General features: G+C 61.7%; 44 protein-coding genes, 1 tRNA gene, 1 rRNA gene and 1 pseudogene. 23 read left to right on the forward strand and 24 right to left on the reverse strand.

The window, feature by feature from the left end; genetic code table 11:
* Positions 1–268: 268 nt before the first annotated feature.
* From HMPREF2678_RS01145 to HMPREF2678_RS01155, 3 genes are all read right to left on the reverse strand, one after another.
* Complete coding sequence (locus HMPREF2678_RS01145; protein WP_246817853.1) at positions 269–1,123, reverse strand: hypothetical protein; 855 nt, start codon at positions 1,121–1,123, stop codon at positions 269–271.
* A 768-nt stretch (positions 1,124–1,891) separates the two neighbouring features.
* Positions 1,892–2,737 carry a DNA-formamidopyrimidine glycosylase family protein gene (locus HMPREF2678_RS01150; RefSeq protein WP_070550555.1) on the reverse strand — a complete coding sequence of 282 codons (846 nt, stop codon included), beginning with the start codon at positions 2,735–2,737 and terminating at the stop codon, positions 1,892–1,894.
* Entirely contained in the window at positions 2,730–7,808 is a 5,079-nt protein-coding gene (locus tag HMPREF2678_RS01155) for a DEAD/DEAH box helicase (RefSeq protein ID WP_070550556.1), read from the reverse strand. Before HMPREF2678_RS01155 ends, HMPREF2678_RS01150 begins: the two co-directional genes overlap by 8 nt.
* 34 nt (positions 7,809–7,842) lie before the next feature.
* Here HMPREF2678_RS01155 and HMPREF2678_RS01160 point away from each other — a divergent pair, with 34 nt between their 5' ends.
* The 6 genes from HMPREF2678_RS01160 to HMPREF2678_RS01185 all read left to right on the forward strand — a co-directional run bounded on the left by HMPREF2678_RS01160 (position 7,843) and on the right by HMPREF2678_RS01185 (position 12,595).
* Positions 7,843–8,607 carry a 3'(2'),5'-bisphosphate nucleotidase CysQ gene (locus HMPREF2678_RS01160; protein ID WP_034969634.1) on the forward strand — a complete coding sequence of 255 codons (765 nt, stop codon included), beginning with the start codon at positions 7,843–7,845 and terminating at the stop codon, positions 8,605–8,607.
* A 42-nt stretch (positions 8,608–8,649) separates the two neighbouring features.
* Positions 8,650–9,576: a lipase family alpha/beta hydrolase gene (locus tag HMPREF2678_RS01165; protein WP_034972643.1), complete on the forward strand. Its 927-nt coding sequence runs from the start codon at positions 8,650–8,652 to the stop codon at positions 9,574–9,576.
* Positions 9,566–10,558 (forward strand): esterase/lipase family protein, encoded by a 993-nt coding sequence (locus HMPREF2678_RS01170; RefSeq protein WP_034972644.1) that lies wholly within the window; start codon positions 9,566–9,568, stop codon positions 10,556–10,558. Before HMPREF2678_RS01165 ends, HMPREF2678_RS01170 begins: the two co-directional genes overlap by 11 nt.
* A gap of 111 nt (positions 10,559–10,669) precedes the next feature.
* A complete protein-coding gene (locus HMPREF2678_RS01175; protein WP_034969641.1) occupies positions 10,670–11,491 on the forward strand; it encodes a thymidylate synthase in 822 nt (273 codons plus the stop codon).
* Entirely contained in the window at positions 11,492–12,205 is a 714-nt protein-coding gene (locus HMPREF2678_RS01180) for a dihydrofolate reductase (protein WP_034969644.1), read from the forward strand.
* 114 nt (positions 12,206–12,319) lie between these two features.
* Complete coding sequence (locus HMPREF2678_RS01185) at positions 12,320–12,595, forward strand: hypothetical protein (protein ID WP_192816042.1); 276 nt, start codon at positions 12,320–12,322, stop codon at positions 12,593–12,595.
* A gap of 145 nt (positions 12,596–12,740) precedes the next feature.
* On the opposite strand, the gene HMPREF2678_RS01190 is transcribed toward HMPREF2678_RS01185, so the two are convergent.
* Genes HMPREF2678_RS01190 through HMPREF2678_RS01210 form a run of 5 tightly spaced genes read right to left on the reverse strand, consistent with a single transcriptional unit; the run spans position 12,741 to position 19,085 of the window.
* Positions 12,741–14,513 (reverse strand): ABC transporter ATP-binding protein, encoded by a 1,773-nt coding sequence (locus HMPREF2678_RS01190; protein WP_034969647.1) that lies wholly within the window; start codon positions 14,511–14,513, stop codon positions 12,741–12,743.
* Complete coding sequence (locus HMPREF2678_RS01195) at positions 14,506–16,254, reverse strand: ABC transporter ATP-binding protein (RefSeq protein WP_034978192.1); 1,749 nt, start codon at positions 16,252–16,254, stop codon at positions 14,506–14,508. Before HMPREF2678_RS01195 ends, HMPREF2678_RS01190 begins: the two co-directional genes overlap by 8 nt.
* Before the next feature lie 7 nt (positions 16,255–16,261).
* A complete protein-coding gene (locus tag HMPREF2678_RS01200; RefSeq protein WP_070550557.1) occupies positions 16,262–17,731 on the reverse strand; it encodes an ABC transporter ATP-binding protein in 1,470 nt (489 codons plus the stop codon).
* Positions 17,728–18,453, reverse strand: a complete 726-nt coding sequence (locus HMPREF2678_RS01205) for an energy-coupling factor transporter transmembrane component T family protein (protein ID WP_070550558.1) — start codon at positions 18,451–18,453, stop codon at positions 17,728–17,730. The genes HMPREF2678_RS01200 and HMPREF2678_RS01205 overlap by 4 nt, the downstream gene beginning before the upstream one ends.
* On the reverse strand, positions 18,450–19,085 hold the full coding sequence (locus tag HMPREF2678_RS01210; protein ID WP_070550559.1) for an MptD family putative ECF transporter S component: 636 nt from the start codon (positions 19,083–19,085) through the stop codon (positions 18,450–18,452). Before HMPREF2678_RS01210 ends, HMPREF2678_RS01205 begins: the two co-directional genes overlap by 4 nt.
* A 140-nt stretch (positions 19,086–19,225) precedes the next feature.
* Here HMPREF2678_RS01210 and HMPREF2678_RS10485 point away from each other — a divergent pair.
* Positions 19,226–19,501, forward strand: a pseudogene (locus HMPREF2678_RS10485) (IS481 family transposase); the annotation flags it as partial.
* Between the two features lie 30 nt (positions 19,502–19,531).
* Here HMPREF2678_RS10485 and HMPREF2678_RS01215 read toward each other — a convergent pair.
* Positions 19,532–19,604: transfer RNA gene (locus HMPREF2678_RS01215), tRNA-Arg, on the reverse strand.
* Between the two features lie 173 nt (positions 19,605–19,777).
* On the opposite strand from HMPREF2678_RS01215, the gene HMPREF2678_RS01220 reads away from it, so the two are divergent.
* On the forward strand, positions 19,778–21,307 hold the full coding sequence (locus HMPREF2678_RS01220) for a glutamate-cysteine ligase family protein (RefSeq protein ID WP_070550560.1): 1,530 nt from the start codon (positions 19,778–19,780) through the stop codon (positions 21,305–21,307).
* A 12-nt stretch (positions 21,308–21,319) separates the two neighbouring features.
* On the opposite strand, the gene HMPREF2678_RS01225 is transcribed toward HMPREF2678_RS01220, so the two are convergent.
* A complete protein-coding gene (locus HMPREF2678_RS01225; RefSeq protein WP_070550561.1) occupies positions 21,320–22,102 on the reverse strand; it encodes an enoyl-CoA hydratase in 783 nt (260 codons plus the stop codon).
* A gap of 67 nt (positions 22,103–22,169) precedes the next feature.
* Positions 22,170–23,027, reverse strand: a complete 858-nt coding sequence (locus HMPREF2678_RS01230; protein WP_070550562.1) for an aldo/keto reductase — start codon at positions 23,025–23,027, stop codon at positions 22,170–22,172.
* 127 nt (positions 23,028–23,154) lie between these two features.
* On the opposite strand from HMPREF2678_RS01230, the gene HMPREF2678_RS01235 reads away from it, so the two are divergent.
* Together HMPREF2678_RS01235 and HMPREF2678_RS01240 are read left to right on the forward strand one after the other, a co-directional pair.
* Positions 23,155–24,036 carry an ABC transporter ATP-binding protein gene (locus HMPREF2678_RS01235; protein WP_070550563.1) on the forward strand — a complete coding sequence of 294 codons (882 nt, stop codon included), beginning with the start codon at positions 23,155–23,157 and terminating at the stop codon, positions 24,034–24,036.
* Entirely contained in the window at positions 24,033–25,253 is a 1,221-nt protein-coding gene (locus HMPREF2678_RS01240) for an ABC transporter permease (protein ID WP_070550564.1), read from the forward strand. The genes HMPREF2678_RS01235 and HMPREF2678_RS01240 overlap by 4 nt, the downstream gene beginning before the upstream one ends.
* A gap of 55 nt (positions 25,254–25,308) precedes the next feature.
* Here the strand turns inward: HMPREF2678_RS01240 and HMPREF2678_RS01245 are convergent, their stop codons facing one another.
* Positions 25,309–25,668 (reverse strand): FKBP-type peptidyl-prolyl cis-trans isomerase, encoded by a 360-nt coding sequence (locus tag HMPREF2678_RS01245; RefSeq protein WP_070550565.1) that lies wholly within the window; start codon positions 25,666–25,668, stop codon positions 25,309–25,311.
* Positions 25,669–25,787: 119 nt separating this feature from the next.
* A complete protein-coding gene (locus HMPREF2678_RS01250) occupies positions 25,788–27,065 on the reverse strand; it encodes a citrate synthase (protein ID WP_034969678.1) in 1,278 nt (425 codons plus the stop codon).
* 376 nt (positions 27,066–27,441) lie between these two features.
* On the opposite strand from HMPREF2678_RS01250, the gene serC reads away from it, so the two are divergent.
* From serC to HMPREF2678_RS01265, 3 genes are all read left to right on the forward strand, one after another.
* On the forward strand, positions 27,442–28,599 hold the full coding sequence (gene serC, locus HMPREF2678_RS01255; RefSeq protein WP_070550566.1) for a phosphoserine transaminase: 1,158 nt from the start codon (positions 27,442–27,444) through the stop codon (positions 28,597–28,599).
* 103 nt (positions 28,600–28,702) lie between these two features.
* Positions 28,703–29,863 carry a septation protein SepH gene (sepH, locus tag HMPREF2678_RS01260; RefSeq protein WP_070550567.1) on the forward strand — a complete coding sequence of 387 codons (1,161 nt, stop codon included), beginning with the start codon at positions 28,703–28,705 and terminating at the stop codon, positions 29,861–29,863.
* A 21-nt stretch (positions 29,864–29,884) separates the two neighbouring features.
* On the forward strand, positions 29,885–30,799 hold the full coding sequence (locus HMPREF2678_RS01265) for a DUF6928 family protein (RefSeq protein WP_070550568.1): 915 nt from the start codon (positions 29,885–29,887) through the stop codon (positions 30,797–30,799).
* A gap of 28 nt (positions 30,800–30,827) precedes the next feature.
* Here the strand turns inward: HMPREF2678_RS01265 and HMPREF2678_RS01270 are convergent, their stop codons facing one another.
* From HMPREF2678_RS01270 to HMPREF2678_RS01280, 3 genes are all read right to left on the reverse strand, one after another.
* Positions 30,828–31,718, reverse strand: a complete 891-nt coding sequence (locus HMPREF2678_RS01270; RefSeq protein ID WP_070550569.1) for a TrmH family RNA methyltransferase — start codon at positions 31,716–31,718, stop codon at positions 30,828–30,830.
* Between the two features lie 3 nt (positions 31,719–31,721).
* Positions 31,722–33,221 (reverse strand): NCS2 family permease, encoded by a 1,500-nt coding sequence (locus HMPREF2678_RS01275; protein WP_043012462.1) that lies wholly within the window; start codon positions 33,219–33,221, stop codon positions 31,722–31,724.
* Positions 33,222–33,377: 156 nt separating this feature from the next.
* Positions 33,378–34,121 (reverse strand): DUF3027 domain-containing protein, encoded by a 744-nt coding sequence (locus HMPREF2678_RS01280; protein ID WP_034969694.1) that lies wholly within the window; start codon positions 34,119–34,121, stop codon positions 33,378–33,380.
* A 96-nt stretch (positions 34,122–34,217) separates the two neighbouring features.
* On the opposite strand from HMPREF2678_RS01280, the gene HMPREF2678_RS01285 reads away from it, so the two are divergent.
* Positions 34,218–35,042 (forward strand): glutaminyl-peptide cyclotransferase, encoded by an 825-nt coding sequence (locus HMPREF2678_RS01285; RefSeq protein ID WP_051879548.1) that lies wholly within the window; start codon positions 34,218–34,220, stop codon positions 35,040–35,042.
* Positions 35,043–35,099: 57 nt separating this feature from the next.
* Positions 35,100–35,741: a DUF2771 domain-containing protein gene (locus tag HMPREF2678_RS01290; protein WP_034969695.1), complete on the forward strand. Its 642-nt coding sequence runs from the start codon at positions 35,100–35,102 to the stop codon at positions 35,739–35,741.
* Positions 35,742–35,781: 40 nt separating this feature from the next.
* Here the strand turns inward: HMPREF2678_RS01290 and HMPREF2678_RS01295 are convergent, their stop codons facing one another.
* Positions 35,782–36,165 (reverse strand): cold-shock protein, encoded by a 384-nt coding sequence (locus tag HMPREF2678_RS01295; protein WP_034969697.1) that lies wholly within the window; start codon positions 36,163–36,165, stop codon positions 35,782–35,784.
* Between the two features lie 430 nt (positions 36,166–36,595).
* Here HMPREF2678_RS01295 and HMPREF2678_RS01300 point away from each other — a divergent pair, with 430 nt between their 5' ends.
* Positions 36,596–37,258, forward strand: a complete 663-nt coding sequence (locus HMPREF2678_RS01300) for a resuscitation-promoting factor Rpf1 domain-containing protein (protein ID WP_070550570.1) — start codon at positions 36,596–36,598, stop codon at positions 37,256–37,258.
* A gap of 162 nt (positions 37,259–37,420) precedes the next feature.
* On the opposite strand, the gene HMPREF2678_RS01305 is transcribed toward HMPREF2678_RS01300, so the two are convergent.
* Entirely contained in the window at positions 37,421–37,609 is a 189-nt protein-coding gene (locus tag HMPREF2678_RS01305) for a hypothetical protein (protein WP_034969700.1), read from the reverse strand.
* A gap of 59 nt (positions 37,610–37,668) precedes the next feature.
* On the opposite strand from HMPREF2678_RS01305, the gene HMPREF2678_RS01310 reads away from it, so the two are divergent.
* The 7 genes from HMPREF2678_RS01310 to HMPREF2678_RS01340 all read left to right on the forward strand — a co-directional run bounded on the left by HMPREF2678_RS01310 (position 37,669) and on the right by HMPREF2678_RS01340 (position 47,811).
* On the forward strand, positions 37,669–40,209 hold the full coding sequence (locus HMPREF2678_RS01310; protein ID WP_070550571.1) for a helicase-associated domain-containing protein: 2,541 nt from the start codon (positions 37,669–37,671) through the stop codon (positions 40,207–40,209).
* 95 nt (positions 40,210–40,304) lie between these two features.
* Positions 40,305–41,951 (forward strand): DNA repair helicase XPB, encoded by a 1,647-nt coding sequence (locus HMPREF2678_RS01315; protein ID WP_034969705.1) that lies wholly within the window; start codon positions 40,305–40,307, stop codon positions 41,949–41,951.
* Positions 41,952–41,987: 36 nt separating this feature from the next.
* Positions 41,988–42,680: a DUF3239 domain-containing protein gene (locus HMPREF2678_RS01320; protein WP_070550572.1), complete on the forward strand. Its 693-nt coding sequence runs from the start codon at positions 41,988–41,990 to the stop codon at positions 42,678–42,680.
* Positions 42,681–42,841: 161 nt separating this feature from the next.
* Positions 42,842–43,618 carry a LamB/YcsF family protein gene (locus HMPREF2678_RS01325; RefSeq protein WP_070550573.1) on the forward strand — a complete coding sequence of 259 codons (777 nt, stop codon included), beginning with the start codon at positions 42,842–42,844 and terminating at the stop codon, positions 43,616–43,618.
* A complete protein-coding gene (locus HMPREF2678_RS01330; RefSeq protein WP_070550574.1) occupies positions 43,615–45,288 on the forward strand; it encodes a 5-oxoprolinase subunit B/C family protein in 1,674 nt (557 codons plus the stop codon). Before HMPREF2678_RS01325 ends, HMPREF2678_RS01330 begins: the two co-directional genes overlap by 4 nt.
* A gap of 49 nt (positions 45,289–45,337) precedes the next feature.
* Positions 45,338–47,152, forward strand: a complete 1,815-nt coding sequence (locus tag HMPREF2678_RS01335) for an acetyl/propionyl/methylcrotonyl-CoA carboxylase subunit alpha (RefSeq protein ID WP_070550575.1) — start codon at positions 45,338–45,340, stop codon at positions 47,150–47,152.
* A gap of 14 nt (positions 47,153–47,166) precedes the next feature.
* Positions 47,167–47,811 carry a GntR family transcriptional regulator gene (locus HMPREF2678_RS01340; protein WP_070550576.1) on the forward strand — a complete coding sequence of 215 codons (645 nt, stop codon included), beginning with the start codon at positions 47,167–47,169 and terminating at the stop codon, positions 47,809–47,811.
* Between the two features lie 30 nt (positions 47,812–47,841).
* Here HMPREF2678_RS01340 and HMPREF2678_RS01345 read toward each other — a convergent pair whose 3' ends face one another.
* From HMPREF2678_RS01345 to rrf, 6 genes are all read right to left on the reverse strand, one after another.
* Complete coding sequence (locus tag HMPREF2678_RS01345) at positions 47,842–48,654, reverse strand: putative hydro-lyase (RefSeq protein WP_070550577.1); 813 nt, start codon at positions 48,652–48,654, stop codon at positions 47,842–47,844.
* 38 nt (positions 48,655–48,692) lie between these two features.
* Positions 48,693–49,967, reverse strand: a complete 1,275-nt coding sequence (locus HMPREF2678_RS01350; RefSeq protein WP_070550578.1) for an NRAMP family divalent metal transporter — start codon at positions 49,965–49,967, stop codon at positions 48,693–48,695.
* 45 nt (positions 49,968–50,012) lie between these two features.
* Positions 50,013–50,975 (reverse strand): alpha/beta hydrolase family protein, encoded by a 963-nt coding sequence (locus tag HMPREF2678_RS01355; RefSeq protein WP_034969726.1) that lies wholly within the window; start codon positions 50,973–50,975, stop codon positions 50,013–50,015.
* 29 nt (positions 50,976–51,004) lie between these two features.
* Positions 51,005–53,644: an ABC transporter permease gene (locus tag HMPREF2678_RS01360; RefSeq protein ID WP_070550579.1), complete on the reverse strand. Its 2,640-nt coding sequence runs from the start codon at positions 53,642–53,644 to the stop codon at positions 51,005–51,007.
* A 2-nt stretch (positions 53,645–53,646) separates the two neighbouring features.
* Complete coding sequence (locus HMPREF2678_RS01365; protein ID WP_034969733.1) at positions 53,647–54,399, reverse strand: ABC transporter ATP-binding protein; 753 nt, start codon at positions 54,397–54,399, stop codon at positions 53,647–53,649.
* A 203-nt stretch (positions 54,400–54,602) separates the two neighbouring features.
* A 5S ribosomal RNA gene (gene rrf, locus HMPREF2678_RS01370) occupies positions 54,603–54,720 on the reverse strand.
* Between the last annotated feature and the right edge of the window lie 164 nt (positions 54,721–54,884).

A 54,884-nucleotide genomic window follows, 5' to 3' on the forward strand; every position in this document is an offset into this window, starting at 1 on the left:
CAGCGTCCGCGGCCGGCTTTTCAGCCTCAGCGGTAACGACGTCGTGGTTGAAGCCAGGGTCAACAACATCTTCAGCGAATGCGTTGCCAGCGCCTGCGAAAGCGGTGGTCACGCCAATGGCAGCAGCGAGGGTCAGGGAAGCTGCGTTCTTCTTCATGTGAGGGGTTCCTTACTTTGTAGGTGCAGGTGAAGGGGGCATAGCCTGCGAAAGCTAGGAGGGGTGGTTCAATCCCCTTCGAACCTGCTGGATATTCTGCGAGAAAAGGGTTTACGCGTCGGCGTTCTCGGCCGGCTTGTTTGCAGCCTCGTCGGCCGGCTTTTCAGCTGGCTTGTTTGCAGCCTCGTCGGCCGGCTTCTCAGCTGGCTTGTCGGCCGGCTTCTCAGCCGGCTTCTCAGCCGGCTTCTCAGCGTCCTCCGGCTTCGCCGGAACAGCGGAGTCAGCCGGGTTGGCGTACAGCTTCACGTTGACCTGGTTCTTAATCGGGGTCAGCGCGATCCACGGGGTCGGGGTGGACCAGGTGCCGTTTGCCTTGCAGAACTGCTGGGTACCGGTCATCTTGATGGTGCGGAAGCCGTAGGTAGCCTCACCGGTGTGGCCAGCCGGAACATCGTACGGGCCAACGGTCTGGCCGACGTTCCAGCTCAGGGAGTAGGAAGCCTCAGCGCCGATTTTCTTAGCCAGCTCGTAAGCGATGCCGACGCTGCCCTTGGACTCCTTGCCGGATGCTTCGCCGCCCAGGTTCACGCTGGTGGTCTCGGTACGGTCACCCTTGATGCTGATGGAGATGGTCTGCGTCTTGGACAGCTCCTGGGTCAGCGGGATGGTGTTCTTGGACTGGTTGGTGGCAGAGATGGTGCCAGCCGGGGTGAACTTGTCGTCAACCTTGTAGACGACGGTGCGGTAGTCCTCGCCGGAGTTGCAGACCGGGTGCGGGTTCAGGATATTTGCCTTGATGTGATCGCTGCCGTGGGTGGTGTTAACAATCGGCAGGGTGGGGTTCAGCTTCGGGGTTTCCGGGTAGTGCTCTTCCTTGGTGATTGCAGATGCCGGGGATGCTACCGCTGCAGCCACGATGGCAGCAGCGGCGGCTGCGCTTGCGCCGTTCTTCCACAGGTTCTTCATGTTTGTGCTCCTCTTGCACGCCACCGACCGAAGAATGCGGGCTGGTGAACCCGCACTGGCGACGAGGTGCGTTGGTGATGCTGCGAGCCGCACGCCCAAGGGAAGCAGTGCCGACACTTTCTGCACGTTCACTTTTGCGAGTTCACGTTTGCAGCAGCTGCCTCGGGGTACGCCGTACGCACGTCGCCGAAAGGTGCGAGGTTTCGGCCAGGTGGCTTTAGTTTTGAATCCGATTAAGGGGTGCCCTCTCCCTGGTAACGCATGGCATTTGTGAGGACCACGCCGCACCAGGGCTCTGAGTGACGAGATTCAACTTTAAACCCTCCCCAACAAGAATTGTTCGACAATTCGACGCCCCAATGCACCGCATTCAACCCATAATTAACCGTGCGTTCACCTTCTGTTAACCCCTCGAAACTTAATCAACCCTTAAAGCCCGTCTTAGGTAAACCAAAATCTGAAACCATTATCACTACACAACCGCTCACCCCGCCCCGTCATCAAACTTTGCCAACCCTTACCTCAACTCCCATAACCACAGGAAACCAACACCCCACCCGCACCCACTGCACTCTGTTCTTAAAAAATAAGAAAATCAACCCCCTTTTGGGGTCAAAAATTCCTTACCCTCAACCCGCCCTCAACCCCGTAACCACCTGACTAGTGAACTTTAAATGAACTCTCCCCACCTGCACTTTCACCCTGCACATGACTGTAATATCACCCCAATTCGGGGTTATTCGCCGCATAGAGCTACCCCCGCCACCGCTACTCCCTCTGGCACTGCGGGCACCACCAAATTATTCGTTCCAACTCTGCGGCATCCACCTCCGGATCCCCGCCGGCCCACCGCCCACCCAGCGTCGCCTGTTGAATCGCCGTCCCGCAACGCCTGCACGCCTTGCCCGCACGCCCGAACACCCACGTCCCCTGCCCCGGCCGCCGATCACCAGTGAATACGCGGTGCGGTTCAAGGCGGTTGTCCCACATCACTCGCCGCGCTAGGTCTATTGCCTTTTGGACGCCACCTTCCCCGACCTTCCCCACTGTCACCTTCGGGTGCATCCCCACTAGAAACATCACCTCGGCGCGATACTCGTTGCCAATTCCAGCGACGTTCTTCTGGTCCAGCAGTGCCGCGCCGAGGGACCTATCCGGCCGCTGCATAATCCGCGCGATAGCTTCGTCCCTGCCGCTAACTGCCCAGTCCTCCGCCAGGATGTCCGGCCCCAGGTGAGCCACGACCTGCGGGTAGTCCGCAAAAGGAAATACCCGCACGAATCCCAGGCTGTGCCCCACAATTTCTATCTCCGGACCGTCTGCGTGCTGGGGGCTAAAGCGCAGCACAATGCGGGCGGTGTGGCCGGGTCGGCGCCAGCGCTGCCCCGCACGATGGATCGCCCACACGCCTTCCATCTTCAGGTGGGTGTGGATCACCCGTCGCCCAATGTGCATGAACAGGTGTTTGCCGTAGGGCCACACCCGGTGAACTTTCTCGCCGTCGAAATTCAGGGTGGCGAACCTGGGCACGCGAATGTCGGTATGCCGAACTGTCCGGCCTGCCATCCATTGCAGGCGGTTGGATAACTGCAGTACGGAATCACCCTCAGGCACGGATGCTCAACCCCTTCGGGGTCAGTCGCGCACCGGCTGCCACCCAGTCGGTGGTGGCGATGTCCATTACCGACGACCCGTTGATCTTCTCCACGTTCACGGGGCTCAACCGTCCGGCACCGATGGCCTCCCGAATCGCCCTCACAATCAGATCTATCTGTGCAGCTGGGGTGCCCAGGGGTTCCGACGTGGCGTCGTTAAATTCGGGGCGAGCAAAAAGAACCAGGTTCTTGCCGCCGCGCGACAGATATGCCTCGGCGCGTCCGGCGGCGACAATGATCATCGCCCCAGCAGCGCGCGTGGGCGCCATTGCCGAACCGTTAGAGTGCGCGACCTCCGGCCACGGCAGCGTAGAGCCGAAGGGGTTCGCCGGATCCAGAACCGACAGCAACTGGGGTGCGGAATCGGTAACGGTGCGGCTGTCCTGGGAGCGCCGCAGCTGGGAGATCACGTCGCGCGGGGCGAACTGCGCGCCGCCGAGCCCCTCTACGATGTACCCGCGCAGCACCTCGCCGGAATCTTCCCATGCGCTAAGGGTGCGGTAGGCCTCTGCGAAACCTCCGTCGGATTTCTCTGTAACGACGGCCCCGCGGGTGACTACGGCGTAGCGGTCGATCCAGGCCTCGGAGCGGATCAGTGCCAGCTCGGTGGCGTCGGCCGTGCTAGCCCCAGCGTCTCCAGCACCAGCGTCCCCAACACCACCCGGCACAGCGCCAACCGGCACAGCACCACCCGGCACAGCGCCACCCGGTACCGCCGACCAGCGCCCCGGCACCGAGGAATGCGCGTTCATCGCCCGCCGAGCCGCCCGCGCAAACCCGCTGCGCCCCATCCGCACCCGGCGCGCCGAACCCCGCCCCTGGTTCCGCCGTGGCGCGCGGTGGGCCTGCTTGCCCGTCGAACCGGCCTCCACCAGCCGCGCCCGCAGAGCCGCAAAGCTATCGGGTACGACCAGCCCTGCATCGAAAAGCTCCCACAGTGCCGCGTCGACCTCCGCGTGATCCGCCCCGGTCGCCGACTGCAGCTCAGCCGCCAGGAACGCACCGCCGCGCTGCAGGTGCTGGAGGATCTGGATAGCGACCATATTCTGGACGCCACGCTCCAGCTCCTCCCCGTTCAGCAGAAACTCGGCCGTGTCCGCAGGCATGAAGCTCACCCAGGCGTCCTTGGCACCGGCCTGGCCGGAACCGACAGCCAGAACCTCGCCGGTGCTCAGGAGTTCATCCAAATCGCCCGGCTGATAGTCGGGAATGCGGGCGGGCAGCACCAGGGTTTCCCAGGCGCTGGCGGGGATCGGCACTCCCGCGAGTTGTTCCAGAACGCTGGCTAGTTCCTCGCGCTGCATCTGGCCCAGGCCGTGCCAGTCAGCCAGGAATTGTGCGTAGGTCTGCTGGGTCACGGGTTCCAGCGCGCCGCGGGCGGCTGCCAAGGTTGCCGAGCGTAGGCGGCGGAGCATCCCCGTGTCCACGTACTGCGTTTCCGCCTGCGATTCGGCGCCGGCACCGGCTGCAGGGGCGGAAGCGGTGGCGTCATTCGGAAAGTCACCGTCAAGAAAGACAAAGTGCCCCGCAGCCAAACGGCGCTGCGTGCCCTGTGCGCGTGCGCCTTCGGTCCACCGACCCAGCAGCGCGTCGGCGGTCGCGCGCCCCATGCCAAACTCCGCGGCGGCCTCGGCAGCGGTGGTGGGCCCGCGGTTCTTCATCCACCGCAGCAACAGTTGGTCGATGGCATTGTCCACCTGATCCACCTGCTCGGCAGCGATGACCACGCCGGGAGGGACGGGCACGCCCAGGCCGTCGCGCAGCAAAGCCATGTCCTCGACAGCGGCGAGCTTCAACTGGCCGCCAAAGTTCACTTCCATCAACCGGGCGGGGATCAATGCGCGCAGCTCAGCAAGGCTATCCTCCACCGTTCCAGCCCAGGGTTCGATGCGTTCGCGCACCCCGTCCAGGCTCAACGGCCCGAGGGCGCGCAGCATGTCCACAGCTTGTTCCACACTGCCGGCCTGGCGCCCTTCAGACTTCCACTGTGCGGCCTCGACCACGCGCCGCACCGCGGCCGGATCCAGGGCCATGCCTTCCTCGCGGGTGCCCAGGACCTTCGCTAACAGAGCGGGGTCCACGGCCAGGGCAGCGGCGCGCTCGGCGGAATCGCCCTCGTACATAAAGGCGCTGGTGTAGGTGAACAGTAGGGATTCGGCAAAGGCACTCGGGGATTCGGTGGTGACCTCCGCCAGGCGCACGCCGCGCTGGCTCCCCGCACTCGCGCCCTGCTGCCCCGGAGCGCCCTGCTGCCCCGGCGCAACCTGCTGGCCCAGCGCGACCTGCTGGCCCAGCCCCGCCACGAGGTTCTTCAAGAAGTCCAGGTTGTACACGTCGTGTACACACTCGCGCATGGTCTCCACCATGACGGGAAACTCCGGGTGTTCGCGGGCCACATCCAGCAGCTGGGCGGCGCGCTGGCGCTGCTGCCACAGTGGCTGGCGCTTGCCGGGGTTCCGCCGCGGCAGCAGCAACGCCCGGGCCGCGCACTCGCGAAAGCGGGCAGCAAATAGCGCAGAGGATCCAACTTCCTCCATCACATCCGCCAGAGTGGCCTCCGCCCGCTCGGAACCGCCATAGCCATGTTCACCGAGCAGCAGCTCCATTCCCGGTGGTTCGTCCGAATACGGCAGGCGCAGCACCATCCCGTCGTCTCCGGCCACGGCCATCGCATCAATGCCCATCCGGCGGTTCAACTCCGCTCCCAACGCCAACGCCCACGGGGCGTTCACCCCGCGTCCGAACGGAGTGTGTACCACCACTCGCCAGTCGCCAATGTCGTCACGGAAGCGCTCGATCAGCACAGTCCGCTCGTCCGGGATGATCCCGGCGGAATCCTTCTGTTCCTGGTAGTAGGCATCCAGGTTGGCGCGGGTGTGGGCGTCCATAAAATCGGCCGAGCGAATGTCCGACAGAGTGCCGGTGCCCCAGGTGCGGCGGTGCTCGCCGATGGCCTGGCCGAGCTCCACGGGGCGGCCCGCGGCATCGCCCACCCAGAACGGCAAGCGGCCAGTGTGGCCGGCCGCCGGGGCAACAATCACCTGGTCGCGGTTGATTTCCAGGATCCGCCAGCTGCTCGCACCCAGGGTGAATACGTCTCCGACGCGGGACTCATAGACCATCTCCTCGTCCAGCTCGCCAACGCGCCGCGCACCGTCGTTGTCGCCGGCAGCCAGGAACACTCCGAACATGCCGCGGTCCGGGATCGTGCCACCGCTGGTCACCGCTAGGCGTTGCGCACCGGGGCGAGCCTCCAAAGTTCCAGCGACGGGGTCGTAGATCGCGCGCGCCTTCAGATCCGCGAAGTCGGTGGAGGGATACCGGCCACTGATTAGCTCCACCACCCCGTCGAAGGCCTCGCGCGGCAGCGTGGAATAAGGGTGGGCGCGGCGGACAACGCGCCACCACTCCTCCACATCCAGCGTGCCTGCGCTGCCCGTGCCACCCGCGCCCGCCTGCACGGTCGCCGCCACCGTCTGCTGCGCCAGCACGTCCAGCGCATTATGCACCACATTCAGCGGCTCCAGCTCCCCCTTCAGCAGCCGATCCACCACGACCACCGCGGCTTCGGCGTCCTGCTTATGCAGCGGGTAGATCGTCGCGTGGCTGGTCGCACCCACGGTATGCCCGGCGCGACCACACCGCTGCACCGCCGATGCCACCGATGGCGGCGCACCGACCTGCACCACGTGATCCACCAGCCCCATGTCGATGCCCAACTCCAGCGAACTCGTCGCCACCACGCAGCGCAGCTCGCCGGATTTCAGCGCCGCCTCGATGTCGGCGCGTTCGTCCTTGGAAACCGACCCGTGGTGCGCCCGCGCGACACCCGCCCCGTCCATCCCCCGCACCGCTTCGGATTGCGCCATCATTTGTGCCGGATCGCGCCTGGTCGGGGCGGCCAGCGCGTCGGGGTCGTGTTCCTTGGCCCATTCCTCGTTCAGCGCCCCGGTCAGCCGCTCGGCCGCGCGCCGGGAGTTCACGAACACCAGCGTGGACCGGTTCTCCATCACCTGCCGGTAGATCGCGCGCTGCACGTGCGGCCATACGCTCTTCTGCTGCGGCAGCGCGGATTCTTTGTCCACCCCACTGGCCACGCGCGCGCCCGACCCGTTCTGGGTGCTGCCGCCCAGTCCTTCGCCGATGAGGCTAGGGCCGAGCAGCGCCTCATCTACTAGTGCCCCGTCTACTAGTTCTTCCTCTGTCTCTTTTGCTGACGCCCCTTCCTCCGCCACCTCATACTCCGCCAACGCAACATCTTCAGCCGCGGGAGGATCCTGGAAGTCCTCCACCACGCTGGTCACCTGCACATCCCACGACTTCGGCTGCTCGGGGTTCACCACCGTTACCGGTCGGTCGCCGCCCAGGAAGCTGGCGACCTTATCCACGGGATTCACCGTCGCCGACAGGCCGATGCGCTGCACCGCCCGGCCCGTCAGCATTTCCAAGCGTTCCAGCGACAGCGCCAGGTGTGTGCCGCGCTTCGTGCCCGCCACCGCGTGCACCTCGTCCACAATCACGGTGTCCACATTCGCCAGCGTGGCCGCGGCCTTGCCGGTCAGCATCAGGTACAGCGACTCGGGCGTGGTCACCAGAATCTCCGGCGGGTTCCGCAGTAGCTTGGAGCGCTCCGACTGCGGGGTGTCCCCGCTGCGCACGCCCACTCGCACCGGGGCGGCAGTCTCCCCCATCGCGTCGGCCACCCGCGCGATTCCAGCCAGCGGAGCTGCCAGGTTCCGGCTGACGTCTACACCCAAAGCTTTAAGCGGGGAAATATACAGAACCTTGGTGGGACTGGACTTTTCTGGCGTGGTGGCGTCATTAAAAAAAGATCCCCCAGATAATCGCGACAGCGACCATAAAAAAGCCGCCAGGGTTTTACCCGATCCCGTCGGCGCCACCACCAAAGCATTCTGACCTGCGGAGATAGCCTTCCACGCCTGCGTTTGCACGACCGTCGGCTCGGCGAAAACGTCCCGGAACCACGCTGCAACGGGGGCATAAAAGGAATCCAGCGGGTCAACAGCCATGTGACCATTTAAACAGACCGCTAAAGTATGAACTATGACGGCTGAACTCAATGATGCGACGCTGGCCCAGAGACTCGCGCAGGGCACCGGGGAGATCCTCAAAGGCGTAAGAAACGTAGGTCTGCTCCGCGGCACCGAACTGGGCAAAGCGGGCGACGCGCTGGCACAGGACTGGATCGCCCGATCCCTGATCCAGCACCGCCCGAACGATGCGATGCTGTCCGAGGAAGCCGAGGACGACCTCACGCGCCTCGACAACGACCGCGTGTGGATCATCGACCCGCTCGACGGCACCCGGGAGTACGCCGGTGGTCGCCAGGACTGGGCCGTGCACATCGCGCTGGCGGAAAAGGGCAAGATCGTCCAAGCCGCCGTGGGCATGCCAGACCTGGGGCGGGTGTTCAGCAGCTCGGAGGTTCGCGCCGTAGAAGGTGCCCGCACGAACCGCCTGGTTATCAGCCAAAACACCACCCCCGCAATCGCAGAGTTCATCGCCGAGGATCTGGGCATGGAGCTGGTGACCATGGGATCCTGCGGCGCCAAAGCCGTCTCCGTGATCCTGGGCGATAACGATGCCTACGTGCACGCCGGTGGCCAGTACGAGTGGGATAACGCCGCTCCGGTGGGCATCGCCCAGGCCGCTGGCCTGCACACATCCCGCCTGGACGGCACCCCGCTGCGCTACAACTGCGAGTCCCCCTACCTGCCGGATCTGGTGATTTCCCGCCCCGACCGTGCCGACGAGATCCTGGCCTCCGCCGCAAAGTTCCACGACAAGCACGGCGCTTATTCGCTGTAGCCCTTCGAACCCTCGAGCCTTCAAGCCAAGGCTGTATGCTTCATGCTTCCTTTTTCCTTCCTGACGCCCCGCCCGGCCGCCCGCAAGCAGCGCGAGTTGGATGCGGACGTGCCCGCCACGCTGCAGGGGCGCTTCATGCTGGGCGGGCCGGTCAACGACCCGCGGAAGGAACTGTCCGAGGAGCACCCCTATCCCCTGGTATTCATTCACGGCACGACGGATAATTCCCTGCGCTGGCAGAAAGCCGCGACCTACTTTTCCGCCCGTGGCTATTCGGTATGGGCTTTGAACTACGGCAAGCCGGAGGCCGGTCGCCCGGTGATCCCCGGGGTGTTTGCCGTGAATGACATTGACGAGTCCGCGGTGGAGATCGCCAAGACGATCGACCATATTCTGGCGGTGACGGGGGCCAGCAAGGTGGATCTGGTGGGGCATTCCCAGGGTGGACTGCACATTAAGAAGTACGTTGCGGAGCACGGCGGGCAGGATACGGTGCGCCGTGCGGTGGGGATCGCCGCGACGTATCACGGCACGACGATGACGGGCATGTCCTCCATCCTGCAGAACCTGGTGGATCGCAACCCGGACTTTGCAGACCTGGTGGCGGGCAAGGCCGCAGTGCAGCAGCTGAATAGTTCGGAACTGATCCGTCGGTTGAACGAGCTACCCGATACGCACCCGAACGTGATGTACACGAACATCTACACGTCAAAGGATCTGACGGCCACGCCGAATTCCACGTCACAGCTGGAGTCGATCGGCGGAGCAGATGTTGCGGAGGCCGAAGTCGGTGCGGTCTGTGGGCTGTTGATACCCCCGGGCCATGCGTCGCTGCCGGAAAACGATCACGTCATTGGCCTGGTTGAGTGGGGTTTAACCCGTGAGCAGGGCGATTGCACACCAGTGCATAACGGGTGTAACGGTGGACAACGCTGGAAGTTGGGCTATCGTTTCTTCCATGAAAACTAAAAATCTCGCTGTAAGGCGGGCGCGCAGGCCCGTCATCGCTGGTGCTGCTGTGGCGCTGGCTGTCGCTCTTTCCCCTGTTTCTACTGTTTCTGCCGTCGCTGCCCCGGTTTCGGACGCCGCAGTTCCCGATGGTCTCACGGGCCCCTATGTGGCCACCTCCCCGGTGAACGACCCCCGGTGTGTGCCTTCGCCGGAGCACCCGAACCCGGTCGTTTTCATCCACGGCACGACGGATAACTCCACCCGTTGGCAGAAGGCCGCCGTAGCAATGTCCGAGCAGGGCTTCTGCACCTGGGCTTTCAACTACGGCAAGCCTCGGGCTGGCCAGGTAGGGCTGCCGGGTAGCTATGCCGTGGCGGATATCGACGATTCCGCAAAGGAAATTGCCTCCACCATCGACTACATCCTGCAAGTTACAGGCGCAAAGAAGGTCGACCTGGTGGGGCACTCCCAGGGTGGGCTGCACTTGAAGAAGTACATCGCGGAAAACGGCGGTGGGGATAAAGTCGGTCGCGTTGTCGGAGTCGCGGCGACCTATCACGGCACAACGTTGAATGGGTTGGCGGACTCGCTGCGCCCGATCATCGGCAGCGTCCCGAAGCTGGCCGAGGCCCTCGCAAGCAAGGCGGGAGTGCAGCAGCTGGTCGGCTCGGATATCGTCCAGCGTCTCAATGCCCTGCCGGATACCGATCGTCGGGTGCAGTACACCAACCTGTACTCTTCCGGGGACACCACGGCCACGCCGAATGAGACCTCAAAGTTGAAGTCCGTCGATGGCGCGGATGTCGCGAATGTGGAGGTCGGCGCGACGTGCAAGCTCCCCATTCCGCCGAGCCACGCTGGCATGCCCCGCAGTAATCAGACCATCGGGCTGATCTATTGGGGTCTGACCCGCACGTCGGGCGACGACACCCCGAGCGCTGCTGACTGTTCCGTCCCGTCCAACCGGTCGGCGACTGGATCCCACAGTTCGCTGGGTTAGCTGAGTTAGCTGGGTTAGCTGGGCAACTGCCCCCGTACGTGCCACCGTTACCTGGCCGACGTAGACTGTGTGGGACTTTGCACCACGGTTAGAAAGGCAGGCGGCGCGTCAGTGGATACCCAGCAGCAGCCGAGTTCCATTCCCACCCCGTATGAGGATCTGCTTCGGCAAATCCTCGAAACTGGTACCCCGAAGGGTGACCGCACGGGAACTGGCACTACCAGCCTGTTTGGCCGCCAGATCCGCTATGACCTGTCCGCGGGCTTCCCACTGATCACCACGAAATCGGTCCACATAAAGTCCGTAGTGGGCGAGCTTTTGTGGTTCCTCCGGGGCGATTCCAACGTGCGCTGGCTGCAGGATAACGGCATTCGCATTTGGAACGAGTGGGCCGATGAAAACGGCGACTTGGGACCGGTCTACGGTGTGCAGTGGCGCAGCTGGCCAACCCCGAATGGCCAGCACATCGACCAGATCGCAGGCGCGCTGGAGATGCTGAAAAACAACCCGGATTCTCGCCGGAATATCGTCAGCGCCTGGAATGTCTCGGAGCTGGACAATATGGCTCTGCCCCCGTGCCACCTTTTGTTCCAGCTTTATGTGGCCGATGGCAAGCTCAGCTGCCAGCTATACCAGCGCAGCGCGGACATGTTCCTGGGCGTGCCGTTCAACATCGCCAGCTACTCTCTGTTGACCCACATGTTCGCCCAGCAGGCGGGCCTGGAAGTCGGCGAGTTCATCTGGACCGGTGGCGATTGCCACATCTACGACAATCACGTGGAGCAGGTTAAGCTGCAGCTTTCCCGTGAAGCCCGCCCGTACCCGCAGCTGAAGCTGAACAAGGCAGCGGACATGTTTTCCTATGACTTTTCCGACATCGAGTTCACCGGCTACGACCCGCATCCGGTGATCAAGGCAAAGGTGGCCGTGTAAATGAGTAAGAACGATAAGCCCCACCGCCCCACTGGCTACGAACCGGGCGACTACCCGGAGCTCACCGCCGCGGCGGTCAGCTACGCCCTGGAAGCAAAGGGAATCTCCCGCAACCAGGTGGAGATCGGCATGATCTGGGCGCAGACCACCGCCGGTGTGATCGGCGATGGTGCGGATATGCCCTGGTACCTGCCGGAGGATCTGAAGCACTTTAAGAACGCGACCACCGGCTACCCCGTCGTCATGGGGCGCACCTCCTGGGAGGCTCTCGACGATGGCTTCCGCCCGCTGCCGGGGCGCACGAACTATGTAATCACTCGGCAGGATGATTATGACGCCCCCGGTGGCATCATCGAGCCTTCTATCCCCAGCGCGCTGGCCAATGCCGCGGAGCAGATCCTCAACGAGTTGAAGGACGGCACCAGCACCGACGGCGCCGACGGCACTGAAGACGAGCGCACCCCCACCGTATGGGTACTGGGTGGCGGACAGGTGTACGCCCAGTGCATGCCTGTTGCTGACCGGATCGTCATCACGGAGATCGACATGGAAGCCCCCGAGCGCTTCCAGGTGTACGCACCACTGGTTCCGGAAGAGGAATTTGAAGAGTCGGCGCAGGACTGGCAGGAATCGGAAAAGGGCCACCCGGTCGACCAAGAAGTCGATACCGAGCAGCCCTTGCGCTACCGCTTCTGCACTTGGACGCGACGCTAGTCCAGGGCATCAGTTCATTCTTCGCCTGCTTCGCGCGGCTTTTGCTCTTGGGCTTTTGCCGCGCTTTCGCGGATGCTCTTGACGATCGCCTCTGAATCAAGGGTGCCATCCGCTTTGAAGAATCCGACAGGCTTTGCCACCCCCGACGTCGCGGCACGGTACGGGGCACCTGGCACCGTGCTCATTGGGCTCGGCTTGGAAGCCGTCGGCGTCCTTATCCTCGTCCTGCTTATGGTCATCGCCGCGCCGCTGAACCTGTACGGCTTGAGCCTGGGGTTCGCCTCCGCGCAGCTAACCGGCACGATGCTGCGGGATATTCCCGTCTATGACTCCAGGCAAGCCTCCGCAACGCAAACGACCGTGTGCCTGGGGCAGTGGTGTAGGCCTTAAGCGTAGGCATAGCCAACGCCGCGCAGTGGTCACTCGTAGCCGCTACCGTATTCTTCGCTCTGAGCTTTGTCGGTGCACTTAGGGTGCTCCGTGCTGCGGGGGGAGAAGGGTGCCCCCGCAAACAACGCCAATCTCGGTGCCCGCGTTAATCGCGTCCCGAATTGATTTTCCACCCGCGTGCTGCTTTGCGTTGCTGCCAGAAGTGACGGTAGATACCGGGGACATCGGAAAGCTCAGAATGCGTGCCCAGCTGGCTGACTTGCCCGTGTTCATCCAAGACTACGATTTGATCAGCAGATTTGATTGTATCCAGCTTATGGGCGATGACAATGAAAGTAGATTGCTCCCGTAGCTCGTCCATCGCAGCAAGAATGTTTGCCTCATTTTCTGCATCGAGCGCGGAGGTAGCCTCATCAAAGAGTACAATCGGCGCTTGTTTGAGAAGCGCGCGAGCTACAGATACGCGCTGGCGTTCACCACCGGATAGAAGCCGCCCGCCTTCACCAACTGGAGTATGCCACCCTAGGCGGTTGGCAATAGAAGTCACGCCTGAAAGATCAGCTGCGCGGAAGACTTCCTCATCGGAGGCGTCGGGACGACCAACGCGGATATTAGCGATTAACGAGTCGTCGAAGAGGTAGACGTCCTGAAAGACCATGGACAGTCTGGACATTAACTGTTCGGTTCCAAGCTCGCGGATATCTACGCCGTCAACCATCACCGCCCCGGAATCTACATCCCAGAATCGCGAAATAAGGCGCGCAATTGTGGTCTTTCCGGAGCCAGAAGGACCGACAATGGCGGTAACGGTGCCTGATCGAGCATGGAAAGCGACATCTACCAATACTGGTTTATCGCCGTATCCAAACGTGACATTACGCAGCTCTACATTTCCCGAACCATCGCCTGGGCGCGGAGTAGTGGGTTCTGGCAGGGAAGGAGCATCGGTGATGAGCTCAGTTTCTGCGAGCGCGATACGGCCGGCATCTAAACCGACGAAAGAAGAACCCAGCTCCTCAAGCGTGCGGGTAAACCTCAAGCTGATTCCGATGATCGCAATTGTTTCTAGTGGCGATAGGGCGCCTTCAACGGCAAAATCCGCGGAGACCATAATGAGAGCCACGATGAAGATCTGCACTACTATGCCGTTGAGTAGCAAAGCTAATGTGGATACCCATAGCTCGCGTAATCGTGCTTTATGGTCGATTTCTAGCGCTTGCTCTAGTGGCGCAAAAACTTGTGATTGTCCTGCCGCGCGCAGGGCTGGTTGACGGTTAGCAAATTCTACGATGCGCTGGGAGAGCTCTTTACTCGGCCCCAGTGTGCGGTTCGATGCTTTCTCACGAATCCATGCAGCCAACTGCATCACCACGAGCGCCAATGGTGCGATGATAAGAAGGACCAAGCCCAGCTTCGGGTTCCAGAAACACGCTCCTACTAACAAGGTGACAAGTGCCGCGCTATCGCGGTATACCGTTCCTTGAATATGCGCAATGGTCTCGGCCGCCACCATAAAGCGATCTGAAACGAGGCGAGATAGGCCGCCAGTATTAGCCGGTACGAACCAGCCGAGCGGTAGCGTTGCTAATTTATCGCCCACAGTCGTGTGCGCGGTTCGGATGAAATCCAAGGCCGTGTGGTAAGAGGCCATGGTTGCGAAAAATCGTAGCGCAAAAGCTACGAGCGCAATTGCCAAAAGCGTCCACATCCATGGTGCGATCGTCGTATCCCCATCGAGTGCCTTTGTAAGTGGCACGAGCGTGAGAACGGCGAGGCCGTCAAGCACGCCCACGATAAGGGATAGACAAGCATACCTTTTATTGAGCTTATGGCCTACAGGACCTTGCAGCTTTTTGACACTGCGAGTGAGTAGCGGATCACGAAGACGCGAACTAGCAGGCGTAGTGGCATTAGACATGAGAATTATCCTTCATAGGCTTGAGGCAGATTATTTGGTCTGCGCCTTGGATGGACTCCGGCTTGTGGGCGATGACTAAGACGGTCTTGCCTCTGACGAGTGTGGCTAGAGCTGCTTGAATTTCTGCTTCACAGTCAGGATCAGTTGCCGCAGTAGCTTCATCCAGGATCAAGATTGGGGCATTGGTAACAATTGCCCGGGCAATAGAAATGCGTTGCTGTTGTCCACCGGATAAAGAGATGTCCTCACCAACAACGGTGTCGAGCCCAGCCGGTAAAGCGCGAATATCAGCAGCTATGTGCGCAGCCTCTGCAGCTTGCCAGATCTCTTCATCGCGGGCTTCTGGGCGTGCAAGGCGAATGTTTTCCCGAATACTCATACGCAGTAAGTGAGGATCTTGTAAGACGAAAGCCACAGTGCGGTACAAACTGTCGAAAGTGAGATCACGGATATCCACGTGGTTGATAGTGATTGTGCCCGAATCTGGATCCTGGAAACGCGCCAGCATCGTTGCTGCTGTGGATTTGCCAGCCCCAGAGGGGCCAATCAATGCCGTGACAGTGCCTGCTTTTAGTTGCGCAGAAAAGTCTTGGAGGACTGGTGTGTCTGGGGCGTAGCTAAAGCTGACCTTATGGAACTCCACCTCCATGTCTTGACTATTGGCATCGAGGCTCTTTTGGCCTTCTTTCACGTGGGAAATTGTCATGACTTCATCAAGGCGCAACGCCGCATTGCCAGCGAGCTGGTAAGACCACATCATTTGGCCGACGGTTTGAATCGTGCCCGGGAGCACCAGCGCAATTAACGTTGTTGCGATGACTTCAGCGACCGTTACATAGTCACCAGCTATCAGCAGGGAACCGACTCCTACATTGATAAGGATGAGGACAGGAACCGCCACCACAGACTCTGAGATTGCGCTAACACGCAGAAGAGGACGTACCCACTCGTAATAGAATTCCGCGAATTTTTGGGCAGCTTCGCGATATCGAGCGTGGGCTTTGCCAACGGTGCCGAAAGCCTTGATGACGGAAATACCTTCGGAGAACTCCACCGCAGTCGCAGAGACCTCACCCAGATAATTATCCATTTCCGCAGTTTTTGTGCCCATATCTTTCATTGAATACGCTTGGATTGCTAGGAAAATGGGCACAGTGGCAATAGAAAGAAGACCAAGGCGCCAATCCAAGATAAAGGCATAAACCAGAAGCGCGAGGGGCGTAAAGATCGCGGCGACCTTCTCTACAGGAGCGTGGGCTGTCAGGGTGTGCAGAGTTAACGTATCGTCCTCGACGGCTTTGCGAACTTTGCCGGAATTAGTCTGGCTAAACCACGAGAGTGGTGCTTTCGCAATAGCGGTAATAATTCGGCGCCGGTTAATCCCCACCAGCTTTGCATCAGCGAAGTGGGTGATCGCAAGGGCAAGGAAATAGAAGAATAGCTGGCCCAAAAAAGTAGCAAGTAGCCATTTCACAATGGACGCGACGTCATCAGTATTGCCGTCGATTAGAGCATTTCCCAGTGCCACCAACGCGACGTAGGGTGCTACGGCGAGTATCGAGGATATAAGCGCGAGAAACTGTGCGAAGTAGATGGTTGTTTGCACTGGGGCCAGTAGCTTTTTTAGAGCGACCTGGCCGGCTTTTAGTTTTGCGCGAGCCTCTTCTTCCGGTGACGCACCGTGTGATTCTGGTGCGTGGGTTCCGGTTGATTCTGTGGAACTCTGTCTTATTTCAGACATTTCTTTCTCAATTCTTGTTGATGTCAGTAATATCGATGATTCTGGTGACTGATTCTTGGATGAATTCGTGGTCATGGGTGATGACGATGACCACTGCTCCGCTTGCTGCAAGAGATCGAAGCAGCGCAGAGATGGATTGCAGTTGGCGCCAGCCCACGCCAGAGGTAGGTTCATCGAAGATGTAGACCTCTGCTTGCTCGGCTTGGGCTGAAGCTATGGCTAAGCGTTGCCGTTGCCCACCGGACAGAGACTGCGGATGCCGTTGGGCCATTCCTGCCAGATCGAGGCGATGGAGAATCTCATTGACATCGATGTGGTCCCGCTTCTTCTTTGCCAGTCCGAGCGTGACTTCTTCTTCGGTGGTGGCTGCGAATAATTGGCGGCCAACATCTTGCATCACCATGTACGCGGCACGTCTGCGGGCAGCCGCTCCTACTCGTTTGCTGTTCAAACGGAGATTACCGCCGCGTTTGGGAGAAGCAAGACCACAAATGATCCTGGCGAGGGTGGTTTTTCCAGCGCCGTTGGGCCCGATTAAGGCAGTGACTTCGCCGCTGGGGAAAAATGCGTGGTCAATGTTTAGCACCTCATGCGTGCCATAAGAAAAACAGATGTTGCTTAACTCGAGTCCGCTCCGCTGGGGATCGGCGTTTTCGAGCGTGGGTGGTACCGGCACGCTCGCGGGCAGGGGAACGTGGTGTAAGCTGCGTAGTCCCAATTGTTTGCGTTCGGGTTCGTCTAAGCCATAGAACTCCTGAGCGTGGAAACTCCGCGTTATTTTTCCCTGAGTCAAGTAAATAACTTGGTCAGCGATATCTTTTAAGAAAAAGAGGCGGTGATCAGCGATAATGATCGTTGTGCCTAATTCCTTCAAGCGGTGTAGCACGCGTGCAAGAATATCGATGCTTTCCATGGAGAGATTGGACGTGGGTTCATCGAGAAGCACGAGACTGCCCGGGGACACAAGCGCGCATGCGCATGCCACGGTTTGTAACTGTCCACCGGATAATTCTTTGAATCGCCGGCCCCGAAGATCGTTAATGCCTAGTAGCTCGACCGCTGATTGAATCCTCGACTCAATTTCTGTGGGATCCACACCAAGGTTTTCTAGCCCGAAGGCCAATTCTGCATTGACGCTTTCAGTGAAAAATTGTGTCCTTGGATTCTGGAATACTGAGGCGCTGAACTCGATGGCTCGGGACAGCGGTTCTTCCGCAGGGTTAAAAGCCTGGTCATCCTTTATAATAGTGATGGCGCCTAGAAGCTCTCCTGGATTGAAATGGGGGATGAGTCCGTTGATCAACTTGAGTACCGTGGACTTTCCCGATCCGGAATCACCGGTAATCAGTAGACACTGTCCTGGAGAGACAGAAAAAGACACATCAGATACACCTTGAACGCCTGGCCGAGCGCCCAATGGATATGTAAAAGAAACGTTGTGGGCGTTTACACTGGTTGCGATACTGCGTTCGTTCATAAGTGGACCTCCATGGGAAGCCAGACAGAGGCAACAACGAGGCCCAACCCAGCTAGTGCAGTTGCATCGACAAGCTTGAAGGAAAGATCGGCGGTGGTGGTCGGGCGTATGGGGCCTCCCAATCCGCGGACAAGAGCAGAGGCAGCGAGCTCATCACCAGCGCGGACGACGGCGCCTAATAAGGGGATGATCAGCATCGCGGACGATTGTGTGGGCTGTGTGATCCAGCTTTTTACTCCAGGCTGGAGACCCCGAAGGACCATGGCATCGCGGATCGCTTTGGCTTCTGCCACGATGATCGGCAAAACGCGCAGGAAAACCGCCGGTGGAATGGTGGCCCAGCCTGGTAAACGCAGGTCCCGCAGTGCTGAGGTCAACGTGGATGGTGTGAGAGTGAGCAAGCCGAATGTGCCGATGGACATGCTGATGACAAAACGGCTTAGCCACGAAAAAATTGCCGCTGAAAAAGCGAAAAATGTGGAGCCAGGAAGCTGTAATAGGCCCCAATACCCTAGATAGGATAATGCAAAAGCGAACAGGCAAATAAGACCATAGTGTGGCTTTACTGTAGCTAGTGCGATGGAGCTGAAGGCGATAGAAATCAGCAGTGTCGGTAGGTGGCCGTGGCTGAGAGCTACCGCATTGATTACTAGAACAGAAAGCAGCACGGTCCGTGGATCGATCGAAGATCGACGAAGCACGCCCTGTTTTTGCAGGCTCACAGGAGACCAGCGCTTTCAAAGTGTTTGCGGCTGACGCGAACTCCGACCTTTCCTCCGATAAAGCCGACGATGAGCGCACAAATGGCCAGTACTCCAATGGTCCATGGCTGGAAGATATCCGACATAGCATCGGCGTATTCTTGACCCATTTTGTCTGCGATATCGACGTAGTATGAGTCCGTATCCAGAATTAGCGGGATAAAAGGCAAAGAAATCCAGACACAGAAGATGCCGTAGGCAATAGGGAAGGACTTGGCAATACTGAGGTGGCTTTTTGTAATAATCAAATCTGCGATAAACCCAAGAATTATGCTTCCCAGCAAGGTCCAGAAGTAGTGTCCGGTGAGCATGAATGCTAATCCGTTAATACCACCGACGAGGGTGAAAGCACCCATTTTGGACGTGCGGACGGCATAAAGCGCTAGCACGATTCCGTTTGCGATTGCCGCGATAAACCATCCAATAAACATGAATTGTGGTCCTGCGAATCCAATCATTCCGCTTATAAAGGTGATTACAAAGTAAAGTGCAGCAAAGATGCCAGCGTTGATGAGATCTCTGGTGTTTAAACGTGCCGTCGACCCACTGGATGAGCTTGTACTCCGTGCGGGCGTAGAGGACTGTTGGGTCATCGTAAACCTCGATTCATGAACAGCAGGAAAGGCAAGGCTTACCTAATACAGATAATACTCTTTATAAACTACTTCTAGTTTTGATCTGAAGATTCACCCTTAATGGGGGTGAATGCAGATAAGCGGACATCAAACCAGAGCACGACTACCGACTACGCACCGACAAAGTAGGCACCAACGGCAAGACAACCCTGCGATGGGGCAGTAAACTACGCCGCCTCTACATCGGCCGCCGATGGGGCGGGGGAACCAATCACCATGATGTCTGCATCGACAACCACGTCGACATCAAAATAACCGCCACCGGAGCACAAATCGCTGCCTACACACTTACCGAAGAAAAGATCTACTACAACAAGAAAGACAACGAACTCAACCCCAGTCGGGGCAACCAAAAACAAAAATCTCGAGACACCGACCGGAACGATGTCTCGAGACTTCCAGCGTGCCCCAGAGAGGAATCGAACCTCCGACACCGGCTTTAGGAGAGCCGTGCTCTATCCACTGAGCTACTAGGGCAATCGCATGACAAACGGCAACCAGCGCTCATCCGCCACCTGCCGACCATGCGAACTACATAATACAAGCCAGGCTTTGTTCCCTGTTAACCAGACCTTCAGCTCATTGACACTAGAGGCGTCAGCACCAAAATCGCCGGCGCTGCACCCGCAGCGAGGCTACGATTCATAAGCATGGGCGAAGCAGTATCTAAAGATCCCTACACACCGAAACAACGCACCCGCTTCCGCGAGCGCCTCAACGCCGAGCTGGAGGTCTTCGACAAGCACCTGCAGGACGCAGAGTTCATCAACCAGGGCACCATCGGCCTGGAGCTAGAGATGAACCTCGTCGGCGACGACATGCAGCCCAAACGCTGCAACGAAGGCGTGCTGGAAAAGCTGGAGGAAACCCACCCGGGCGAATACCAATCCGAGATCGGCTCGTACAACGTAGAGATGAACCATCCCCCGCTGGCCATCACCGGCCGCGGGCTCGAGCAACTGCAGGAAGGCCTCGACGAGCGCCTGCGTGCGGTGCAGAAGGCCGCCAAGCAGCTCGGCTCCCACGCCGTGATGATCGGCACGCTCCCCACCCTGACCACCGAGTTCCTCAGCGACCCCGCCTGGATCACCAACGAAAACCGCTACAAGGCACTGAACAACGCCATCCTGGAATCCCGCGGCGAGCTCGTCCGCATCGAACTCGAAGGTGCGCTCCCCGGCCGCGTTCTCGGCACCGTCGATACCTACCGCCACGACTTCGAGGACATTGCCCCGGAATCGGCCTGCACCTCCATGCAGCTGCACCTACAGGTCGCGCCGAACCTCTTCGCCAACGCCTGGAACGCCTCCCAAGCCATCGCGGGTGTGCAGGCGGCGCTCAGCGCCAACTCCCCTCTGTTTGTCGGCCACAAGCTGTGGCACGAATCGCGCATCCCCGTCTTCCAGCAAGCCATCGACACGCGCACCGCGGAGCTCGTCAACCAGGGCGTGCGCCCGCGCGTATGGTTCGGCGAACGATGGATCACCAGCGTATTCGACCTCTTTGAGGAAAACGGCCGCTACTTCTCCCCTCTCCTACCCGAAGATCGCCTGGAGGCACGCACACCCATCATGTCCGGCGACAGCCCGGGGCTGCACTACATGAACCTGCACAACGGCACGATCTGGCGCTGGAACCGTCCAATCTACGACCCGAACCTGGAGCGCTCTCACATCCGCGTGGAGAACCGCCTGCTGCCCGCCGGGCCGACCACCGCCGATATCGTCGCGGACGCTGCCTTCTACTACGGGCTGGTCAAGTTCTTGGGCACGCAGAATCGACCCGTGTGGTCGCGCCTTTCTTTTGAGGACGCCCACAGTAACTTCCTCGCCGGCGCCCGCGAAGGGCTGCGCGCCAGCATGCGCTGGCCGCGTGTGGGGACTGTTCCGGTCCGCCAGCTGATTACCGAGCATCTGCTCGAACAGGCCCGCGAGGGACTGGAGCTGCTGGACGTGGATTCCGAACTGATCGAGACCTACCTGGGAATCATCGAAGGCCGCGCCCGCAGCGGACAGAATGGCGCGACGTGGCAGCTGGATACCGTCAACCGGCTAGCTCCGAACAGCGAGCCGGATTCCGCCGAGCGAGCCGAGGCGCTGGCCACCATGATGCAGCGCTACATCGCCCACCAGACCAGCGGCCAGCCGGTGCACACCTGGTCTGTGGAAGGGCGCGACTAGCGGAGCCGGGGTCTAGCGCCCCCTGAACTGCGGCGGGCGATGCTCGGCGCGCGCCCGGCGCGCCTCCTGCACATCCTCGCTGGCCCATACGTCCACCATCATCTGCTGCAGCTCCGCATCCGCGTGCATGTCGGGGCTGTTAAAAACGCGCTTCGAATGCTCCATGGACAGCGGAGCCTGGCGCGCCACCCGATGTGCAAAGGCGGTGGCGTTGGGGGTGGCGTCATCAAGAACAACAGAAAAACCCGTCGCCCTTGCCTGGTCGGCGCTTACCCGGGCGCCTGCCAAGAACACGTTGCGGGCCAGCGCGCCGCCCATCAGCTCGCGGGCGCGGGCGTGGGTCCACAGATCCAGGGCGAAGCCGTGCTCGGCGACAGGCACCCAGCAGGCGCCCTTGTCGGCAAAAACGCGCAGGTCACAGGCCAGGGCAATCTGACAGCCCGCACCGACCGCCGGGCCGTGGATGTCGGCGATGACGGGCACCGGGGTGGTCTGGATGGCCGAGAGCATGCCCTCCATGGCGGACCAGAAATCATCGGCGTACACGCCACCGGAAAGGTCGGCACCGGCGCAGAAGACGGACCCCTCGCCGCGGATCAGAATGGCGCGCACCCCAGCTGCAGTGTGGGTGCGGACGGCCTCGGCTACGGCGGTGGCGATGGCGGCATTGAGTGCGTTGCGCTTCTCCGGGCGGTTCAGCGTGATCACGCCGACCTGCGGGGCGGCGGCCTCAGCCGCTTCGCCTTCGGCTGACCCGGTGGCCTCGATATGGGTGATGACGTGCCCTGCCCTCATGGCTAGCAATGTACCGCAGGGGCGGCGCCGTGCGCTGGTGTTTCGCCGGAACTGGCCTGCTGGCTGACTAGCCCTCCAGTCCAGCGTGGAAGGTGTGTGGATCGCCGCCGATGCGGCCGTCCTCCACGTCCAGGGCCTCAATGGCGGCGACCTCGTCGGCGGACAGCTCGAAGCCGAAGACGTCGAAGTTCTGGCGCACGCGCTCCACCTTGGAGGAACGCGGGATCACCACATCCCCGCGCTGGATGTGCCAGCGGATAATGGCCTGTGCCACGCTTACGCCGTGTTCGGCGGCGATCTTCGCGATCGTCGGGTCGGTTAGGTTCTGCCCCTGCCCCAGCGGCGACCATGCCTGGGTAACGATGCCGCGGTCGCGGTTATCCGCGCGCTGCTCAGCCTGGCTAAAGCCTGGGTGAACCTCGATCTGGTTCACCGCCGGAATGTGGCCTGCCTGCTTCAGCGCATCCAGTGCCTCAGGGTAGAAGTTGCACACGCCGATGCTGGTAGCGCCGCCGGACTGCTGGATCTCCGCCATCGTGTCGTAGGCCTGCACGAACTTATCGGCCTTCGGGCACGGCCAGTGCAGCAGGTACAGGTCTACGTAATCCATTCCTAGCTTCTTCTGGGACTCCGCGAAGGCTTCCTTGCCGCGGGCCTGGTCGGCGTTCCACAGCTTGGTCGTAACAAACAGCTCCTCGCGCTGCACGTCGCCGGCCTTCACAGCGTCGGCCACGGCGCGCCCCACGGCCTCTTCGTTGCCGTAAATCGCGGCGGTATCAATGTGGCGGTAACCGACCTCGATGGCGGCGCGCACCGAGGTGTAGGTGTCCTCGTCGCTGAGCTGCCACACGCCCAAGCCTAGCTGCGGGATGGTCTTGCCGTCGTTCATTTCAAGGGTCGGTACTGCGTTGATGTTTTCGCTCATGCTTTCCGTTGTACGCCCCTTGCCGGTTTCTCGCGACAGTGCGGGTAGCGACGGCCAGTCATGATGCTTTGGCTTATGAGACAATACGAAAGGCTCTTCTTTCGTTAAGAACAGATTCAAGGAATAAATGGAATCCCTCTATATCAATAACCTCAATAAGAGTTATGGGGACCATCAGGTCCTCCACGACATGACGCTCCACGTTCAGCCAGGCGAAATGTATGGCTTCGTCGGTTCGAATGGCGCAGGCAAGTCCACCACCATGCGCATCGCGCTGGGCGTGCTCGCGGCGGACAGCGGCGAAGTGCTCATGGGCGATAAGCCGATCGACGACGACTTGCGCCGCCGCATCGGCTACATGCCGGAAGAGCGCGGTCTGTACGCGAAGGAGAAGATCGGTGACCAGCTGCGCTTCTTCGCCCGACTACACGGCCTGAACGACAACGCCGCCAAGCAGAACGCGGAAAGCCTGCTGGAACAGCTCGGCCTGGCCGAGCGCGCAGACGACAAGCTGGAGGAGCTGTCGCTGGGTAACCAGCAGCGCGTCCAGCTGGCGGCCTCGCTGATCCACGACCCGGAACTGCTGATCCTGGACGAGCCCTTCTCTGGCCTGGACCCTGTGGCCGTGAACGTCATGAGCGATCTGCTGGTCGAGCGCTGCAAGGCGGGCGTGCCGGTGCTGTTCAGCTCCCACCAGCTGGATTTGGTGCAGCGCCTGTGCGACCGCGTGGGCATCATTTCAAAGGGGCGCATGAAGGCCGAGGGCACCGTTGACGAGCTGCGCACCCGCGGTCCCCTGGTCTACGAGGTACGCACCCCGGCTCGCGACTGGTACCCACTGGGCACGCGTCTGGTCGAGGATTTTGGCGATGGCGTGCTGCTAGAGGCCGAGTCCACCGACCAGGATCAGCAGATCCTGCAGGCCGCGCTCGCTGTCGGCCCGGTCCACTCGTTCTCCCGCCGCATCCCGCACCTTGCAGAGCTCTTCCAGGAGGTCGTCGAATCATGAGTTACTCTTCCCCCAACACCATCGCCACCGTCGCCAAGCGCGAAATTCAGGTGGCCTCCCGCAGCAAGGCGATCATGTTCTCCCTGATTGTCGTCATCGCCGTCATGCTCATCGGCGTGTTCGCTGGCGCATGGTTCGCCAAGAAGGACGACGGCAACGAAACCCCGAAGCTCGGCCTTGTAGGGATTGAAAAGGAGTTTGTGGACGCCCCCTCCGCCTCCGCTAACGGCACCTCAAAGGGGTCGGACAGTTCCAGTGGCGTAGAGGCCGAGACTGTGGATTCTCGCGACGCAGCGTCCTCCAAGGTGACCGACGGCGACCTGTCAGCAGCGCTGGTGAAGACGGATTCCGGCTACGAGCTGCTCACCGAGGGAGAACCCGACCCGGCGATCCTCAGCGCCGTTAGTGCCGCCATTAATGCGCACGCGCAGTCTGAGGCGCTGCACAAGGTTGGCGTATCCCCCGAGGAGTTCGCCAAGGCCACCCCCTCCACGCAGTTGGAGACGGTGGATCTGAAGGAAGAGGACTCGATGGAGGCCAACGGGCCGCAGATTGTCACCGCCCTGGTGGGCGTGATGCTGATGGCTTACTTCATCATCCTCTTCGCCGCTAACGTCGGCGGGCGCATCACTGAGGAGAAGTCCTCGCGCGTAGTGGAGATCATCCTGGCCTCCGCCCGCCCAATGGATTTCCTCGCCGGCAAGATCATCGGCAACACGATCTTCGGCTTCCTCGGCACCGCGGTGCTGCTGATCATCGGCGCGGTCGCTGTGTCGCTCTCCGGTCTACTGGGAGATGTGGACTTCGACTACACAGTGGTGGCTCTGATGCTGCTGGCTTTCTGCATTGGCATGCTGTTCTTCGGCAGCCTCTATGCCGCAGCGGGTTCCATGGTTTCTCGTACGGAGGATCTGCAATCCACTCAGGCTCCGATCCTGCTGTTCATCATGGGTATGACCTACGCTCCGCTGTTCGGCATCAGCAACATGGACTCCACGCTCATGCAGGTGCTGGGGTGGGTTCCGCCGTTCAGTCTGACGGTCGCACCAATGAACATGGCCGCGGGCACGATGGGGTTGCCACAGGTGCTGCTGAGCTTCCTGATTGCCGCGATCACGACGGTTCTGGTGATTCTGCTGGTAGCCCGCGTCTACCGCAACTCCATCCTGAACAATGGCAAGAAAATGAGCTGGGCGAAGGCGCTGAAGGGCGCCTAGTCGCCCAAATAAGTTCACGGCGATAAGGCGCCCTAGTTAAAGGCGACGGGGCGCCTTAGTTCACGCTGATCAGATCAATGATGTAAACCAGCGTGCGTCCAGATAGGTCTTGCCCCAGCTCGGCCGGACCATAAGCCTTCTCCGGGGGAATGATCAGCTTGCGGCGGCCACCGGTGCGCATGCCCGGGATGCCTTCCTGCCACCCTTCGATCAGGCCGGAAAAAGGAAACTCGATGGACCCGCCGCGATCCCACGAGGAGTCGAACTCCTCGCCAGTCTCGAAGTCCACTCCCACGTAGTGCACCTCAACCATGCCACCCGGCACGGCCTCCGCGCCGTCGCCGACCACCAAATCCTCAATCACCAGGTCCTGCGGGGCTCCCCCAGTCGGGATGTCGATCTGCGGTTTGCTCATGGGAAGTCTCCTTCGAAAACTGATAGCTTCTCGAGGCTCCACCCTAGCAAAACGCGAAAAGCCCCCTTGGGGGCATGCGCTTCGCGCAGCCACACCGAGGGGGTGTCACCAAAAAGGGTTTAGAGCTTGCGCGCGCCCTGGCCAGTGTAGATCTGACGCGGACGGTTGATCTTCGCGGTCGGGTCGTTGACTTGCTCCAGGTAGTGTGCGATCCAGCCCGGCAGGCGACCCATGGCGAACAGGACGGTGAAGAAGTCCGTCGGGAAGCCCATGGCGCGGTAGATCAGGCCGGTGTAGAAGTCAACGTTCGGGTAGAGCTTGCGGGAGATGAAGTAATCATCAGCCAGCGCGATCTCTTCCAGCTTCATAGCCAGATCCAGCAGGTGGTCGCCACCCAGGTGGTTCAGGATCTCGTGTGCGGACTCCTTGACGATGGCCGCGCGCGGATCGTAGTTCTTGTACACGCGGTGGCCGAAGCCCATCAGCTTCACGCCCGGCTCCTTGTTCTTCACGCGGTTCATGAAGTCGGTAGCGTCGCCGCCGTTAGCGTGGATCTCCTCCAGCATCTCCAGAACAGCCTGGTTAGCGCCGCCGTGCAGCGGGCCGGACAGGGCGTTGATGCCCGCAGCGATGGAGACGAACATGTTGGCCTGGGAAGAACCAACCATACGGACGGTGGAGGTGGAGCAGTTCTGCTCGTGGTCAGCGTGCAGGATCAGCAGCTTGTCCAGGGCCTTGGTGACCACCGGATCGTCCTCGAAAGGCTCGGTCGGGTAACCGAACATCTGGCGCAGGAAGTTCTGGCGCGCGTTCATGGAGTTATCCGGGTACATGTACGGCTTGCCCTTGGAGGCGCGGTAAGCGTAGGCAGCCAGCATCGGTACCTTCGCCATCAGGCGGTAGGTGTTCAGCTTCTGGTGCTCCGGATCCAGCGGGTTCAGGGAGTCCTGGTAGTAGGTGGACAGAATGTTCAGGGAGGAAGCCAGAACGCTCATCGGGTGGGCATCACGCGGGAACACGCGGAACTGCGCCTTGAAGTCCTCGTCCAGCAGGGTGTGCTTGCGGATGTTGCTGTTGAACTCTTCCGCCTGCTCCTCGTTCGGCAGCTCGCCGTTGATCAGCAGGTAGGAAACCTCGTTGAAGGTTGCGTTGTTAGCCAGGTCGGCGATGTCGTAACCGCGATAACGCAGGATGCCGTTAGCACCGTCGATGTAGGTGATGGCGGACTTGGTGGAACCGGTGTTCACGTAGCCGGGATCCAGGGTGGTCAAGCCGGTCTCTGCCAGCATCTTGCCCAGTGCCACACCGTCGTTGCCTTCGGTGGCACGGACAATGTCCATTTCGTACTCTCCACCTGGGTAGTGGAGAACGGCCTTGTCCTGATTATCAGTAGCCATTGACATCCCTTTCTGAAATGTTCACGTGCCTGCCCGCAGCGATTCTTAGCGTTTACTTTGGTAAAAGTCGCGCCGACGCCGTTGGAGCGGAACACAGATTCACGGTTTCACTTGTAAATTGTAGCCGCTTTGGAGCTTCCCCGTATGGCGTTACTAGCACAGTAAAGCCCGCGGGGGGATACAGCACACTCTAACGCCTGTGTGATGCAGGTGACAGAATAACTGCCGCCACCGGGGGTAACTCTCCCCACCGTTCAGTGCGGTTTCCGCAGCGGTTCTTATATTTTTGGCACTTTTTGGACATCACTCCATTCCGACCGTCTACCCTAAGAAATCAGATACTGACCAAAGGCAACTGAAGGTAACTGAGGTAAAGATGAACGCACCTGCCAACGACCAGAACACTCTGCCCACCATCCCCGCGGAGTTCATCCCCGCCGACGGCCGCTTCGGCTGTGGCCCGTCTAAGGTGCGCCCCGCGCAGCTGCAGGCTATCCAGGACAACGCCGCCATCATGGGCACCTCCCACCGCCAAGCTGGTGTGAAGGACGTCGTCGGTTCTGTGCGCGAAGGTCTCTCCGAACTGTTCAGCCTGCCGGAGGGTTACGAGATCGTGCTCTCCCTGGGTGGCGCTACCGCGTTCTGGGATGCCGCCTCCTTCGGCCTGATCCGCAACAAGTCCGCGCACCTGACCTACGGCGAGTTCTCCTCTAAGTTCGCAAGCGTTTCCAAGAAGGCCCCGTGGCTGGACGAGCCGCAGGTCGTCGCCGGCGACCCGGGCACCGCCCCGGCACCAAGCCAGCTGGATGGCACCGATGCTGACCTGATCGGCTGGGCGCACAACGAGACCTCCACCGGCGCAATGGTTCCGGTTACCCGCCCCAAGGCCGCTTCGGACGACACTCTCGTCGCCATCGACGCAACCTCCGGTGCCGGTGGACTGCCCGTCGACATGAACGAAGCTGACGTGTACTACTTCAGCCCGCAGAAGTGCTTCGCTTCCGATGGTGGCCTGTGGCTGGCTGCTTTCTCCCCCGCTGCCCTGGAGCGTGTCGAGGAGATCGCCGCGTCCGATCGCTACATCCCGGCCTTCTTGGATCTGAAGACCGCCGTGGATAACTCCCGCAAGAACCAGACATACAACACCCCGGCCGTCGGCACCCTGCTGATGCTGGATGACCAGGTGAAGTGGATGAACGCCAACGGTGGTCTGGACGGCATGGTCGCCCGCACCAGCGAGTCCTCCCAGGCTCTGTACAGCTGGGCTGATTCCCGCGCGGAGGCCACCCCGTTCGTCGAGGCTGCGGATTCCCGCTCCCTCGTCGTCGGCACCATCGATTTCGACGACAACATCGATGCCGCTAAGGTCGCCAAGATCCTGCGCGCCAACGGCATTCTGGATACGGAGCCTTACCGCAAGCTGGGCCGTAACCAGCTGCGTATCGGCATGTTCCCGGCCATCGACCCGGAGGACCTCAAGAAGCTGACCGGCGCCATCGACTTCATCCTCGACGGCGGCCACGCAGCAAAGTAATTCCGCTTTTGGCTATGGTTGGAGGGTGATGTTAATAACACGGCCGTCATTCGCCGTAGCTTTTTAGCGCATCACCCGCCACGTCACCCGTCAGGAGGCCAAGTTGCAAGAGCTGAAATTTGTCGTCGCCGATAGCGATGCCTCGTCGCTCGTGCTGCGCGCCGTGGATCCCGCCGTCGGTGGCCCTATCGCAGAGTACTTCCTGCCCGTCACGGACGAGCTTCGCTCTTTTCTTAGTGACGCCCCCACGGTCCGAAACAACGATGTGAACACGGCCGATGCGCCTGCCTCGGCGGGCGGGGAGGATTCTTCACCCGCTGCTAACTCCACCGACGCTGACAGCACGTCCGCTGACAGCAGCACTGCTGGCAGCACTTCCTCCGACAGCGCCACCACTAGCGACGCCGACGCTGCCAGCTCCAATGCCGGCGATGAGGCCGCGGAGGGCACGGAGGGCGAGGTGGCGTCGCTATTCCAGGGGCGCGACAAGGACCGCCCGAATGCGCGGCCACACCGCACAAAGATCGCGATGTCTCCCCGGATGATCCAGGATCGTATCCGCCAGGGTGCGACCGTTGCCGAGCTGGCAGACGAGGCCGACACGGACGAGGCACGCATCGAGCCCTATGCCTGGCCGATCCTGCAGGAGCGTGCCCGCATTGCAGAGTTGGCTCACGCGGCACTTCCGGTGAATGCCGACGGCGTATCGAATCAGCCGCTGTGGGAGGTTCTGGCAACCGCACTGGCTGCCCACGGCGAGTCGCTATCGGACGCCGAATGGGATGCCTACCAGAACGCCACTAAGCAGTGGATCGTCACTGTGGCCTGGGAAAAGGACTCGGCGGGACGGACGGCAACCCACACCGCAGAGTTCATCGTGGAGCTGCGCGGATCGGATAAGCCACTGGCGCACCCACACAACAGCATCGCGGGCGACCTGGTGAACCCGCGCTATGGGCAACCGGTGCGCAGCGTTTCGCCGGTCACCCCGCTACTGCACCCCACCCAGCGCCCGGGCGTGCAGGGCTGGCAGGATGCCCCTTTGGATCCGGAGAACGCAGCGCCGGAGGGTGCACCTTCCCCGGAGGAGAACACCCCCGTTGCAGGCTCTTCCCCTGCGGATCAGGGGGATCGTGCGGATAATGAATTCCTAATGCACCCGGACGCAAAGTCGGCCAAGCCGAAGCGTAAGCGCAAGGCCGTCACCCCGCATTGGGAGGACGTGCTCCTCGGGGTGCGCACCAACCCCAAGAAGAAGAATTAGGCGTTAGAAGGAGCCACTGCTGTGACCCTGGTGACCTTATGGTTTGTGAATGCGGCCAACCCAAGCACGGTCGTGCATCAGGAACATAAGGTCGACCGCGGTTTTGCCCGCAAGTACCTGGCGCAGCTGAATCCCGCCTGGCCGCTGACTCACATCGGCGACTTCGACATGACCCGCAGCGCAACGCCGGGCGTCGACGAGTTCTACATCGGCGGCTACCCGGGGCTCTCCGTAGTACAGACCGTCATCCCGGATCTGCGCAAGCTCTCCGAGCTTCCGGAGCGCTACCGCACGCTAGTCAGCGCAGCCGATGTCTACGCCTCCTGCGTGGTGGCAGATCCGGAGACCGCGGCATCCACGAAACCAGGTGACGGTGGGGATCCTGCGTCCACGGAGGTCGACGAGACTTTCGGCGGCTTCGCCCACTGGGCCGGGGGCACGCTCAAGCGTTCCTTCTGCGCGACACAGGAGACTGTGTTTGAAGATACTGGCCTGCCCTGCGAGTTCGAAGCCGACTTCTGGGCCGGCACCACAGAGGCCCACGGCATTCAGCTGCCCTTCATCCCCGCGGAGCTGGCCACCGCTGCCGTCGAATCCTGGCTGGGGTTCTCCCTGACAGAATCCGCCCCTGCCCTGCCCGTGGCGGCTTTCGCCGTCGACGGTCGTCCGGAGGCGAAGTCCTCCGAATATGACGGCCTCACGCACGGGCCAAGCCAGCCGGAGGACAAGGTGTCTGTCTACGACGAGGAGCAGGGCTACGACGATTACGCCGCTCCCTCCGGCGCCAGCGAGCCGAGTTCTGCAGAGGTCGCGAAGAACGTCCTGAACTCCCTGAGCAGTGGTGCCCGCAAAGGGTTCAGCGCCACCATCAAGGGGCTGCGCGGGGCGTCCAAGAAGATCGGCGACGAGGTTCGTCGCCGCAGCCGTGGCAACTAAGACTCAGCTGGCCCCCTAGCCAACTCCGTTAGCGCACGGCCTCGTAAAAGGCGATCGCCGCCGCCGTCGCAACGTTTAAGGAATCGGTGCCGCGAGCCATCGGGATCGCGGCCCGCACATCCGCGGCCCGCATGGCATGCTCGGTTAAGCCGGGACCTTCCGCTCCCACCATCACCGCAACCTTCTTGCCCCGTTCCCGAGCAGCCTCGGTTGCCTCGCGCAGCGTCGTGTTCCCCGACGGGGTCAGCGCCACCACCTCATAGCCACGGCTCTGCAGCAGCTGCAGATCCCTCTGCCACGTCGTAGTCGTGCCAGGGAATCTAGCCCACGGCAGGCGCAACACGTGCCCCATCGACACGCGCACGCTGCGGCGGTACAGAGGGTCGGCAGTAGCCGCACCGAACAGCACCGCATCCACCCCCAGGCCTGCTGCATTGCGGAAGATCGAGCCGATGTTTTCGTGGTCCCCCACTCCCTCCAGCACGGCAATCACGCCGCTGGCCCCCTCGGTGCCCTCAGTGCCCTCGGTGTCTTCGGTCGCCTCCAGCTGGTCCAACAGCGCTTCCACGGAAAGCTCCTCACTCTCCGGCAGGCGATCCGCCGAGGCCACCAAGCCCCTATGCATATCGAAGCCCGCTACCTCCTTCAAGACCTCACGGGAGACCTCGAATACGGAGAACGGGGCGTCATCCCCCGAAAAAGAGCTAGACAAGCTCTCCTCAATCGCCCGCAGCTTCCCCGGGAACCCCACGACCGCCCGGGTCGGATACGGGCTGGCCAGCAGGCGCGGGACGACCAAAGTGCCCTCCGCGATGATCAGCTGCTCGCCGGACTTCTTGTCGGACGCGTTGAGGTTCCGAAAGTCATCCAGACGCGGGTCGCGCGGATCATCGATGCGGATAGGCGAAAAATCAGCCACAGGCTAGCCCCGCAGAACGTCCATCACTGGATCGGCGGCAAAATAAACCACGAACATCACGGCCACCAGATACAGCAGCGGGTGGACCTTCTTCGCGCGGCCACCCACCACAGCCATGGCGACGTAGGTGATGAAGCCCACGCCGATGCCGTTGGCGATGGAGTAGGTAAACGGCATGACCACGATGGTCAGGAAAGCCGGGAGGGCAATGTCGAAGCGGGAGAAGTCAATGTCCTTGACCTGCGCCATCATCATCGCACCGACGATCACCAGAACCGGGGCGGCGGCCTCGATCGGCACGACCTCGTACAGCGGGGTGAAGAACATCGCCAGGATGAACAGCAGACCGGTGACCACATTGGCCAGACCAGTACGGGCGCCATCGCCGATGCCAGCGGCCGAGTCGACGTACACGGTGTTCGAGGAACCGGAAACGGCGCCACCGACGACCGCACCGCCACCCTCGACGATCAGCGCAGTGCGCAGGTTCGGCAGGCGACCGTCCTCGTCCGCCAGCTTGGCCTGCTTACCCAGAGCCGTCATGGTGCCCATCGCGTCGAAGAAGTTAGCCAGCACCAGGGTGAAGATCAGCATGCAGGCTGCCAGCACTCCCACGCGAGTGAACGCACCGAACAGATCCACGGCACCGACCAGGGAAAGGTCGGGGATTCCACCTAGGGAATCCGGCCCCTGCGGGACGGCCAGGTTCCAGCCCTTCGGGTTGGGCTCGCCGTTAACGAAAGACGGGCCGGAGTGCGTGAAGGCCTCCACGATCATGGCGATGATCGTGTTGGCGACGATGCCGATGAACAGGCCACCGCGAACCTGGCGCACCACCAGGGTGCCGCAGATGAGCAGGCCGAGGATGAATACCAACGTGGGCCAGGAAGCAATCGAACCATTAATACCCAGGCCAACCGGCACGGTCGTGCCCGCAGCATCGGGAATACGGCGAACAAAACCGGAATCCACCAGACCAATCAGGGCGATAAACAGGCCGATACCCACGCCGATGGCGGCCTTCAAGGAGTCGGGAATGGAGTTGAATACAGCCTCGCGGAAGCCGGAGATCGCCAGCAGCACGATGAGAATACCGTCGATCACCACCAGGCCCATCGCCTCGGGCCACGAAAGCCCTTCGGTGCCGACGAAAGTAACCGCCACCAGGGTATTAATGCCCAAGCCAGCGGCGATGCCGAAGGGGTAGCGGGCAATCACGCCAAAGGCAATGGTCATCACACCAGCGGCCAGAGCGGTAACGGCAGCCACGCGGGCCGTGCCCAGCTCGTCGCCGTTAATGTCCGCGCTAGTGCCCAGGATCAGCGGGTTTAGGATGATGATGTAGGCCATCGCGAAGAACGTGACCACACCGCCACGGATCTCGGTGCCCACCGTGGAGTTACGCTCCGAGATCTGGAAGTAGCGGTCTAGGAAGCCGCGATCCTCGTTTGTGGATTTCTTGTCCACCTTTTTCTCGGCCCTCGCGGCCTGTGCATCTGACATGCGGGATTCTCCCCTACCTGTACGAGTAGTTCGTGGGTACTGCCCCCAATCCCAGAACTGTAGGCAGTCACCACAATATGAAACGACAAGTAATAAGTAACCACTACGCAGGGTATTTTTGCAACTATTAAGCGCTACTCGAAGGCCATCAAGGGGTTACTCGAAGCGCGACAGCCCGCCGTCGACATACACGCCGTAGTTGCTGGTGCCTTCGCCCAGCTCCTCGCCGATGGATTCCTCTACAGTCGCTGAGTGCGCACCGCAACCATAATCTTCCTGCACCACACGGCCATCGGCGGAGTATTCGTTGGCGCATATGCCGATGCGGTTGTCTACGTCGTCGACGGGCAGGTAGAACGCGCAGGTCTCGCACTGCAGCTCCGCCTTTTTGGCAAATTCGGACCTCGGCCCATAGTCGCCTTCGCGCCATCTGCGCTGGGCCTGCTTCAGCCCCACGTGGGACAGGGTGTTTCCGGCCCGCGGGTTGCGCAGGAAGCCATCGCCGTCCTGCAGCTGCGCCCAGGCGATCAGCCGCTCGTCGTCGCGGCGCGGCGGCAGCGTGTCGCCGGGGCCGAGGTCGCCGGGCTGCACCCGGTCCTCGTAAGGCACCCACTCTGGCGCCAGGGAGGCCTGCTCCCCCGCCTGCAAACTCACCTCATTGATCGTGAGAACCCCACTGCCCGGCACTGTCACCAGCACCACGACCCACTCCCAGCCCCGATAGCCGGGGACGCGGCTGCCGAAGCGGTAGACCCCTACCCCCTCATCCTGCGTCGCGATGCCGAGGAACTCCCCCACCTCGTCGTCGCCGACCTCTTCCACCGCGGCGCGGGCCATGTCCTTTGCCTGTGCAGAAAAAAGTATCGGATCTGCCTTAATCTTCTTACTCACCTGAACCATTATGCCTGCCGTCCCCTCGCTGTGGTGCATGATGGTTGCATGTTCTCTTATCGACGCCACCCTCACGCATCCCTCCACCGATCCCAGAAAGGGCGTGTGTCGACCCAGGTCGTCGCAGCTGTAGGAGCTGCAGCCTTAGCGTGTGCGTTATCGGCGTGCGGTTCGGACGACGGGGCGTCCCCAATTAAACAAGGAGACACCTCCGAGCAGTACGGCAATGCCCCGCTGCTCGAAGCGACGGTAGAGAAGGTGCATCCGTGGGATAAGTCAGCGTTTACGCAGGGGCTGGAAACCGCCGAGGATGGGCGACTGCTGGTTGGGACCGGGCTGCGTGGCGAATCCCGGATCTACTACACCGACCTGGAAGGGCAGAAAGGCAGCGAGCAAAAGCTCAGCGACAACTTCTTCGGCGAGGGCGTAGCCATCCACGGCGATACGGTGTGGCAGCTGACATGGCAGGAACACACGGCAATCAAGCGTGATGCGCGCACGTTGGAGGAAACCGGCCGGGCCGACTACGAGACCGAGGGGTGGGGGCTGTGCTCCCAACAGGATCGACTTGTAATGAGCGATGGATCGGGCACGCTGACGTTCCGCGACCCCGAGACTTTCGACAAGACCGGCTCCGTCGACGTGCCCGGCACCGACCAACTCAACGAGCTGGAATGCACTGAGGATGGCAAGGTGTGGGCGAACGTCTGGCAGACCAACACGATCCTGGAGATCGACCCGGAGGACGGCAAGGTCACCCACGTCGTTGACACCTCCGGCCTGTTCCCCGCCGCCAAGCGCGACGGCGCGGATGTCCTCAACGGCATCGCAGTGGTTCCGAATAGCACCCCGGAAGATCACCGCTTCTATCTGACGGGCAAGCTGTGGGACGAAATGTACGAGGTGCGCTTCAAGGAACCGCAGGCCTAAGAAGCGTTCGCAGAACTGGTTAGGGCTTGTCCACGCAGTGAATTAGGATCGAAAACCGTGAGCGACCAAGAAGAATCCAGCACGAACACTTCCGAAAAGGCTAACAGCAAGGCCACTAAGAAGGTCACCGAAAAGGGGACCGGGAAGCCTGCACCGAAGCTGTCCAAGAAGCAACAACGCCAGCGTGCGCAGCGCAAGCAATTGCTGACCATGGGCGCCATCGTGGCCCTCGTTGTCGTGGTGATCGGCGGCGTACTTCTGTACAACCGCTGGCAGGACGGGAAGATCGAGACCCTGCCTAAGGACCAGCGAATCATTGCTGTCGTTGACGGCAAGGAGGTAGAGATCGCCCCGTATTCCGCCTGCCAGCTGGATGATCCGGACTGCCGCCCCAGCGAGCCCTACAAGCTAGAAATGGGCGATGCGAAGGAGGTCACCCTCAAGCTGCCGGAGGATGTGTACGACCATGATTGGTCCATGCTGCAGATCTTCAATGATCCGGGCGCTAACCAGGACAACTACTACAAGGGCAACGAACGCCAAGAGGTCACCCTGAAGACCGAGGCAAGCGTGAAGGCGAAGGACGGCAGCACGCCGCTACTGCGAGTCGTGGAGCTGCACTCCATGCTGGTCGGGCTAGATGACAACGACGAACAAACCCCCTACGCAACCATCTGGTCGATCGAAATCGCCCAGTAGGTGGCTGCGGTAGGGGGTTTGGAGTTCTGTTTTTAGGGGGTTAGCTGTCGAGCTCCCGCGCGATCGTGCGCAGAATCTCCGCCACCTGGCGCGCTTCCTTACGTTCCGGGCGGCGACCGGACTGCAGAACGGGCAGTACGCTGGCATCCAGCAAAGTGATCGTATCCTGCACCATCTGCTGTAGTTGCTCTGCATCGTACTTGTGCTGTGCACGGCGGGGGCCGTTGTCCAGCACAGTCATGGTGTGCACCTGCGGGCCACGGCGGCCGGCAATGAACTCATACTCGATGCGCTGGCCCTTGACCAGTTCGGTGACGCCCTCGGGCAGCACCTGGGAACCGACGTAGACGTCCTCGTCCCCTGGGTTGCTGACGAAGCCGTAGCCGCGGTCTGCGTCGTACCACTTCACTTTTCCGGTTGGCATGGGATCACCCTGTTCCTTTATTACTTCACGGGGAGCGCAGAAAAGATAGAGAGAATACTGTGCCTGCGCTCCGGCAATAGAATGACCTAGATTAGCGAGAATACTGAGGTAGAGCAAATCTCAGCAACCCCACCAGTTACGCCCAATTTGTGACGTTCATCACATAACGGAACGATAACAAAATGGTTTCAATAGAGTAAACGCCAGGTCAGAATAAGTTCTTATCCATCGCCTTAACGGAAGCTAAGATACGGATCTTGTCAAAAACGTGACACAACCGTGACAAACCAGTACGGTAACCCATGACCAAAAGGCGAACGAGCAAACTGCTCGACGTCAGAACCGAATAAAGTTCTTGTTTTTCAAGAGATAACGAAACAAAAGGCGTCAATACACAAACACCTGGCGCCCGAAGGGAAACTCAGCGAACATGGCACGTCACGCAAAGACCAGCTCTTTCTCCACCGCAGCCCGCCTGTCCGTAGCAGGCGTTGCTGTTGCAGCGACCTCCGCCCTGCTGGCACCGACCGCTTCCGCAGCCCCGGATTCCGACTGGGATCGCCTGGCTCAGTGTGAGGCTGGCGGCAACTGGTCCATCAACACCGGCAACGGTTTCCACGGTGGCCTGCAGTTCAGCCCGTCCACCTGGGCTGCCTACGGCGGTAAGCAGTACGCACCGTACGCATACCAGGCAACCCGCTCCCAGCAGATCGCCGTTGCAGAGCGCGTTCTGGCTGGCCAGGGTTGGGGTGCATGGCCGGCTTGCTCCGCCAAGCTGGGTCTGAACTCCAAGCCGACCCCGCGCAACGCCGCTGCTAAGCCAAAGGCTAAGCCGAAGGCAAAGCCGAAGGCAAAGCCGAAGGCAAAGCCGGTCGCACCGGCTCCGGTTGTTAACCAGGCAGTCCGCGACCTGTCCCGCAACTCCAACGCTCTGGCCATCGACAAGTTCTACGACGCACTGGTCAAGCGCATCGAGTCCCTGGGCTTCTCCGTTCCGAAGGAAGTCACCGACTTCTACAATGCCAACAAGTCTTCCTGGAACCACACCTACAAGAAGTACTCCGCTCAGCTGCAGCACGTTCTGCCTCACTAAGAGCATCTAGGCTTCACCGGGCTGGCACGCTTTCCGCGTGCTAGTCCGGTTTTTCTTTAACCACCACAGCTAGGCCACACACCTGCCCACAGAAAGCACAAAGGTGGTGTGCATCCCCCCTCTAGCACGGGGGACGCACACCACCTCGGTGTGAACGTTCAGTTACTTGTTAATAACAGTGAACGAGTGGACGTACGGCAGCTCGGAAGCATCGACCGGGAACTCGATGTCGCCGTAGGGGCTCAAAGCGCCCGCGGTATCAGCCACCAGCTCGGTAACGGCGTGGTGACCCTCTGGGATATCAGTGGGCCAGCCTGCGTCGACGTAGCCCTTCTTCTCAACGTTAGCCATAGTTGTATCTTGGCATATCAGAAGGCAAAAGGCACGCTGCAAGCTAAAATAGGTCGATTATGTGCCCCCATTCCGCGAAGTCGACCACCAAAGGCAAGTCTCCCGCCTCCACCCGCAGCGGGTTCCCCTCCTATGGGGACTGGCTGTTCGGGCAGTCGGACGAGGCACTCGCGGATCTACTTACCCGCCTGCTGGCTTCCAACCCCACGACCTTCGTGGAAAACCTCACCGGCAACAACGCCGCGCTGGATAACCTTTCTACCGCCGTGTCCATCCCCGGCAGCACGGGTAGCCACAGCCAGTCCGCCGAACTGTTCGGCGATGCCCCAGACCCGGCGCTGATCCATTTAAACTCCCTGGAATTGGCCGTTTGCCACGCAGCCTGCGAACTCGATGCTGTCCACCACCCGTGCACGGTGGCGGATCTGGCCGAGATGCTCACGGAACTCTTCGACATCGCCGGCACTCCCGCGCAGCAGCGCCCCAACGACCAGCAGGTACGCGGGGCCGTCCAGTCCCTATGCCACTGGGGGCTGGTCTTTGGACCCGATTTCCAACTCCCCTCCCCCGAACTGCCCGGCGCGACCACGCAGTTGAAGATCCCACCGCACCTCCCCCGCATGTTCGAGCCCTCCACGGAGCAGCTCTGGCGGCTCGTCGACGGCACTCGTTGCCCCATCCCCTCGGCCGAGCTGCCGGGAGTGGTCGACGAACTGCCGCCCCGCCAACGCCGCCTGTTATCCACCTTGGCCGCGGGAGGCGGCGTGGGGCACTCAACCTCCCTGCACGAGGGTGCGGATCCGTCGAAGCCGCTCCCCACCCTGGTCCGCCAGGGCATCTTGGATCAGCTGGACGATACGACCGCCCGCCTCACCGGCCGTGTGCAGCAACTACTGCACGGCACGCTCATCACCGATCCGGGTGGCCACTTCGCGCCCATCAGCGCGACCAGCCCAGCCGACTCCGCCGCGAACTCCCGCGCCGACGATGCCGGTGCCGCTCAGGCAGTGCAGCTAATCCAGGATCTCAGCCACCTCATCGAAGACCTCGGCCGCAACCCGATCGTCCCCCTGTCGTCCGGCGGCATCGGCACCCGCGAGATCAACAAAGTCGCCCGCCGTCGGGACGAACCCGCCGAGGCCACGCTGCATCTGCTCACCTGGCTCGCCCACGCGAACCTCATCGGACGCGGCCGCGCCACCCCTACCCCGGCCGGGCAGCCCGCGCGGGACTATTGGGCTCCCACGGAGCTCGCCCTCGACTTCCTGGAGGCCTCCCCCGCCACTGCCTGGGCGATCCTCCTAGTCGGCTGGGCCAACAGCGCTTACGCCCCCTGGTTCGTCGAGGAACCCGACACGCGCCCCTTCGAAGCCGGCACCGCATCGCACGCCGCCCGCGGACTGCGCCGTACCTTCGCCGCCCTTTTTGATGACGCCCCTACGCCCCAACCGAACGAACTTCACCGGGAGCTCTGGCGATTGCGCCCCGGTGAGGCCTGGCGCACCACGCACACCGCTTGGAATGCAGTGTGGGAGGAGGCGAAGGAGGTCGGAGTGTTGGCGTCCCTAAGAAGAGAAACCGTACCTACCCGGGCAATGGGCGCCTTGCGTGACGTGCTGAGCGGCAGCGCAGACCCCGTGGCGGATCTGGCCGACGCGTTGGCGGAAATTCTGCCCGCCCCGGTGGAGCAACTGATCGTGCAGGCAGATCACACGATCATGGCGCCGGGGCTGCTGCACCCGACCGATCAGGCGATGCTGGCCAAGTTCAGCGACCAGGAATCCGGTGGAATGGCCAGTGTGTGGCGAATGTCCAAGGAATCGGTAGAGCGGGCGCTGCGGTCGGGGCTCGGCGCCGAGGAGATCGAGGAGTTTCTGGAAGCCCGCGCGCTGGGCGGGGCAGAGAACGTGCCGCAGGCACTGCGCTACATGCTGCATGATGCGGAGCGCAGCCAGTCGCAGGCCACCGCCGGAGTGGCGCAGATGTACCTGAGCACCAAAGAACCTGCGGCGCTGGACCGTATTCTGGCGCTGCCGGATATCGAGGGTCTGCGGCTGCGGAAGATTGCGCCGACGGTGGCGGTTTCCGCAGCTCAGCTGTCGTTTGTCACTGACCGGTTGGAGGCCATGGGCGTGCAGCTGCGCCTGGAAGGCGGCCAAGCGGTCGCCGACGCGCCAGTGCTGTCGCGGGTGGCCACCCCAGCGCGCCCGGGGCTGCGCTGCGCTGTCGATGGATCAGTCGATCGCAGCGCCGATGGCATGGCCGACGACAGCGAGCAGGTTATCGCGAGTGCGATCGAGGGCTTCCGGCGCAGCCACGAGCGTGCCAACGCTGCGGGCACGACCAGCACTCCGGATGCGCAGGGCCAGCCCGACGGAACGCGAGTTGTGCATACGCCAGAAGAAATGATGGCGGCGATCTCGCAGGCGTATTCTTCCGGAACCATCGTGCGGATCAGCTACGTTAACAACGACGGCCAACAGGCCAGTGACCAAGTTTCCATTGTGATGATCCGCCCCTCGACCATCGCCATGGTTTCCGAAATCAGCGGGGAAAGCTTCACCGTGCAACCGCACCGGCTCAGCAGCGTGGAGTACTAGCGCCACTGGTGCGTACGCGGGAGACTACAGTGGAAGGTTGTCCCAAAAACAGAGCTAACCAAAGCTGCCCCGAGACCCGTTAGGAGCGCCAGCTAGTGAGTATCGGCACCGGCCCATTGATCGTCCAATCGGACAAGACTGTGCTGCTGGAAATCGACCACGAGCAAGCCCAGGAGGCGCGCACCGCGCTGGCGCCGTTCGCGGAGCTGGAGCGCGCGCCCGAGCACGTGCACACCTACCGCATCACCCCGCTGGCGCTGTGGAACGCCCGCGCGGCCGGGCACGACGCGGAGCAGGTCATGGACGTGCTGGAAACCTACTCGCGGTTCCCCGTCCCGCAACCGCTGCTGATCGACATTGCCGACACGATGGATCGCTACGGGCGGCTGAAGCTCATCAAGCACCCGGCGCACGGGCTCGTGCTAGAGACGACGGACAGGGCTGTGTTGACGGAGATTCGGCGTCACAAAAAGATCAAGCCCATGTTGGGCACAGAGATCGACGAAGACTCGATCGTTGTGCACCCTTCCGAGCGCGGCAGGCTCAAGCAAGAACTACTGAAGGTCGGCTGGCCTGCAGAGGATCTGGCGGGCTACGTCGACGGCGAGGCGCACCCCATCGAACTGTCGCAGGAACACGAGCAGTGGCAGCTGCGCGATTACCAGGAGATGGCGGCCGATAGCTTCTGGGAGGGCGGCTCGGGCGTGGTCGTCCTGCCGTGTGGCGCGGGAAAGACGATGGTCGGCGCGGCTTCCATGGCAAAAGCGAAGGCCACCACCCTGATCCTGGTGACGAACACGGTCGCGGGCAGGCAGTGGAAGGACGAGCTGGTGCGGCGTACTTCCCTGACCGAGGACGAGATCGGCGAGTACTCCGGAGAGAAGAAGGAAATCCGCCCCGTAACCATTGCGACCTACCAGGTGGTCACACGGAAATCGAAGGGCGAATACCGGGCGCTGGAGCTGTTCGACTCCCGCGACTGGGGGCTGATCATCTACGACGAAGTGCACCTGCTGCCCGCACCGGTGTTCCGCATGACCTCTGACCTGCAGTCCCGCCGCCGCCTGGGGCTGACCGCCACCCTGGTGCGCGAAGACGGACGCGAGGGCGACGTATTTAGCCTGATTGGGCCGAAGCGCTACGACGCCCCGTGGAAGGACATCGAAGCCCAGGGCTGGATCGCCCCGGCAGACTGCACCGAAGTGCGCGTGCAGCTGACCGAGGCCGAGCGGATGGTCTACGCCACCGCCGAGCAGTCCGACAAGTACCGCCTGGCCGCCACCACCCCGACGAAGACGAAGGTGGTGCGCAAGATCATGGAGATGCACCCGGACGAGCCTACGCTGATCATCGGCGCGTACATCGACCAGCTGGAGGAGATCGCCGAGGAGCTGGACGTGCCCGTCATCGACGGCAAGACCGGCAACGCCAAGCGCGAGAAGCTCTACCAGCAGTTCCGCGATGGCGAGTTACAGACGCTGGTGGTTTCCAAGGTGGCGAACTTCAGCATCGATCTGCCCGGCGCGTCCGTCGCCATTCAGATCTCCGGCACGTTCGGTTCCCGCCAGGAAGAAGCACAACGCCTGGGCCGAATCCTGCGCCCGAAGCCGGACGGTGGCGAGGCGTTCTTCTACTCCATTGTCGCCCGCGACACCCTGGATGCGGATTATGCCGCGCACCGCCAACGCTTCCTGGCCGAGCAAGGCTATGGCTACCGCATTGTCGATTCCTTCGACCTTTAGAATCTTTAGTTACTGCCGTTTTTAAGGAGCACCCCTATGTCTGCAGCCCAGCAACCAATGCAGGTCGACTTCAACTTCGACGTCGACGAGGAATACGCCCGCAAGCACAACGAGTTCCTGCGCGATGCGAAGCGCATGCAGGTCTCGGCGGGTGTGTTGGCCGCAGTTCTGGGAGTGATCGTGGCGGTGCTGCTTCTCACCGCAGGCTCTAACTGGTGGGCCATAGCCATCAGCTTTGCCCTGGGTGTGTTCGCGCTACTGTGCCTGGCCTTGATCCCGATCTTGCCCCGCAAAATGGGATCGCCACAGCAGTACTTTGACATGTACCAGCTTGCCCCGGCGATGATCGCGGAGGTCAACGCCCGCGACATGTCGCTGTTGATGCTGGTGGACGCCTCTGCGGATCCGCAGCGCACCGTCCCCGCCCTGGCGGTCCGCACCGTGACCTCTGTGCCGGGTGTTCCTCGCGAGGTCGGTGCGCGGGTGCCGTCCATGGCAGTGACCGGCTACCGCCCGACGCGCGGCCCGAAGGTCTACGAGGAGATCTCCCCCATGCCGGTGGCGTGGGGCACCGGGGATGTGAAGGTCTGGAAACGTGCGGAGCGGGCAATTAGCACGAATCTGTGGAACCGTCTGGACGGTCTACTGGATCAGGTGGACAAGGCCAAGAAGGCCAATCGCAGCGTCTACGTACTGGAACAGCCCACGGGCGGAAAGCCGAAGAACTAACGCAGATCACTATTGCGAAAAGCCCGTGATTGATTTCACAATGGTTGTGTAGGTCACTAGACTGGCACCCACATTGTTGAACAATCCGGCCGGTGGTGCCGCTGCTTCGCACTCCGGCCACGCGTCCGACTGCGCGTCCAATCACGCAAGGAGTCGATCACATGTCCCCATCCCGCAGCCCGCTTTCCATAGACCTCAACGCCGACCTCGGCGAAACGACCGGCGGTAACCCGGTCAGCGATGATGCGGCGATGGTGGCCATCGTTTCCAGCGCCAACGTCGCCTGCGGTTTTCACGCCGGCGACGCGCACGCGATCTCTAACACTCTGGCGGCTGCCGCGGAGAACAACGTTGCCGTTGGCGCGCACGTCGGCTACAACGACCAGGCCGGTTTCGGCCGTCGCTTCATCGACTACTCCCCCGCCGAGCTAGCCGACGAGGTCCTCTACCAAATCGGCGCCCTGGACGCGCTGGCCAAAGCCCGTGGCACCCAGGTGCGCTACGTCAAGCCCCACGGCGCCATGTACAACACGATCGTCCACCACGAGGCCCAGGCCAAGGCCGTCATCGAGGGCATCAAGGCCTTCGGCGCGGATCTGCCCGTCATGCTGCTGCCCGGCGCGGTTGCCGCCAATTACGCGGAAAAGGCCGGCCTGCGCGTGATCAACGAGGTCTTCGCCGACCGCGCCTACAACCCGGACGGCACACTAGTTTCCCGCCGCGAGAACGGCGCCGTGCTACACGACCCGGAGGTTGTCGCCCGCCGCGTGGTACGTATGGCCGAGGAAGGCACAATCGAGGCCGTCGATGGCTCCACGATCCGCACCGCCGCAGATTCGGTGTGCGTGCACGGCGACTCCCCCGGCGCGGTCGCCATGGCGGAGCGCATCGCCGCTGAGCTTAAGGCCAACGACATCACTATCGGGAGCTTCCTGTGAGCCACTCCGTTTCCCCCGTCGGCACCCGCGCCGTCATCGTCGACCTGCCCGACCTCGTCACCGTCATGGCGTGGCATGCCTCGCTGGTCGCCACCCCTTTGCCGGGGCAGGTAGAGGCCATCGCCGCGGCGCGCACTGTTCTGGTTTGTTTTGACGCCCACTCCTCCGCCATCGCCGGTTTGAGCGCCCTGCGGGACTTCCACCCGCAGACCTCTGCCGAAGCGAATCCGCGGGAAGTCACCATCGACGTCGTCTACGACGGCGAGGATCTGGCGGATGTCGCGACCCTGATGGGCATTTCCACCGAGGAGCTGATCCCCCGCCACACCCAGCAGCAGTGGCTGGCAGCCTTCGGCGGTTTCGCCCCGGGCTTTACTTACTGCGTACCGGCAGAAGGCGATCACACTTACACCTGGGATGTTCCCCGCCGCAGCTCCCCGCGCACGGCTGTTCCGGCTGGCGCGGTGGGACTGGCCGGGCAGTTCTCTGCCGTCTACCCGCGCACCTCTCCCGGCGGCTGGCAGTTGCTGGGACACACCACGCAGCCGATGTGGGACACGAACGCCGAGCAACCCGCGCTCCTGCAGCCGGGCGATACGGTGCGCTACCGCCAGGTGCGGGAATCCATCAGCGCCGGGGCTGACTCTTCCACCGCTTCCGGCGACTCAAACGCAAAAGCCCCACGGGAAAAGTCGGCCGGTGGGGGCGTGGGGGCGTCCACAAGCAACACACCTATCGTCCCCGCCCGCCCGAGCGTGAAGGTCATCGACGCAGGGCTGCAGACCCTGTTCCAGGACACGGGGCGTGCGGGGCACGGCGACATCGGCGTGAATAGCTCCGGCGCCGTCGACCGCGCAAGCGCCTGGGCGGCCAACGATGTGGTGGGCAATGCATCGTCGGCCACTGTGCTGGAAAACATTGGTGGTATCGGGCTAGAAGCGCTGGTGGATACCGCAGTGTGCGTTACCGGTGCGCAGGCAACCGTTTCGATTGGTCGGCGCACCGTCGAGCTCGGCTCGCCGGTACAGGTCAAGGCCGGGCAAACGCTGCAGGTAGAGCCACTCGGCGGCGCCGGCAACGGCCTGCGCAACTACGTAGCCGTGCGCGGCGGACTGGTGACCGACAGGGTGCTGGATTCAAGCTCCACCGACGTGCTGTCCGGGCTTGGCCCGCGACCCGTATCCACCGGCGACGTGCTGAAGGCCGGGCGCCGCACCGCCAAGGCCTCCGTCAGCGCGGCGACGACCAACCCCTTCGACGGCACCAACGTGTTGCGCTGCGTTGCCGGGCCGCGCGAAGACTGGTTTAGCAGCGAGGAGCTGCAGCGATTCACAGAGCTGGAGTGGACAGTGACCGGACAGTCCAACCGCGTAGGTCTGCGCTTAGCGCTGCCAGAAGACGAAGACGGGGCCGCCCCCACCCCGCTGCAGCGCAGCCGCGACGGCGAACTTGCCAGCGAGGGCATGGTCAGTGGCAGCATCCAGGTGCCACCGAACGGCCTGCCGGTGGTGTTCATGGCCGACCACCCCGTCACCGGCGGATATCCGGTCATCGCCACGGTCATCGACAAGGACCTGGATAAGGCAGGCCAGTTCGCACCGGGAGACACCGTGCGTTTCGAGCTTGTGGATTTCGACCCGCCTGCCGCAACGACCGATCCTGCCCGCTAACACACCCGACACAACACTGAAGAACCAAAGAAGACGAGGAACCTAACACATGAGCCAAGAGACCTTCCCCCTGCAGACCGTCCTTATCGCCAATCGTGGCGAGATCGCAGTGCGCATTGCACGTACCGCACGCGACCTGGGCATTCGCTCCATCGCCGTCGTCTCTGAAGCGGATGTGGACAACCTCCACGCAAAGATTGCCGATGAGGCCTACACCCTGCCCGGCAACACCGCCGCGGAAACGTACATGAACATCCCGGCGCTGTTGGATATCGCCCTGCGCGCCGGCGCGGACTGCGTGCACCCCGGCTACGGCTTCCTCTCGGAGAACGCTGACTTCGCCCGCGCCGTCACCGAGGCCGGCCTGACCTGGGTCGGCCCTGCCCCGGAGGCCATCGAGACCCTGGGCAACAAGGTTGCCGCCCGCGCCTTGGCCACCGAGGTCGGCGCCCCGCTGGCTCCCGGCACCCCGGATCCGATACCGAACTGGGAGCAGGCTCGTGACTTCGCCGATCAGCACGGCATGCCCATCGCCATCAAGGCCGCTTTCGGTGGCGGTGGCCGCGGCCTGAAGGTCGTGCATGATTACAACGACATCGAGGCGGCCTTCGAATCCGCAGGCCGCGAGGCCAAAGCCGCCTTCGGCCGTGGCGAGTGCTACGTGGAGAAGTTCCTGACCAAGCCCCGCCACGTGGAGGCGCAGGTGCTGGCCGATACGCACGGCAACGTCCGCGTCATCGGCACGCGCGACTGCTCCGTGCAGCGACGCTTCCAGAAGCTCGTTGAAGAGGCCCCGGCGCCGTTCCTCACTGACCAGCAGCGCACCGACATCATCGAGGGTTCCCGCTCCATCTGCCAGGCTGCGAACTACACGGGCGCAGGCACAGTGGAGTTCATCGTCGCCGAAGACGGCACCGTCAGCTTCCTGGAGGTCAACACCCGCGTGCAGGTCGAGCACCCCGTCACCGAGGTGGTGACGGGCGTAGACATCGTCGCCGAGCAGTTCCGCATCGCCGCCGGCCTGCCGTTAAGCTTCGACGAGGATCCTGCCAGCGACGGTCACGCCTTCGAGTTCCGCATCAACGCAGAAGACGCTGCCAATGGCTTCGTCCCCTCCCCCGGCACCGTCACCCAGTTCGAGGTGCCGACGGGCCCGGGCATCCGCGTGGACGCGGGCGTGCGCGCCGGATCCACCATCCCCGGTTTCTACGATTCCCTCATGACCAAGCTAATCGTCAAGGGCCCGAACCGCGAGGTTGCTCTGCGCCGCGCCCAGGCCGCCCTGGCGGAGATGCGCGTCCAGGGCGTGCGCACGGTACTGCCCTTCCACAAGGACATCGTGACCCACCCCGCTTTCTGTGGCGATGACCTGCACGTCTACACCGACTGGGTGGACAAGGAATACGAGCCGGGCATCGGCGCGGGCTACGCCGGTTCCTCCCCCGAGGACGTCGAGGATGCCTACACCGAGCGCACCACCCTCACCGTCGAGATCGACGGCCGCCTGCACCGCGTGAGCCTTCCTTCTTCTTTCGGCGTTGCTGCTGCCCCTTCTGTTGGTACGGACGCCCCCTCGGCCTCCCCCGCCGCCGGTTCCAGCGCGGCCGCCGGTAACTCCGGCGCAGGTGGTTCTGCAGGTGGTTCTGCCGCCGGCAACGCCGTGGCGTGTCCATACACTGGCGTGCTGGTGAAGTGGCAGGTTGCCGACGGCGACTCTGTGGAGGTCGGCCAGCCGATCGCAACGATCGAGGCGATGAAGATGGAGTCCACGGTGGAGGCCAAGTCCGCCGGTACGATCACCCTGGCGCAGCTAAACCCGGGCGACAATGTTTCGAAGGGCGACGCGCTGGGCCACATCGCGTAATAAGCTGTACTGCTATGCACTCCCAGTCGGCTATCGCACATTCAGCTCTCCTTGACGGCATTGCCTCCGGCGCTTATGCGCCGGGCGAGAAGCTTAATGAGGTGAATGTGGCCCAGTCGCTGGGGATTTCCCGCAATACCCTGCGGGAGGTTTTCGCCACCCTGGTTTCGGAGGGTCTGCTAGAGCGGATCCCAAACCGGGGTGTTTTCATCGTTGAGCCTACGCGCCAGGATTTAAGCGACATGTACGCAACCCGGCTGGTTTTGGAACCCGGGGCTCTGCTGTGGGGTCGGCGGGTAGGGCTGGACAAGCTGGATGGGATCGTTTCCGCAGCGGAGAACCTACGGGATTCCGCCTTGCCACAGACGACCGACGAGGATATCCGTGCGATCGCTGATGCCAACCAGGCTTTCCACCGTGCGATCGTCGCCAGCGCCGGCGCTGAAGGTCTGAACCAAACAATGGATCGCATTTCTGCGCAGATGCGCTTGGGCTTCGCCCGAGCCAACCGCCTGAACCACCAGTTTCACATTGAATTCATCGCCCAGAACCGGACGGTGACGAACCTGATCGCGGAGGAGCGCTGGCAACAGGCCGCGGATCAGCTGGCCGAACACCTGCAGCACACACGGGACAACATCGAACGCTACTTCGGCTAGCCCGCCCCCTGCAGAACTCAAAGCATCTGGTCAGGGCACTTGGTATTGCAGGTCGCGCGCGTCGGTAATCAGCATGTGTCCCGGCGCGTGGCAGATCGCAAACTCCGGCTTGGATTCCATCACCACTGATTGCGGGGTCACACCACAGGCCCAGAACACCGGAATCGTGCCTGCGGGAATGTCCACGGCCTCGCCGAAGTCGGGGTGGTTCAGATCTTCAATGCCGATGGCGGCGGGATCGCCCACGTGCACAGGCGCCCCGTGCACCGCCGGGTAGCGGGAAGTAATTCGCACCGCATCGGCCACCTGGGCAGCCGGAATGGGGCGCATGGAAACGACCATGGGGCCAGAGAATACTCCGGCCGGGTTCGTCTGAATGGTCGTACGATACATTGGCACGTTCTTGCCCTGGGCGATGTGCTCCACCGGCACGCCGTTATCCAGCAGTGCAGATTCAAAGGTGAAGGAACAGCCGATGATGAAGCTGACCAGGTCGTCGCGCCAGATGTCGCGCACATCTGGTATTTCGCTTTCCAGCTGGCCGCCGCGGTACACGCGGTACAGCGGAATATCGGTGCGGATATCCCCATCGGCTAGCAGTTCAGAGGAAACCTGACCGGCCTCTAGCACTCCGAGTAGCGGGCAAGGCTTAGGGTTGCGCTGGGCGAAAAGCAGGAAGTCGAAGGCCTGCTCTTGGGGCAGAGTGATCAGGTTCGCCTGTGCATATCCCCGCGAATAGCCCGAGGTGTGGGTAACAGTTCCTGCCCGGAAAATCTCGCGCGCCTGCTTCGGCAGCAACGCACCGCGGTCATCTGCCCTCTGGCTGCCTGCGCCCTTCGCCATGGTTCACTCCTTTATTCCCAGACTCTTGTGCCCAGGTCTTATGCCCAGATTTCCGGCAGCTTACTCAAGGAACTCCAGCTCAGGTACAACGTCAGCAGCCAGGTGATTACGCCGAGAACCAGCAGCCATGCCGGGTACTTGTAGTTCTGCATCAGGTCGCGGCGGCGCCACGCCACCCACAGCACGACGGCGAAGCCGATCGGCAGAATCAAACCATTAAACGCACCGGCGAAGATCAGCAGTTTCTGCGGCGCCTTGTTGACCACCAGGTAGATCGTGGCACACACGATGATGAATCCGACGACCAACCAGTTGAAGGTGGACTTCTTCATGGACTGCGGGGTGACGAAGGTCAGCGAGGTGTAAGAGGCGCCCACCACAGACGTCAAGCCTGCAGCCCACAGCACCACGCCGAAGAAGCGCACGCCGATATCGCCTGCTGCGTGGCGGAACGCGTCTGCTGCCATGTTGTTGCCGGCCAGCGTCACACCCGATGCGACCACACCCAGGATCGCCAGGAACAGCAGCACACGCATCACACCGGTGACGATGATGCCGGAGATAGAGACCTTAGTAATCGTGCCTACGTTTTCCACGCCGGTCTGTCCGGAATCGATCATGCGGTGCGCACCGGCGAAGGTGATGTAGCCGCCCACGGTACCGCCGATCAGGGTGGTGATCACTAGGAAGTCCACCTCGTCCGGCATCACGGTATTCTGCAGTGCTTCGCCCAGCGGCGGTGAAGAGACAATCGCGACGTAGATCATCAACAGGATCATGATCGCACCCAGACCAACGACGATGCGGTCCAGAGCCATGCCCGCGCGCTTAGATAGGAAGATGAAGATAGCGATGAGCGCCGAAACTCCACCGCCGATCAGCGGACTCAGGCCAAGCATCGCGTTAAGCCCCAGGCCGGTACCGCCGATGTTGCCGATGTTGAAGATCAGACCGCCCACAAACACGAAGGCTGCCATGACCCAGCCAAGGCCAGGTAGGACTTCGTTGCCCAGTTCGTTTGCTCGTTTGCCGGATACGCCCAGTACGCGCCACACGTTGAGCTGAATCGCGATATCCACCAGGATCGAGACCAGGATCGCAAACGCGAACGCCGCCCCCAAGTCTACGGTGAAGTTGGTGGTTTGGGTGATGAATCCCGGGCCGATGGCGCTGGTGGCCATGAGGAACATTGCGCCCAGCGATGCACTGAACGTGACTGCGCGGGTGGCAGCCGGCGCGCCGGCTGCGGTCTGGTCGGTGGTGGGCTCGTTAGCTCCGGACATGTCGCCCGCGTGCTCGTCTGTGTTCGACATTAAAGCACCTTTCTATCAGTGATCCATATCACCTTAGAATGTTGTTCAACAATCTGCAACTACCTGGTGCAACCACTCCGCCAGTTCGTCTACCCGCTGCCGCCACACCGCGGGAGCTGCGATGATGTGTTCACTGTCGTACTCGAAGAGCTGCACCTCGGTGCCGCTGTCTTCGAAGTATTTCTTTACGACGCCCCCTCCGGTTCCCCGACTATCAAACTTCGCCAGGGATACTGCCGTGGGAACCCCTGCAATATCCACCGCGAACCCCTCCGGGATTCGCGGGCTGAGCGCCGCCAGGAAATCCAGCCCACAGGCCGCACCCACAACCTGGCTCGCTGCCACCAATCCACTGCCGAAGACGATCAAACCAAAGGCGTTAGGCTCCAGCTCCTCCTTGACCTGCGCGATCGCCTCCGCAACATCCTGCTGGGTGAGGTCCCAGGCTCCGTAGCCGGGAAGCGGGTAGGTCAGATCCACAATGGTCACCCCAGAGCGCTCTGCGATGGAAGCGAAAAGCGGCAGCCAGAACTGGTCGTGACTTGCACCGTCACCGAACCACCCTGGTCCGCCGTGCAAACTCACGGCTACAGCGCCGGTGGGATTAGGGGGCGTCAACACCGTGCCTGCAACCCCATCCGGCAGGGCGCGATACTGCTTCGACCAGGGTTCGGCCCGCACCTGAGAAGTGTAGGCGACGTGCGGCATGCGATGGTCCAGCCCAGCGCCCAGCACCAACAGGCTGCTGTGCGCCAACAAGTCAGGGACGCGTGCCCACATCCGTTCGGTATCGTCGACCAGTTCGGCGGGAACGGGGCAGGATTGCTCCTTGTAGCGGGCTCCCTCATCGGTGACGAGGGAGCTAAAGATCTCCGGGTAGTTGTCCTCGAAGAAATTGTTCAGCTGCTCCAGCTGCTGCTTCGCCGTCAGTGGCTCCACACCAGCCTGAACATCGCGATCTGCTCCCGGCAGGTTGACGATGTCGGAGTTCGGGGTCTGCTCGCTCATGGTTAACGATTGTAGTTGTACGCTTCGCCTTAATCGGCGATCGCTTCCAGCGGGGAGGTTTTCGCCGCCTTGTGCGCCGGCCAAATCGCGGCGAGCACACCCACTATGCCGGAGCCGACCACCATCCCGACCAGCAGCAACCATGGGAACACCACGCTATCCAGTCCCTCGGAAGCCAGCACCTTTACGAATACCCAGCCCAGGCTCACGCCGATGAGTACGCCGAGCAGCGCACCGTAGATGGCGATCTGCACGGCTTCGAGGGTGATCATCCGGCGCACTTGCCCGCGGAACGTGCCCACCGCGCGCAGCATACCGATCTCCTGCTTCCGTTCGATCACGTTCAGCGCCAGGGTGTTGATGATGCCCAGGATGGCTACCAGGATCGACAGCGCCAGCATGGCATTGAGGATCATGAGCAGCTGATCAATGCCGGAGGAGACGGTGCCCGCGTACTCGGCGGTGGTCAGAACATCCGCCACGATGAACGGCTCTACCGATTTGCGCACCCTCTCCTGCAGTTCCTTGTCGCGGACGCTTCCGTCACCGTGGACGAAAACTTGCATGATCCTCAGGTCCCCTACTTCAGACAGGGGCTTGCCCTTGCCCGAGTAAGGCGCCAGTGCAGCCTCGTTGATCAGGATCTGGGGCTGGATCGGCTCGGTGTAGATTCCGAGCAGCTTCACGTCACCCATCTTCCCCTGACCAACGCGATACATCGGCACCATGTCGCCGACGTTCCATTTCATGGATTTAGCCTTGTTTTCGGAAGCGTAGAAGCCCGGCTCGTCGGTCTTCAGGCCTCCCCCCAGGGACTTAAGACCCATGGATCTACCCAGGTCACCTTTGTAGTAGAAGGCGTACATACCGCTGTATGAGACATTGCCTTCGTCCATGGGTTTGCCCATGCTGATGGGCGCCGCACCAACCGTGGAGGAATATTCCACACCTTCGGTCTCCTCCACGGCCTTCTCCACGCCCTTGGGCAGCGGGAATCCCTGGTTCTGAGGACCACTGACCACGAGGTCGGACTTGATCGTATCGCCGATCATGCCTTCCATTGCGCCCTTCATCGTCGCGCCGACCATGCCAAATGCCGCCACGAGAGCCACGCCCAAGGTAAGGGCAAACGCCGTCGTCGCCGTCCGTCGCGGGTTCCTTCGCGAGTTTGTGGACGCCAACTTTCCAACCGCCCCAAAGGGAGCGCCAATGACGCGCCCGAGTGCGGGGACAACTGGCATTGACAGCGCCGGAGAGATCAGGAAAGTACCGACGATCACCAGTAGCGCGCCGACTCCGAGAATGACCGCGCGGTTCTTCGTGTCGGCGTCATTTAGCAACAGCGCAGCTACCGCCGCAGCCACACCTGCAAGGCTCACGATCAGCCCCGCGATCGTCCGCAGCTTCAGTGGCGAGGCGCTGGAAACATCGCCGGAGCGCATAGCCTCCACCGGGTGCACGCGACCTGCGCGGCGGGCGGGCGCCCATGCGGAGATAACCGTGATGAGCACGCCGATGACCAGAGGAAGGATGATGGCCTGCGGGGTCAGGCTAAGCCCGCTGCTCGGCAGACCGAAACCGGCCATGTCCATGAGCGCGAAAATGCCCTTGGATAGTCCCATGCCGGCGAGGATGCCGAGGAGCGAACCGACCACACCGACGAGCACGGCCTCGAAAACCACGGAGGTCGTCAGCTGTATACGAGAAGCGCCCAGGGAGCGCAGAAGTGCGAACTCGCGCATGCGCTGGGCAACCACCATGGAGAACGTGTTGGCGATGATAAAGGCGCCGACGAGGAGGCTAACCAGTGCAAAGGCAAGCAGGAAGTAGTTGACGAAGCTGAGGCCTTCCTTGACCTCCTTGGTTGCCTGTTCAACGATCGAGTCACCCGTGGCGACCTTGAGTTCCGGGAATTGCTTCTGGATCGAGTCTTTAAGCTGATCCGGAGTTACGCCATCGCGGGCGGCGAGCCAGAAGCCATCGGGGAAAGTACCGTCCGTGTAGCGCTCGATATAGACAGAGGGCTCGATGGCAAGGCCGAGGTAGCCGCCGACCGAAAAGTCGGTGTTGTAGATACCGACGACTTTGTATTCGTGGCTATTCCGAATGTCGATGGCTTTCAGGGTGTCACCAACGTGCACTCCATGTTTCTCAGCGGCATCGCTGTTGATCATGGTCTCTTTGGCACCCTTGGGCGCGCGACCGTCCACCATGGTGATTGACGGGCCCGGGGCATCCTCGTCAGTGTCATTGGGAAGCACCACCGAGGGGGCGCCGCCGGTGCTTAGCTGCTTACCGTCCTTGGCGACGACGGCTGTCGTTTCGGATGCCATTGCAACGCTTTTGACATCCTGGTTAGACTCCAGCTTCTTCCTGGTCTCCTCAGTGATCGGCTTTGTCGGATCCTTCTGGGATACGTCGACATCTACAGCGGAATAAACATTCTCGAATACTCCGTTGAAGGACTTCTGCATCATGTCGGTGAACATGAAGGAGCCCGAGATAAACGCGGTTCCGAGCACCACCGCGATGATGGTGAGGGTGAAGCGGATCTTGTTAGCGAGCACACTGCGGTACGAGACCTTCGCGACAGCACGAGTATGACTGCTGCGGGATTTACCTGCGTCTGCCGATCCGCGGTGTTTGTGGGCACGAGTGGAGTTGGGCATGACTAATGCTCCTCCAGCTTGCCCATGACGCCCAGGATTGCATCAACGTCAGGCTTGGTGAGCTCGTCTGCGATTTGTCCGTCGGCGAGGAATACGACACGGTCGGCGTAGGAGGCGGCCTTCGGATCGTGAGTGACGATGACGACTGTCTGGCCGTCCTTGTCGACAGCGTTGCGCAGAATGCTGAGGACTTCGGCGGAGCTATTGGAATCCAGGTTGCCGGTGGGTTCGTCGCCAAAGATGATGTCCGGCTGGGTTACCAGTGCGCGAGCGCAGGCGACGCGTTGTTGCTGACCGCCGGAGAGCTCCGAGGGACGGTGGTTCAGGCGTTCCTTCAGGCCGAGGCGTACAACAACCTCGTCGAACCATTCTTGGTTGACCTTGCGGCCGGCGATGTCCAGCGGCAAAGTGATGTTTTCCTTCGCGGTGAGGGTAGGGACAAGGTTGAAGGACTGGAAGATGAATCCCAGCCGATCGCGGCGGAGTGCGGTGATCTGTTTGTCGTTCAGCGTGGAAATATCCGTATCGCCGATCAACGCCTTACCACTGGAGATTGAGTCGAGGCCGGCCATGCAGTGCATGAGGGTGGATTTACCGGAGCCGCTGGGTCCCATGATGGCGGTGAACTGTCCGTCGGCGAAGTCGATGGAGATGCCGTCGACTGCCCGTACCTCTGTCTCTCCGTGGCCGTAGATCTTCTGTAGGTCTACTGCCCGAGCGGCGCTGTGTGTTTGGTTTGTATCTGTGTGCTTCATCAGCGTTGCTCCTTAGAGGTTCCCCAACTTGCATGGGGGCCTGTATGCGGGTTGTTGTCTGGACGCCGAGGGCGGCCTCCAAAAGTAAACTGTTTAAACAAGCTAATTATAGGCTCTTCCTTCACAGTCTTCCCGACAACAAGAAAAAGACCCGAGGGGCTCCAGTAAATCGGAGCCCCTAGGGTCTTTCTCTTTAGTTTTAATGCCGGCGGTGACTTACTCTCCCACACCCTCCCAGGTGCAGTACCATCAGCGCAGGTAGGCTTAGCTTCCGGGTTCGGAAAGGGACCGGGCGTGACCCCACCGCTAACAACCACCGACAAACCAATTCAGAACAAAACACACACCCACAACAAACCCCAACCAGGGTTTCAGTGGTGTGCCGTGCCGTTCCAGACACTGCATAACAGACGCGAGCAACACTCAAACTTATGCGACATTCAAAATCGTCTCAGCACACACATTGTGTTGAACATCGGCTAATT

Origin of the sequence: Corynebacterium sp. HMSC058E07 (genome assembly GCF_001809885.1) — a bacterium.
In the GTDB taxonomy this organism is placed as follows: Bacteria; Actinomycetota; Actinomycetes; order Mycobacteriales; family Mycobacteriaceae; genus Corynebacterium; species Corynebacterium macclintockiae.

Bases quoted from the DNA above. Each gene is read 5' to 3' on its own strand.
- HMPREF2678_RS01230 (WP_070550562.1), bottom strand. From the start codon at position 23,027: ATGAGCGAAAACATCAACGCAGTACCGACCCTTGAAATGAACGACGGC.
- HMPREF2678_RS01165 (WP_034972643.1), top strand. From the start codon at position 8,650: ATGCTTCCTTTTTCCTTCCTGACGCCCCGCCCGGCCGCCCGCAAGCAG.
- HMPREF2678_RS01280 (WP_034969694.1), bottom strand. From the start codon at position 34,121: ATGGTTCAGGTGAGTAAGAAGATTAAGGCAGATCCGATACTTTTTTCT.
- HMPREF2678_RS01295 (WP_034969697.1), bottom strand. From the start codon at position 36,165: ATGCCAACCGGAAAAGTGAAGTGGTACGACGCAGACCGCGGCTACGGC.
- HMPREF2678_RS01355 (WP_034969726.1), bottom strand. From the start codon at position 50,975: ATGAGCGAGCAGACCCCGAACTCCGACATCGTCAACCTGCCGGGAGCA.
- HMPREF2678_RS01340 (WP_070550576.1), top strand. From the start codon at position 47,167: ATGCACTCCCAGTCGGCTATCGCACATTCAGCTCTCCTTGACGGCATT.
- HMPREF2678_RS01365 (WP_034969733.1), bottom strand. From the start codon at position 54,399: ATGAAGCACACAGATACAAACCAAACACACAGCGCCGCTCGGGCAGTA.
- HMPREF2678_RS01155 (WP_070550556.1), bottom strand. From the start codon at position 7,808: ATGGCTGTTGACCCGCTGGATTCCTTTTATGCCCCCGTTGCAGCGTGG.
- HMPREF2678_RS01245 (WP_070550565.1), bottom strand. From the start codon at position 25,668: ATGAGCAAACCGCAGATCGACATCCCGACTGGGGGAGCCCCGCAGGAC.
- HMPREF2678_RS01345 (WP_070550577.1), bottom strand. From the start codon at position 48,654: ATGGCGAAGGGCGCAGGCAGCCAGAGGGCAGATGACCGCGGTGCGTTG.
- HMPREF2678_RS01180 (WP_034969644.1), top strand. From the start codon at position 11,492: ATGAGTAAGAACGATAAGCCCCACCGCCCCACTGGCTACGAACCGGGC.
- HMPREF2678_RS01250 (WP_034969678.1), bottom strand. From the start codon at position 27,065: ATGGCTACTGATAATCAGGACAAGGCCGTTCTCCACTACCCAGGTGGA.
- HMPREF2678_RS01160 (WP_034969634.1), top strand. From the start codon at position 7,843: ATGACGGCTGAACTCAATGATGCGACGCTGGCCCAGAGACTCGCGCAG.
- HMPREF2678_RS01335 (WP_070550575.1), top strand. From the start codon at position 45,338: ATGAGCCAAGAGACCTTCCCCCTGCAGACCGTCCTTATCGCCAATCGT.
- HMPREF2678_RS01300 (WP_070550570.1), top strand. From the start codon at position 36,596: ATGGCACGTCACGCAAAGACCAGCTCTTTCTCCACCGCAGCCCGCCTG.
- HMPREF2678_RS01225 (WP_070550561.1), bottom strand. From the start codon at position 22,102: ATGAGGGCAGGGCACGTCATCACCCATATCGAGGCCACCGGGTCAGCC.
- HMPREF2678_RS01210 (WP_070550559.1), bottom strand. From the start codon at position 19,085: ATGACCCAACAGTCCTCTACGCCCGCACGGAGTACAAGCTCATCCAGT.
- HMPREF2678_RS01320 (WP_070550572.1), top strand. From the start codon at position 41,988: ATGTCTGCAGCCCAGCAACCAATGCAGGTCGACTTCAACTTCGACGTC.
- HMPREF2678_RS01220 (WP_070550560.1), top strand. From the start codon at position 19,778: ATGGGCGAAGCAGTATCTAAAGATCCCTACACACCGAAACAACGCACC.
- HMPREF2678_RS01170 (WP_034972644.1), top strand. From the start codon at position 9,566: ATGAAAACTAAAAATCTCGCTGTAAGGCGGGCGCGCAGGCCCGTCATC.
- HMPREF2678_RS01190 (WP_034969647.1), bottom strand. From the start codon at position 14,513: ATGTCTAATGCCACTACGCCTGCTAGTTCGCGTCTTCGTGATCCGCTA.
- HMPREF2678_RS01195 (WP_034978192.1), bottom strand. From the start codon at position 16,254: ATGTCTGAAATAAGACAGAGTTCCACAGAATCAACCGGAACCCACGCA.
- HMPREF2678_RS01350 (WP_070550578.1), bottom strand. From the start codon at position 49,967: ATGTCGAACACAGACGAGCACGCGGGCGACATGTCCGGAGCTAACGAG.
- HMPREF2678_RS01275 (WP_043012462.1), bottom strand. From the start codon at position 33,221: ATGTCAGATGCACAGGCCGCGAGGGCCGAGAAAAAGGTGGACAAGAAA.
- HMPREF2678_RS01310 (WP_070550571.1), top strand. From the start codon at position 37,669: ATGTGCCCCCATTCCGCGAAGTCGACCACCAAAGGCAAGTCTCCCGCC.
- HMPREF2678_RS01305 (WP_034969700.1), bottom strand. From the start codon at position 37,609: ATGGCTAACGTTGAGAAGAAGGGCTACGTCGACGCAGGCTGGCCCACT.
- HMPREF2678_RS01235 (WP_070550563.1), top strand. From the start codon at position 23,155: ATGGAATCCCTCTATATCAATAACCTCAATAAGAGTTATGGGGACCAT.
- HMPREF2678_RS01240 (WP_070550564.1), top strand. From the start codon at position 24,033: ATGAGTTACTCTTCCCCCAACACCATCGCCACCGTCGCCAAGCGCGAA.
- HMPREF2678_RS01325 (WP_070550573.1), top strand. From the start codon at position 42,842: ATGTCCCCATCCCGCAGCCCGCTTTCCATAGACCTCAACGCCGACCTC.
- serC (WP_070550566.1), top strand. From the start codon at position 27,442: ATGAACGCACCTGCCAACGACCAGAACACTCTGCCCACCATCCCCGCG.
- HMPREF2678_RS01145 (WP_246817853.1), bottom strand. From the start codon at position 1,123: ATGAAGAACCTGTGGAAGAACGGCGCAAGCGCAGCCGCCGCTGCTGCC.
- HMPREF2678_RS01200 (WP_070550557.1), bottom strand. From the start codon at position 17,731: ATGAACGAACGCAGTATCGCAACCAGTGTAAACGCCCACAACGTTTCT.
- HMPREF2678_RS01360 (WP_070550579.1), bottom strand. From the start codon at position 53,644: ATGCCCAACTCCACTCGTGCCCACAAACACCGCGGATCGGCAGACGCA.